The sequence below is a fragment of the Cryobacterium zhongshanensis genome (genome assembly GCF_022760445.1).
Lineage (GTDB): Bacteria > Actinomycetota > Actinomycetes > Actinomycetales > Microbacteriaceae > Cryobacterium > Cryobacterium algoricola.
In genome coordinates, this window is the sequence record NZ_JALGAR010000004.1 from 344,470 (window position 1) to 398,963 (window position 54,494).

General features: G+C 68.2%; 57 protein-coding genes and 1 tRNA gene (1 of these 58 running past the window's edge). 41 read left to right on the forward strand and 17 right to left on the reverse strand.

Annotation, left to right across the window (positions count from 1 at the left end):
* The 14 genes from pdhA to MQH31_RS15815 form a co-directional block, all read left to right on the forward strand.
* Positions 1-1,120, forward strand: partial view of a pyruvate dehydrogenase (acetyl-transferring) E1 component subunit alpha gene (gene pdhA / locus MQH31_RS15750; protein WP_134534784.1) — the 3' portion only. 8 nt of this gene lie to the left of the window's left edge; only the last 1,120 of its 1,128 coding nucleotides appear in the window; its start codon lies off the left edge, out of view; its stop codon occupies positions 1,118-1,120.
* Between the two features lie 101 nt (positions 1,121-1,221).
* Complete coding sequence (locus MQH31_RS15755) at positions 1,222-2,181, forward strand: alpha-ketoacid dehydrogenase subunit beta (protein WP_243012862.1); 960 nt, start codon at positions 1,222-1,224, stop codon at positions 2,179-2,181.
* Positions 2,182-2,226: 45 nt separating this feature from the next.
* A complete protein-coding gene (locus tag MQH31_RS15760; protein WP_134534785.1) occupies positions 2,227-3,636 on the forward strand; it encodes a dihydrolipoamide acetyltransferase family protein in 1,410 nt (469 codons plus the stop codon).
* A 106-nt stretch (positions 3,637-3,742) separates the two neighbouring features.
* The gene (locus MQH31_RS15765; RefSeq protein ID WP_134534786.1) at positions 3,743-4,501 is read left to right on the forward strand and encodes a VIT1/CCC1 transporter family protein; all 759 of its coding nucleotides are present in this window, start codon (positions 3,743-3,745) and stop codon (positions 4,499-4,501) included.
* A gap of 199 nt (positions 4,502-4,700) precedes the next feature.
* Positions 4,701-5,726, forward strand: coding sequence for a metal ABC transporter substrate-binding protein (locus MQH31_RS15770; RefSeq protein ID WP_243012822.1), 1,026 nt, complete (start codon positions 4,701-4,703; stop codon positions 5,724-5,726).
* A gap of 7 nt (positions 5,727-5,733) precedes the next feature.
* A complete protein-coding gene (locus tag MQH31_RS15775; protein WP_241976257.1) occupies positions 5,734-6,525 on the forward strand; it encodes a metal ABC transporter ATP-binding protein in 792 nt (263 codons plus the stop codon).
* A complete protein-coding gene (locus MQH31_RS15780) occupies positions 6,526-7,437 on the forward strand; it encodes a metal ABC transporter permease (protein ID WP_243012823.1) in 912 nt (303 codons plus the stop codon).
* Positions 7,437-8,306 (forward strand): metal ABC transporter permease, encoded by an 870-nt coding sequence (locus MQH31_RS15785; RefSeq protein ID WP_243012824.1) that lies wholly within the window; start codon positions 7,437-7,439, stop codon positions 8,304-8,306. Before MQH31_RS15780 ends, MQH31_RS15785 begins: the two co-directional genes overlap by 1 nt.
* Positions 8,303-8,707 carry a Fur family transcriptional regulator gene (locus tag MQH31_RS15790; RefSeq protein ID WP_134534789.1) on the forward strand — a complete coding sequence of 135 codons (405 nt, stop codon included), beginning with the start codon at positions 8,303-8,305 and terminating at the stop codon, positions 8,705-8,707. The genes MQH31_RS15785 and MQH31_RS15790 overlap by 4 nt, the downstream gene beginning before the upstream one ends.
* A 191-nt stretch (positions 8,708-8,898) precedes the next feature.
* On the forward strand, positions 8,899-9,135 hold the full coding sequence (gene rpmB / locus MQH31_RS15795; protein WP_134448494.1) for a 50S ribosomal protein L28: 237 nt from the start codon (positions 8,899-8,901) through the stop codon (positions 9,133-9,135).
* Positions 9,135-9,302: a 50S ribosomal protein L33 gene (gene rpmG, locus MQH31_RS15800; protein ID WP_092322741.1), complete on the forward strand. Its 168-nt coding sequence runs from the start codon at positions 9,135-9,137 to the stop codon at positions 9,300-9,302. Before rpmB ends, rpmG begins: the two co-directional genes overlap by 1 nt.
* Before the next feature lie 3 nt (positions 9,303-9,305).
* Entirely contained in the window at positions 9,306-9,611 is a 306-nt protein-coding gene (rpsN, locus tag MQH31_RS15805) for a 30S ribosomal protein S14 (RefSeq protein ID WP_134448490.1), read from the forward strand.
* A 323-nt stretch (positions 9,612-9,934) separates the two neighbouring features.
* Complete coding sequence (locus MQH31_RS15810; RefSeq protein WP_134534790.1) at positions 9,935-10,222, forward strand: HU family DNA-binding protein; 288 nt, start codon at positions 9,935-9,937, stop codon at positions 10,220-10,222.
* A 127-nt stretch (positions 10,223-10,349) separates the two neighbouring features.
* Positions 10,350-12,359, forward strand: coding sequence for a bifunctional copper resistance protein CopD/cytochrome c oxidase assembly protein (locus MQH31_RS15815; RefSeq protein WP_243012825.1), 2,010 nt, complete (start codon positions 10,350-10,352; stop codon positions 12,357-12,359).
* 16 nt (positions 12,360-12,375) lie between these two features.
* Here MQH31_RS15815 and MQH31_RS15820 read toward each other — a convergent pair whose 3' ends face one another.
* Positions 12,376-13,458 (reverse strand): hypothetical protein, encoded by a 1,083-nt coding sequence (locus MQH31_RS15820; RefSeq protein WP_243012826.1) that lies wholly within the window; start codon positions 13,456-13,458, stop codon positions 12,376-12,378.
* A 176-nt stretch (positions 13,459-13,634) separates the two neighbouring features.
* On the opposite strand from MQH31_RS15820, the gene MQH31_RS15825 reads away from it, so the two are divergent.
* Complete coding sequence (locus MQH31_RS15825; RefSeq protein WP_134534792.1) at positions 13,635-14,927, forward strand: ATP-dependent DNA helicase; 1,293 nt, start codon at positions 13,635-13,637, stop codon at positions 14,925-14,927.
* Positions 14,928-14,988: 61 nt separating this feature from the next.
* On the opposite strand, the gene MQH31_RS15830 is transcribed toward MQH31_RS15825, so the two are convergent.
* Positions 14,989-15,672, reverse strand: a complete 684-nt coding sequence (locus MQH31_RS15830) for a hypothetical protein (RefSeq protein ID WP_243012827.1) — start codon at positions 15,670-15,672, stop codon at positions 14,989-14,991.
* Between the two features lie 84 nt (positions 15,673-15,756).
* Complete coding sequence (locus MQH31_RS15835; protein ID WP_243012828.1) at positions 15,757-16,170, reverse strand: DUF4383 domain-containing protein; 414 nt, start codon at positions 16,168-16,170, stop codon at positions 15,757-15,759.
* Between the two features lie 84 nt (positions 16,171-16,254).
* Here MQH31_RS15835 and MQH31_RS15840 point away from each other — a divergent pair, with 84 nt between their 5' ends.
* Entirely contained in the window at positions 16,255-16,788 is a 534-nt protein-coding gene (locus MQH31_RS15840; RefSeq protein WP_243012829.1) for a DinB family protein, read from the forward strand.
* A 72-nt stretch (positions 16,789-16,860) separates the two neighbouring features.
* Here MQH31_RS15840 and MQH31_RS15845 read toward each other — a convergent pair whose 3' ends face one another.
* The gene (locus MQH31_RS15845) at positions 16,861-17,127 is read right to left on the reverse strand and encodes a GlsB/YeaQ/YmgE family stress response membrane protein (RefSeq protein WP_134448476.1); all 267 of its coding nucleotides are present in this window, start codon (positions 17,125-17,127) and stop codon (positions 16,861-16,863) included.
* 286 nt (positions 17,128-17,413) lie between these two features.
* On the opposite strand from MQH31_RS15845, the gene MQH31_RS15850 reads away from it, so the two are divergent.
* Entirely contained in the window at positions 17,414-18,874 is a 1,461-nt protein-coding gene (locus MQH31_RS15850) for a nitronate monooxygenase (RefSeq protein ID WP_243012830.1), read from the forward strand.
* A gap of 62 nt (positions 18,875-18,936) precedes the next feature.
* On the opposite strand, the gene MQH31_RS15855 is transcribed toward MQH31_RS15850, so the two are convergent.
* Positions 18,937-19,836 (reverse strand): D-hexose-6-phosphate mutarotase, encoded by a 900-nt coding sequence (locus MQH31_RS15855; RefSeq protein ID WP_243012831.1) that lies wholly within the window; start codon positions 19,834-19,836, stop codon positions 18,937-18,939.
* Positions 19,837-19,932: 96 nt separating this feature from the next.
* Between MQH31_RS15855 and MQH31_RS15860 the strand changes: the two genes are divergently transcribed.
* From MQH31_RS15860 to MQH31_RS15880, 5 genes are all read left to right on the forward strand, one after another.
* A complete protein-coding gene (locus MQH31_RS15860) occupies positions 19,933-20,643 on the forward strand; it encodes a TetR/AcrR family transcriptional regulator (RefSeq protein WP_243012832.1) in 711 nt (236 codons plus the stop codon).
* Complete coding sequence (locus MQH31_RS15865) at positions 20,640-21,698, forward strand: ABC transporter ATP-binding protein (protein WP_372488172.1); 1,059 nt, start codon at positions 20,640-20,642, stop codon at positions 21,696-21,698. Before MQH31_RS15860 ends, MQH31_RS15865 begins: the two co-directional genes overlap by 4 nt.
* Positions 21,695-22,522 (forward strand): ABC transporter permease subunit, encoded by an 828-nt coding sequence (locus MQH31_RS15870; RefSeq protein WP_243012833.1) that lies wholly within the window; start codon positions 21,695-21,697, stop codon positions 22,520-22,522. The genes MQH31_RS15865 and MQH31_RS15870 overlap by 4 nt, the downstream gene beginning before the upstream one ends.
* 190 nt (positions 22,523-22,712) lie before the next feature.
* Positions 22,713-23,600: an NAD-dependent epimerase/dehydratase family protein gene (locus tag MQH31_RS15875; RefSeq protein ID WP_243012834.1), complete on the forward strand. Its 888-nt coding sequence runs from the start codon at positions 22,713-22,715 to the stop codon at positions 23,598-23,600.
* Positions 23,601-23,732: 132 nt separating this feature from the next.
* Positions 23,733-24,575, forward strand: a complete 843-nt coding sequence (locus tag MQH31_RS15880) for a class II fructose-bisphosphatase family protein (RefSeq protein ID WP_241976263.1) — start codon at positions 23,733-23,735, stop codon at positions 24,573-24,575.
* Between the two features lie 106 nt (positions 24,576-24,681).
* Here the strand turns inward: MQH31_RS15880 and MQH31_RS15885 are convergent, their stop codons facing one another.
* The gene (locus tag MQH31_RS15885) at positions 24,682-25,464 is read right to left on the reverse strand and encodes a ferredoxin reductase (protein ID WP_243012835.1); all 783 of its coding nucleotides are present in this window, start codon (positions 25,462-25,464) and stop codon (positions 24,682-24,684) included.
* Entirely contained in the window at positions 25,461-26,054 is a 594-nt protein-coding gene (locus MQH31_RS15890) for a sulfite oxidase-like oxidoreductase (protein ID WP_134534800.1), read from the reverse strand. Before MQH31_RS15890 ends, MQH31_RS15885 begins: the two co-directional genes overlap by 4 nt.
* Before the next feature lie 96 nt (positions 26,055-26,150).
* Here MQH31_RS15890 and MQH31_RS15895 point away from each other — a divergent pair, with 96 nt between their 5' ends.
* Positions 26,151-26,852 carry an SOS response-associated peptidase gene (locus tag MQH31_RS15895; protein WP_243012836.1) on the forward strand — a complete coding sequence of 234 codons (702 nt, stop codon included), beginning with the start codon at positions 26,151-26,153 and terminating at the stop codon, positions 26,850-26,852.
* Between the two features lie 52 nt (positions 26,853-26,904).
* Entirely contained in the window at positions 26,905-27,768 is an 864-nt protein-coding gene (locus tag MQH31_RS15900; protein ID WP_243012837.1) for a Sir2 family NAD-dependent protein deacetylase, read from the forward strand.
* A 12-nt stretch (positions 27,769-27,780) separates the two neighbouring features.
* Here the strand turns inward: MQH31_RS15900 and MQH31_RS15905 are convergent, their stop codons facing one another.
* Entirely contained in the window at positions 27,781-28,641 is an 861-nt protein-coding gene (locus MQH31_RS15905) for a DeoR/GlpR family DNA-binding transcription regulator (protein ID WP_243012838.1), read from the reverse strand.
* Positions 28,642-28,911: 270 nt separating this feature from the next.
* Between MQH31_RS15905 and MQH31_RS15910 the strand changes: the two genes are divergently transcribed.
* The 5 genes from MQH31_RS15910 to MQH31_RS15930 all read left to right on the forward strand — a co-directional run bounded on the left by MQH31_RS15910 (position 28,912) and on the right by MQH31_RS15930 (position 34,175).
* Complete coding sequence (locus tag MQH31_RS15910) at positions 28,912-30,204, forward strand: ABC transporter substrate-binding protein (protein ID WP_198415895.1); 1,293 nt, start codon at positions 28,912-28,914, stop codon at positions 30,202-30,204.
* Between the two features lie 84 nt (positions 30,205-30,288).
* The gene (locus MQH31_RS15915; RefSeq protein WP_241976267.1) at positions 30,289-31,209 is read left to right on the forward strand and encodes a carbohydrate ABC transporter permease; all 921 of its coding nucleotides are present in this window, start codon (positions 30,289-30,291) and stop codon (positions 31,207-31,209) included.
* The gene (locus MQH31_RS15920; RefSeq protein WP_243012839.1) at positions 31,181-32,056 is read left to right on the forward strand and encodes a carbohydrate ABC transporter permease; all 876 of its coding nucleotides are present in this window, start codon (positions 31,181-31,183) and stop codon (positions 32,054-32,056) included. Before MQH31_RS15915 ends, MQH31_RS15920 begins: the two co-directional genes overlap by 29 nt.
* A gap of 51 nt (positions 32,057-32,107) precedes the next feature.
* The gene (locus MQH31_RS15925; protein WP_134534805.1) at positions 32,108-32,968 is read left to right on the forward strand and encodes a ketose-bisphosphate aldolase; all 861 of its coding nucleotides are present in this window, start codon (positions 32,108-32,110) and stop codon (positions 32,966-32,968) included.
* Between the two features lie 19 nt (positions 32,969-32,987).
* A complete protein-coding gene (locus MQH31_RS15930) occupies positions 32,988-34,175 on the forward strand; it encodes an ADP-dependent glucokinase/phosphofructokinase (protein ID WP_243012840.1) in 1,188 nt (395 codons plus the stop codon).
* 41 nt (positions 34,176-34,216) lie between these two features.
* Here MQH31_RS15930 and MQH31_RS15935 read toward each other — a convergent pair whose 3' ends face one another.
* The gene (locus tag MQH31_RS15935) at positions 34,217-34,606 is read right to left on the reverse strand and encodes a nuclear transport factor 2 family protein (RefSeq protein ID WP_243012841.1); all 390 of its coding nucleotides are present in this window, start codon (positions 34,604-34,606) and stop codon (positions 34,217-34,219) included.
* Positions 34,607-34,700: 94 nt separating this feature from the next.
* On the reverse strand, positions 34,701-34,880 hold the full coding sequence (locus MQH31_RS15940; RefSeq protein ID WP_134534807.1) for a hypothetical protein: 180 nt from the start codon (positions 34,878-34,880) through the stop codon (positions 34,701-34,703).
* An 83-nt stretch (positions 34,881-34,963) separates the two neighbouring features.
* Here MQH31_RS15940 and MQH31_RS15945 point away from each other — a divergent pair, with 83 nt between their 5' ends.
* From MQH31_RS15945 to MQH31_RS15955, 3 genes are all read left to right on the forward strand, one after another.
* Positions 34,964-36,622, forward strand: coding sequence for a cation:proton antiporter (locus MQH31_RS15945; RefSeq protein ID WP_243012842.1), 1,659 nt, complete (start codon positions 34,964-34,966; stop codon positions 36,620-36,622).
* Between the two features lie 78 nt (positions 36,623-36,700).
* Positions 36,701-38,119 (forward strand): hypothetical protein, encoded by a 1,419-nt coding sequence (locus tag MQH31_RS15950; protein WP_243012843.1) that lies wholly within the window; start codon positions 36,701-36,703, stop codon positions 38,117-38,119.
* A gap of 119 nt (positions 38,120-38,238) precedes the next feature.
* On the forward strand, positions 38,239-38,646 hold the full coding sequence (locus MQH31_RS15955) for a hypothetical protein (protein ID WP_243012844.1): 408 nt from the start codon (positions 38,239-38,241) through the stop codon (positions 38,644-38,646).
* Positions 38,647-38,680: 34 nt separating this feature from the next.
* Here MQH31_RS15955 and MQH31_RS15960 read toward each other — a convergent pair whose 3' ends face one another.
* Positions 38,681-39,205 (reverse strand): GNAT family N-acetyltransferase, encoded by a 525-nt coding sequence (locus MQH31_RS15960; protein WP_243012845.1) that lies wholly within the window; start codon positions 39,203-39,205, stop codon positions 38,681-38,683.
* Positions 39,206-39,460: 255 nt separating this feature from the next.
* Here MQH31_RS15960 and edd point away from each other — a divergent pair, with 255 nt between their 5' ends.
* Positions 39,461-41,956, forward strand: coding sequence for a phosphogluconate dehydratase (gene edd / locus MQH31_RS15970; RefSeq protein WP_308196475.1), 2,496 nt, complete (start codon positions 39,461-39,463; stop codon positions 41,954-41,956).
* Entirely contained in the window at positions 41,956-42,588 is a 633-nt protein-coding gene (eda, locus tag MQH31_RS15975; RefSeq protein ID WP_243012846.1) for a bifunctional 4-hydroxy-2-oxoglutarate aldolase/2-dehydro-3-deoxy-phosphogluconate aldolase, read from the forward strand. Before edd ends, eda begins: the two co-directional genes overlap by 1 nt.
* An 84-nt stretch (positions 42,589-42,672) precedes the next feature.
* On the opposite strand, the gene MQH31_RS15980 is transcribed toward eda, so the two are convergent.
* From MQH31_RS15980 to MQH31_RS15990, 3 genes are all read right to left on the reverse strand, one after another.
* Positions 42,673-43,434 (reverse strand): hypothetical protein, encoded by a 762-nt coding sequence (locus tag MQH31_RS15980; RefSeq protein ID WP_134534814.1) that lies wholly within the window; start codon positions 43,432-43,434, stop codon positions 42,673-42,675.
* A 151-nt stretch (positions 43,435-43,585) separates the two neighbouring features.
* Positions 43,586-44,380: a GNAT family N-acetyltransferase gene (locus MQH31_RS15985; protein WP_243012847.1), complete on the reverse strand. Its 795-nt coding sequence runs from the start codon at positions 44,378-44,380 to the stop codon at positions 43,586-43,588.
* Positions 44,381-44,424: 44 nt separating this feature from the next.
* Positions 44,425-44,495: transfer RNA gene (locus tag MQH31_RS15990), tRNA-Gly, on the reverse strand.
* Between the two features lie 72 nt (positions 44,496-44,567).
* Here MQH31_RS15990 and dcd point away from each other — a divergent pair.
* Together dcd and MQH31_RS16000 are read left to right on the forward strand one after the other, a co-directional pair.
* On the forward strand, positions 44,568-45,170 hold the full coding sequence (gene dcd / locus MQH31_RS15995; RefSeq protein ID WP_134534816.1) for a dCTP deaminase: 603 nt from the start codon (positions 44,568-44,570) through the stop codon (positions 45,168-45,170).
* 440 nt (positions 45,171-45,610) lie between these two features.
* A complete protein-coding gene (locus MQH31_RS16000) occupies positions 45,611-46,144 on the forward strand; it encodes a hypothetical protein (RefSeq protein WP_134534817.1) in 534 nt (177 codons plus the stop codon).
* 7 nt (positions 46,145-46,151) lie between these two features.
* On the opposite strand, the gene MQH31_RS16005 is transcribed toward MQH31_RS16000, so the two are convergent.
* From MQH31_RS16005 to MQH31_RS16015, 3 genes are all read right to left on the reverse strand, one after another.
* Positions 46,152-46,598, reverse strand: a complete 447-nt coding sequence (locus tag MQH31_RS16005) for a hypothetical protein (protein ID WP_243012848.1) — start codon at positions 46,596-46,598, stop codon at positions 46,152-46,154.
* Positions 46,599-46,666: 68 nt separating this feature from the next.
* A complete protein-coding gene (locus tag MQH31_RS16010) occupies positions 46,667-47,467 on the reverse strand; it encodes an isocitrate lyase/PEP mutase family protein (protein WP_243012849.1) in 801 nt (266 codons plus the stop codon).
* A gap of 76 nt (positions 47,468-47,543) precedes the next feature.
* Positions 47,544-48,863, reverse strand: coding sequence for an MFS transporter (locus MQH31_RS16015; RefSeq protein WP_243012850.1), 1,320 nt, complete (start codon positions 48,861-48,863; stop codon positions 47,544-47,546).
* Between the two features lie 197 nt (positions 48,864-49,060).
* On the opposite strand from MQH31_RS16015, the gene dnaK reads away from it, so the two are divergent.
* Genes dnaK through MQH31_RS16040 form a run of 5 tightly spaced genes read left to right on the forward strand, consistent with a single transcriptional unit; the run spans position 49,061 to position 54,109 of the window.
* On the forward strand, positions 49,061-50,929 hold the full coding sequence (gene dnaK, locus MQH31_RS16020) for a molecular chaperone DnaK (RefSeq protein WP_134534821.1): 1,869 nt from the start codon (positions 49,061-49,063) through the stop codon (positions 50,927-50,929).
* On the forward strand, positions 50,929-51,534 hold the full coding sequence (locus tag MQH31_RS16025) for a nucleotide exchange factor GrpE (RefSeq protein WP_243012851.1): 606 nt from the start codon (positions 50,929-50,931) through the stop codon (positions 51,532-51,534). Before dnaK ends, MQH31_RS16025 begins: the two co-directional genes overlap by 1 nt.
* The gene (locus MQH31_RS16030) at positions 51,527-52,534 is read left to right on the forward strand and encodes a DnaJ C-terminal domain-containing protein (protein ID WP_134534823.1); all 1,008 of its coding nucleotides are present in this window, start codon (positions 51,527-51,529) and stop codon (positions 52,532-52,534) included. The genes MQH31_RS16025 and MQH31_RS16030 overlap by 8 nt, the downstream gene beginning before the upstream one ends.
* A 2-nt stretch (positions 52,535-52,536) precedes the next feature.
* A complete protein-coding gene (locus MQH31_RS16035) occupies positions 52,537-52,953 on the forward strand; it encodes a heat shock protein transcriptional repressor HspR (RefSeq protein WP_308196476.1) in 417 nt (138 codons plus the stop codon).
* A complete protein-coding gene (locus MQH31_RS16040) occupies positions 52,940-54,109 on the forward strand; it encodes a class I SAM-dependent methyltransferase (RefSeq protein WP_279238990.1) in 1,170 nt (389 codons plus the stop codon). Before MQH31_RS16035 ends, MQH31_RS16040 begins: the two co-directional genes overlap by 14 nt.
* Positions 54,110-54,494 lie beyond the last annotated feature (385 nt).

Consider the following 54,494-nt stretch of genomic DNA (forward strand, 5'->3'; position numbering starts at 1 on the left):
GAGTGAGAACGACTCCCCCCTGGTCCAGGTGCTCTCGACGAGCGGTCTCGTCGAGCCGAGCGAGGCGGCTGCGGAGTTCATGCCGTACCTCGACCGCCTGACCGAAGACGACCTCCGCAGGTTCTACCGCGATATGGTCGTCGTCCGGCGCTTCGACAAGGAGGCGGCCAACCTGCAACGGCAGGGCCAGCTCGCGCTCTGGGTGCCGAGCCACGGCCAGGAGGCCGCCCAGGTCGGCAGCGCCTATGCCACCCGCCCCCAGGACCACGTCTTCCCCTCCTACCGCGAGCACGTCGTCGGCATGATCCGCGGCCTCGACCTCGTCGACATCCTGCGGATGCTGCGCGGGGTCACCCTCGGCGGCTGGAACCCCGAGGAGCACGGCAACTTCCACCTCTACACGCTCGTGCTCGCCTCGCAGACCCTGCACGCGACCGGGTACGCGATGGGCATGCAGCTCGACGGCACGACCGCGACCGGCAACCCGGAGACCGACGAAGCCGTCATCGTGTACTACGGCGACGGTGCCTCCTCCCAGGGTGACGCCAACGAGGCCCTCGTCTTCGCGGCGAGCTACCAGACCCCGCAGGTCTTCTTCCTGCAGAACAACCACTGGGCGATCTCGGTCCCCGTGACCCGGCAGTCACGCACCCCGCTCTACCTCCGCGCCGGCGGCTTCGGCATGCCCGGCACCCAGGTCGACGGCAACGACGTGCTCGCGAGCTACGCCGTGACCGCCAAGCACCTCGACGACGCCCGCGCGGGCAAAGGCCCCGCCCTGATCGAGGCGATGACCTACCGGGTCGGCGCGCACACCACCGCAGACGACCCCACGAAGTACCGTGACCCGGAGGAACTCGCCGCCTGGGTCGCGAAAGACCCGATCGTCCGGTTCCGCGCCTACCTGCAGGGCCTCGGCGTCGAACAGGACTTCCTCGACGCCGTCGACGAAGAGGCAGAGGACCACGCAGCGGATGTCCGCCGCCGGGCCCTCGAGATCCGCTCGCCCGAGCGCTCGGTCATCTTCGACAACGTCTACGCCGAACCCCACCCGCTGATCCAGGAGCAGAAGGCCTGGCTCGACCGATACGAAGCATCCTTCGAAGGAGGCGACGCGTGAGCGACACGATCGTGACAGAGACAGCGGTCCTGGAGTCGGCAGTGCCGGCCTCGCCAACGGCGGCGGCATCCGCTGCGCCGGCCACCTCGGCGAACCTCCCGATGGCCAAGGCGCTGAACGCCGGCCTCCGCCAGGCGATGCTGGACAATCCCAAGGTCCTGATGATGGGCGAGGACATCGGGCCGCTCGGCGGCGTGTTCCGCGTCACCGAGGGCCTGCACGCCGAATTCGGCGACAAGCGCGTGCTCGACACCCCGCTCGCGGAGTCCGGCATCGTCGGCACCGCGATCGGCCTCGCCCTCCGCGGCTACCGCCCGGTCTGCGAGATCCAGTTCGACGGCTTCGTCTTCCCCGGCTTCGACCAGATCACCAGCCAGCTCTCCCGGATGCGCAACCGGCACGAGGGCCAGGTCACGATGCCCGTCGTGATCCGGATTCCCTACGGCGGGCACATCGGCTCGATCGAGCACCACCAGGAGAGCCCGGAGGCGTACTTCGCGCACACCCCCGGACTGCGCGTGGTCAGCCCCTCGAACCCGCACGACGCCTACTGGATGATGCAGGAGGCGATCGCCTCGGACGACCCGGTCATCTTCTTCGAGCCGAAGAGCCGCTACTGGCCCAAGGGCGAGGTGCGTTTCGGCGCGAGCGGGATTCCGCTGCACGCGAGCCGGGTCGTGCGCGCAGGCACCGACGCCACCGTCGTCGGGCACGGCGCCATGGTCACGGTCCTGCTGCAGGCCGCCGAACTGGCCGCGGTCGAGGGCATCAGCATCGAGGTCATCGACCTGCGCTCGATCTCGCCGATCGACTACGGCCCCATCCTCACGTCCGTGGAGAAGACCGGCCACCTCGTCGTCGCCCAGGAGGCATACGGCTTCGTGAGCGTCGGCTCCGAGATCGCCGCGACCGTGACGGAGCGATCGTTCTATCACCTCGAGGCTCCCGTGCTGCGCGTCTCCGGCTTCGACACCCCCTTCCCGCCCGCGGCCGTCGAGACCCACTTCCTGCCGTCCCCGGACCGGGTCCTCGAAGCGATCGATCGCTCCCTCGCCTACTGACATGCACCGCCCCGCACCGCGCATGACCCACAGCAAGGAATCCAGATGAGCGTCCTGAACTTCACCCTTCCCGATGTCGGTGAGGGCCTCACCGAGGCTGAGATCGTCGAGTGGCGCGTCGCCCCCGGCGACACCGTGTCGATCAACCAGGTGCTCGTCGAGATCGAGACGGCCAAGTCGCTCGTCGAACTGCCGTCTCCGTTCGTCGGCGTCGTCGGCGCAATCCTCGTCGAGGTCGGCACCACCGTGGACGTCGGAACGGTGATCATCACGATCGTCCCGGCCGAGGAGCCCGCCTCCATCGGTTCGGCTCCGGTCGCCGCACCCGCTGCCCCGTCGGCGGATGCCGAGGCCGGCCAGGTCCCCGCAGCACGCGTCACCGAGCTCGCCGGCGCAGCCCTCGACACCGGATCGACCATCACCGCCGAGGAGCCGAAGGTGCTCGTCGGCCGGGGAGCCGCTCCGAGCGTGCCGACCCGCCGCCGTCGGGGATCCGACGTATCGGCACCGCACGCCTCGATCGCTCCTCCCGCGATCGAAACGCCCCGGCCGGCGGCCGCAGCCCAGGCGAAAGCGCCGCGCGCGGCATCCGCCGGGCCAGTCATCGCCAAGCCGCCGATCCGCAAGCTCGCGAAGGACCTCGGCGTCGACCTCGCCCTCATCGAAGCGACCGGGCCGGTCGGCGATGTCACCCGCGAGGACGTGCTGCGCGGGGCGACCCAGGCGAGCGTGTTCCGCAACATCCAGACGCCCGAGTGGCCGAGCGACCGTGAGGAGCACATCCCGGTCAAGGGCGTGCGCAAGGCGATCGCGCAGGCAATGGTCGGCAGTGCGTTCACCGCGCCGCACGTCAGCCTGTTCGTCGACGTCGACGCCACGCGCACGATGGAATTCGTCAAGCGCCTCAAGGCCTCGACCGACTTCGCCGGGGTGCGGGTCTCGCCGATGCTGATCATGGCGAAGGCGATGATCTGGGCCGTGCGCCGCAACCCCACCGTCAACTCGGTCTTCACCGACCAGGAGATCATCATCAAGCACTACGTGAACCTCGGCATCGCCGCGGCCACTCCGCGCGGGTTGATCGTGCCGAACGTCAAGGAAGCCCAGGACATGAGCCTGCTCGAGCTCGCCCGCGCTCTCGAGACCCTCACCCTCACGGCCCGCGACGGAAAGACCACTCCGGCAGACCAGGCCGGGGGCACGATCACGATCACCAACATCGGCGTCTTCGGCATGGACACCGGCACCCCGATCCTGAACTCGGGCGAAGCCGGGATCGTCGCCCTCGGCACGATCAAGCCCAAGCCCTGGGTCGTCGACGGTGAGGTGCGGGTGCGCCAGGTCACGACCATCGGCGCGAGCTTCGACCACCGGGTCGTCGACGGCGACGTGGCGAGCCGCTTCCTTGCGGACGTCGCGAGCATCATCGAGGAACCGGCCCTCCTCCTCGAATAAGCGGGTCGAACTTTGGGAAGCCTTACCTCACCAGCCCTTTAATGCGCTGGTGAGGTAAGGCTTTCCACGCTGGCGGCCGCGGAATCCCTGTGGTCTGATGTTCTCCATGACCTCCATCGCCCCCGCCAGAATCACCCCCGTCGTCCCAGCGGTCGCGGCAGAAGCCGACGACCGGAAGCGCACCGAGAGCCACGCCGGCCGCCTGAACTGGCTCCGCGCCGGGGTACTCGGCGCCAACGACGGCATCGTCTCCGTCGCGGCCCTCGTCGTCGGCGTCGCCGGCGCGAGCGGCTCGACAGCGGTCATCGCCGCGGCGGGCACCGCCGGCCTCGTCGGTGGGGCGATCTCGATGGCCCTCGGCGAATACGTGTCGGTCAGCAGCCAGAGCGACAGCCAGCGCACCCTGATCGCGCGCGAGAAGCGCGAACTCAGCGTCGACCCCGAGGGTGAACTCGAAGAACTCGCGCTGCTCTACGAGAAGCAGGGCCTCGCGCCCGCGACCGCCCGGCAGGTCGCTACGGAATTCACCGCGATCGACCCGGTGCGCGCCCACCTGCTCGCCGAGCACAGCATCACGGAGGACGACGTCGTCAGCGCCTGGCACGCCGCCTGGGTCTCTGCTGCGGCGTTCACCCTCGGCGCGCTGCTGCCGTTCCTCGCCATCCTGCTCCTCCCCGCGAGCGTACGCATTCCCATCACCTTCGCCGCTGTCCTGGTCGCCCTGGCCGCCCTCGGCGCGACGGGCGCCCACCTCGGCGGCAGCCCCAAGCTGCGGGCGATCATCCGCGTCGTGCTCGGCGGCGCCGCCGCTCTCGTGGTCACCTTCCTGATCGGCTCCCTGCTCGGCACCTCCGGCGTCGTCTAACCGCCCCCGCCCGCCGTCCCCGCCCACCCCTCCCGGCCCCACCCTGTTCCGAATTCAGGAGTTGCCGGGGAACGGCGCGGGGCTGCCGCACTGCTTGGCGGGACCGCCGGGCCTGGAGGGGTCTGACTCCTGAATTCGGAACAGCCGACGCGGTCTAATGGTTTTGACAATCATTATCAATAGGGCTACCGTCGCATACGTGACCACCTCGAAACTCCTCCTGCCCGCACTCCTGGCCGCGACCGCGCTCGCCCTCAGCGGATGCTCGGCCTCCAGTAACGGCTCGACCGGCGGTTCCGGCGGCTCCGCGGGCGATCTCCGAATCGTCGCGACGACCACCCAGGTCGCCGACCTCACCCGCAACGTCATCGGCGATGCCCCCGGCGTCACGCTGACCCAGCTCATCCAGCCGAACCAGAGTGCGCACAGTTACGACCCGTCCGCGGCCGACCTGACCGCCCTCGGCCGTGCCGACGTGCTCGTGATCAACGGCGTCGGCCTCGAGGAATGGCTCACCGATGCGATCGACGCCTCCGGCTTCCACGGCGTCACTATCGATTCCGACGCGGGCATCACGATCGCCGAGAGCGGCGCCGGCAACGACGAGGCGGCCCACACGGCGGATGCCGCGCACGACCACGCGGGCGGCAACCCGCACATCTGGACCGACGTCGCCAATGCGGAGGCCATGACCCGGACCATCGCCGCCGGCCTCGAGGCCGCGAGCACCGCGGACACCGACCGGGCGGCCGCCTTCACGGCCAACGCCGCGAGCTACGAAGGCACGCTCTCAGCGCTCGACAGCTGGATCCGCGCGAACATCGACCCCGTCCCCGCAGCGGAACGGCTCCTCGTCAGCAACCACGACGCCTTCGGCTACTTCACGACCGCCTACGGAATCACCTACGTCGGCAGCGTGATCCCGAGTTTCGACGACAACGCCGAGCCGAGCGCGACCGAGATCGACCAGCTCGTCACGAAGATCAAGGCCACCGGCGTCAAGGCCGTCTTCTCCGAAGCGTCGATCAGTCCCAAGGCCGCCGACACGATCGCCCGGCAGGCCGGCGTCACCGTGTACTCCGGCGAGAACGCCCTGTACGGCGACTCCCTCGGCCCGGCCGGCAGCGACGGTGCCACCTACGTGGCCTCCCAGCTGCACAACGTGCGCCTCATTCTCGAGTCCTGGGGCGTCACCCCGACCGCCGTCCCGGCAGACCTGCGATAGTGAACAGGTGAACGAGAACGATTCTCACGTGCCCGAGAACGCACCCCTGGCCCTGCACGTCGACGGGGCATCCTTCGCCTATGCGCAGACGCCCGCGCTCGAGGACGTGACCTTCGATCTGCGCGCCGGCGAGGCCGTCGCCCTGATCGGCCCGAACGGGTCGGGGAAGTCGACCCTGCTCAAGGGCGTGCTCGGCCTGATCCACCGCGTTGCGGGCACCGTCGAGGTGCTCGGCGAGTCCCCGGCTCCCGCCGGCGCGGTCGGCTACGTGCCCCAGGCCGACGAACTCGACCCGGAATTCCCGGTCACCCTCGAGCAGGTCGTGATGATGGGCCGTTACCGCTCCCTCGGCTGGCTCCGCCTTCCCGGAAAGGGCGACCGCGCGCACGTCGCCGCCGCCCTCGACGCCGTCGGCCTCCGCCACCGCGCGAGGGCCCGGTTCGGCGAACTCTCGGGCGGCCAGCAGCAACGCGGCCTGCTCGCGCGCGCCATCGCATCCGGCCCCCGCCTGCTCCTGCTCGACGAGCCGTTCAACGGGCTCGACCAGGAGAACAGGGAGGCGCTCGTCGGCACCGTGAAACGCCTCAAGGCCGAGGGCGTCGCCGTGCTCGTCTCGACCCATGACCTCGAACTCGCCAGGGACGTCTGCGAGTCCGTGCTCCTGCTCAACGGTGGCCAGGTCGCCTTCGGCCCCCTGGACGAGGTGCTCAGCCTCGAGAACGTGCAGCGCACCTTCCGGTCCGTCGGCGTCGAACTCGACGAGCACACCGTCGTCGTGCCCGGCCACACGGGGCACTGAGTGGATGTCTGGGGCGCCATCACCGACGCCTTCTCCCTGCCGTTCATGTCCCGCGCCCTCGTGGTGCTGCTCGTGCTCAGTCTCGTCGCGGGCGTCGTCGGGGTGCTCGTCAACCTGCGCGGGCTCGAATTCATCAGTGACGGGCTCACCCACGCGGTGTTCCCCGGCATCGCGATCGGTTTCGTCTGGGGCGGCCGCGAGGGCCTCTTCGCCGGCGCGATCGTCGCGGCCGTGCTCACCGCGGTCGTGCTCGCGGTGCTGATGCGCCGGGCCGTGCCCGTCGACGCGGCGATCGCGATCGTGTTCACGGCCATGTTCAGCATCGGTGTGATCGTGGTCTCCCGGCAGACCAACTACGTCGGCCAGCTCGAGCAGCTCCTGTTCGGGCGTCTGCTCACGATCAGCGTGGTCGAGGTCGTGCAGACCGTTGTGATCTGCGCGGTCGCCCTCCTCCTCGTGGGAATCACCCTCAAGGAACAACTGTTCCGAGCCTTCGACCGCACCGGGTTCTCGGCCGTCGGCTACCGGCCGTTCGTGCTCGACCTCGTGCTCAACGTGGCGATCGCCCTCGTCGTCGTCGCCGCGTCGAGCGCCGTCGGTACCCTGCTCGTGCTCGCCGTGCTGATCGTGCCGGGCGCGGTCGCCCGGCTCGTGACCGTGCGCCTGTGGCTGCTGTTCCCGGTCGCGGCGGTCTTCGCGGCTCTCGCGGCCTGGGTCGGACTCACCCTCGGTTACGTCGCATCCGTCGGCGCCGGCATCAACCTGCCGAGCGGCGCGACCGTCGTGCTCGTGCTCGTGACCGGATACGCGCTCGCCCTCGCCGGCCGCCTCCTGCTCGACCGGTTCAGGCGCGGCAAGCACCCGCACGACCGGATGCGAGCGACGCAGCCGCGAACTGCGGCGGTGCGCTGATGGACTACTTCAGCACCGCCCTCCTCGCCGCGACCGTGATCGGGGCCCTCTGCGGCCTCGTCGGGTCGCTCGTCGTGCTGCGGCGCCGCACCTTCTTCGCCCAGGCGCTCACCCACGCGACCTTCCCCGGCGCGGTCGCCGCCGCCATGCTCGGGCTGAGCATTCCGCTCGGGGCCTTCGTCGCGAGCATCGCCATCGTCGGGATCATGACCCTGATCGGCCGGGTGCGCCGCCAGGGCAGCCAGGTCGCCTCGGGAATCGTGCTGACCGCGGGCTTCGCGCTCGGGGTGCTCCTGCAGGCGCTCAACCCCTCCCTGCCCGTCCATGTCGACTCCTTCCTCGTCGGATCCATCCTGACCACCACCGGCTCCGACATCGGCCTCGCCGCCGGCGTGCTGGGGATCGCCGTGGTGGCGACGGTCTTTCTCGGCAAGGAACTATTGTTCTCGACCTTCGACCCGAACGGCTACCGCGCGGCCGGATACCGGGAATGGCCGGTGGAACTCCTGACCCTGGGCCTCATCACCGCGACCGTCGTCACGGCGATGCCTGCCGTCGGCGCGATTCTCGCGATCGCCCTGATCGCGGCTCCCGCGGCCGCCGCGCGCCTGCTCGCCCGCACCGTCGGCCAGATCCTCGTCGCGGCGCCGGTGCTCGGGGCCGCGGCCGGGATCATCGGCGTGCTGCTCTCCCGTGCCCTCGACGTCGCCGCGGGGCCCGCGATCGCGCTCACTGCGGCGACCTTCTTCCTGCTGGCCCTCGCCGTGCGTCAGCTCCGCACCCGGGCCGGCAGCTCACGCGCCGCGGGGAGCTCCCGGCCGGCCGCCGGTCGTGCCGGAACCCGGGCCAGCCTAGGGTGGAAGGCATGAAGCGCAACACCTGGCAGCGCGAGGCCGTGCGCACCGCCCTCAGCGACACGATCGGTTTCGTCAGCGTGCAGGGCCTGCACGGCAGGCTGCACGCGACGGGGTCCCCGATCGGGCTCGCGACGGTCTACCGCGCCCTCGCCGATCTCGCGGGAGAAGGCGAAGCCGACTGCCTGCAGTCGCCGGACGGCGAAAGCCTGTACCGGGCGTGCAGCACGACCGACCACCACCACCACCTGATCTGCCGGCACTGCGGCCTCACCGTCGAAATCGAAGCGGATGCCGTCGAAACCTGGGCGAAGAACGTCGCCGCCGAGCACGGCTTCACCCAGGCCGCCCACGTCGTCGACGTGTTCGGCCTCTGCGCGGCGTGCACCGCGGCATCCGCCACCGCCACCCCCTGAGCCGAGTCGCCCTGACCCGAGTTGCGCGGCCAGCCGGCGACCCGTAGAGTTAGCCGTTGCTGCGCATATCTGTGCGTGCACTGCCGGAACACGTCGGCTTCGCTTCCCGCACCTCAGGGAGTGGGACTACTGTGTTCGGCCGACAAGAGATCTTGGGAAGGGCATTCGCCCTTCGGTATTGGAGGAGAACCATGGCAGCAACCTGCCAGGTGACCGGAGCCGTTCCCGGCTTTGGACACAACGTCTCGCACTCGCACCGACGCACCAAGCGTCGTTTCGACCCGAACGTACAGACCAAAAAGTACTACGTGCCTTCGCTGCGCCGTAACGTCACCCTGACCCTCTCGGTCAAGGGCATCAAGGTTATCGACGCTCGTGGCATTGAGTCGGTCGTCAAGGACCTGCTCGCCCGTGGGGAGAAAATCTAATGGCCAAGCAGCATGACGTTCGCCCGATCATCAAGCTCCGTTCGACGGCCGGCACCGGTTACACGTATGTGACCCGCAAGAACCGTCGTAACGACCCCGACCGTCTCGTACTCAAGAAGTACGACCCCGTAGTGCGCAAGCACGTTGACTTCCGAGAGGAGCGCTAACACATGGCCAAGAAGAGCAAGATCGCCCGTAACGAACAGCGCAAGATCGTTGTTGCCCGTTACGCCGTCAAGCGCCTGGAACTGAAGAAGGCCCTCGTCGACGAGTCCGGTACGGACGAGTCGCGCGAGGCAGCCCGCCTCGGCCTCCAGAAGCTTCCCCGCAACGCTTCGCCGGTGCGCGTGCGCAACCGCGACGCCGTCGACGGTCGCCCCCGTGGCCACCTCTCCAAGTTCGGCATCTCGCGCGTGCGTTTCCGCGACATGGCGCACCGCGGCGAGCTGCCCGGCATCACCAAGTCCAGCTGGTAACACCCGCTGAATCGCTCCGCTGAACTCCGGTTCCGCGAATGAGGGGATGTCGACTTCGGTCGACATCCCCTTCTGCGTACCCGGGGCGGATGTCTCGGCACGAGACCCCGGATTCCGTCCGGATTCCGCGCACAGCGGAAATGGTGCTCCCAGACGGGTAAAAAGCACCCCAAGATGCCGAAAAACGCCGGAAATACGCGGAAGTTCGCGGAACTCTGTTAGATTCAACCCGGTCCAACCGACCAACGGAGGCGTCTTCTGGCGTCGCCCGCATTACCCGCATACCTGTTTTTTTACAGACGAAGGTCCGAGGAGGACACTCAATGGCTGACAAGTCGCTGAACAAGACCGAGCTCGTTGCCAAGGTTGCCGCAGACTCTGGCCAGAGCCAGGTTGCCGTCGACAGCGTGCTCAACGCGTTCTTTGCCGCACTCGCCGAAACCGTCGCCAACGACGGCAAGGTCACCATCCCGGGCTGGCTCGGCGTCGAGCGCACCGCCACCGCGGCGCGCACCGGCCGTAACCCGCAGACGGGCGAGGAAATCGCCATCGCAGCCGGCCACCGCGTCAAGCTGACCGCCGGCAGCAAGCTGAAGGCCGCCGCCAAGTAACATCGGCACCCGTTCCACCAGCTTCATCCCGAGGAGGGCGTCGGCTTCGGCCGGCGCCCTCCTCTGTGTCTGCTCCGCGGCATCCGCTCACGGCTCACCCACCCTGCTGGCCGGTTAAGCTGGAGCCGTGCCTCGTCTCGTGCGGATCTCCGGTCCTGCAGCCCTCCTCCTGGTGGCCGTGCTCTCGACACTGCTGGCCCTCGCCTACGGCGGCGGCGCCGCTGCGCAACTGCTCGCCGACCCGGGGCCGCTCGTGCGCTGGGGACTCCCGGTCGCCAAGCTCCTGGTCAACCTCGGCGCCGCGGGCACGATCGGCGCCCTTGTGCTCGCGTGCTTCGCGCTGAGCCCCCGTGAGAGCGCGTACGGAGCCTCGCTCGACTTCGCTGCCGGGGCCGCGGCTCTCTTCACGGCCGCCGCCGCACTCACCGGGTTCCTGACCTTCCTGCAGGTGACGGATGTCCCGCTCGCCTTCGACGATCGCTTCAGCGCGACCGCCGGCCAGTTCTTCAGCCAGATCGAACTCGGCCAGGCCTGGCTCGCGACCACACTCATCGCCGCGGGCGTCACCGTGCTGTGCTTCGCGGTGCGCAGCCAGACCGGGCTCGTGTTCGTCACGGCGCTCGCGGTCGGCGCACTCGTACCGATGGCTCTCCAGGGCCACGCGGCGGGCAGCCAGGGCCACGATGTCGCGATCACGGCACTCGGGCTGCACCTCGTGTTCGCGGCGATCTGGCTCGGCGGGCTCCTGACGGTCATCGTGCTCCGCAGGCAACTCGACGGCACGCGCATCAACGCCGTCATCGGCCGGTATTCGACGCTCGCCATCGTGAGCTTCGTCGTCGTCGCGGCCTCCGGGTACGTCAGCGCCGAGCTGCGCATCGGCAGCATCGACCGGCTTCTGACGCCGTACGGCATCCTCGTGCTCGTCAAGGTCGTCGCCCTCATCACGCTCGGCGGCTTCGGCGTGCTGCAGCGGCGGTTCCTCGTCGAGCGGATGCGCAGGGCCACGCTCGCCGGACCGGGCGCCGCCGGCCGCAGCGCGAGCGCCTGGTTCTGGTGGCTCGTGGTCGCCGAACTCGCGTTCATGGGACTCGCCTCGGGGGTCGCCGCGGCGCTCGCCCGCACCGCCACCCCGGTCGCCCAGATCGTGGCGACCCAGGTGCCCACCTCGACCCCCGCGCAGATCCTCACCGGAGAGCTGCTGCCTCCGGAACTCACCTTCGCCCGCTACTTCACCGAGTGGAACTTCGACCTCGCCTGGGTGCTGTTCTGCGCCTTCGGGATCTTCTTCTACCTCGCGGGCGTCTACCGCCTCCACAAGCGCGGCGACTCCTGGCCGATCTACCGGACGGTGTCCTGGGTGGTCGGCATGCTCATCCTCTTCTACATCACCAACGGCGGCGCCAACCTGTACGCGAAGTACCTGTTCTCCTCGCACATGCTGATGCACATGGCCCTCACCATGCTCGTGCCGGTCTTCCTCGTGCCCGGCGCCCCGATCACCCTCGCGGCCCGGGCGATCCACAAGCGCACCGACGAGAGCCGCGGCGCCCGCGAATGGATCCTCCTCGCGGTGCACTCCCGCTACGCCGGCGTTCTGACGAACCCGCTCGTCGCCGCGGTGCTCTGGGCCGGGTCGCTCTGGGTGTTCTACTACTCGAACCTGTTCAGCTGGGCGACGACCGACCACATCGGCCACGAGTGGATGGTCGTGCACTTCCTGATCACCGGGTACCTGTTCGTGCAGTCCCTGATCGGCATCGACCCGGTGCCGTACCGGCTGCCGTACGCCTTCCGGCTGCTGCTGCTGCTCGGCACGATGGCGTTCCACGCCTTCTTCGGGGTCGCCCTGATGACCGGGACGGGCCTGCTCCTCGCCGACTGGTACGGCGCGATGGGTCGCACCTGGGGGGTCAGCGCGATCGCCGATCAGCAGCTGGGCGGCGGGATCGCCTGGAGCGTCGGCGAGATCCCGACGATCGCGCTCGCGATCGCCGTCGCGATCCAGTGGTCCCGCAGTGACGAGAAGGAGACCCGGCGCAAGGACCGCAACGCCGACCGGACCGGCGAGGCCGAACTCAACCGTTACAACGCCCAGCTCGAGCGGCTCGCCTCGCGCGACACCCGCCGGCCGTAGGCCCGGGCGGGGCGGGTCAGCGGAGCTGGATCGCGAGCGACCCGTCGGCCCCGACGACGACCTGGATCGAGACCGCGAACGGCACGTCCTCGTCCCGGGTGCTGAGGTCCCCGTCGAAGAGCGACTGGACGGCGACCTTGATGTGCGCCCGCCCCGCCGTCGCCGGCATGTCGAAGGCAGTCTCCCCTGCGGCGAGCGTCACGGCGGGGTATTCGGCGATCGACCAGGCCGGTACCGACTTGACCCGGTCGTTGATCTCGATCCCGAACGGGCAGTCCGAGGGCTGCAGCACCGTCTGCGTCGCGCAGCTGTCGAGGAAGGTGTTGAGCTCCGACTGGACCTGCCCGACGAAGGACGCGTTCGGTTCGGCGTCGACCGAGACATCCGTCGCCCCGGACTGGGTCACGGGAACCGACTGCGGCGCCGCGCTCAGCAGGGCGGACTCGTGCGCGATCGTGTACCGGGCCGGCGCGAACGCGAGGTACGCGGCCTGGTTCGAGAACGTCACCGGGGCGTCGGCAGCCGCGTGCGCGCGGGTGTCGAGGGTGAGGCCGTTGACCGAGAAGCTCGCCTCGTGCAGCACCGTGACGCCGAGCACCGCGAGCGGGCTGGTGTCGAAGCGCCACGAGTCGAAGACGGCCGCGTATGTCCCGGCCCTGGCCACCCGGAATTCCATCGTCTCCGGCGCCCCGTCGAGGTCGAAGGCGTAGATCACGGTGTGCACCTCGGCGGTGCCGGTGCTCGCCTGTGGGCCGGAGCCCGTGCTGCCCTGCGTAACGGTGTCGCTGACGAGCCTGATCGCGGTGATCGAGCTGAGCACGGATGCCCGCAGCAGGGTGTTCGGAAGATCCGTCGGCAGTCCCGCAGCGGTCAGCTCTGCCGCGGTCGGGGTCACCCCCGGCAGGCTCAGCGCGCTCACGGTGTCGTGCCGGGCCAGGGCGTCGAGGTACTGGCGCACGAACCCGCCCGCGCTGTACACCTCGCGGTTGAGCGAGCCGATCGCCGCGACGAGCGCGGCGACGAGCAGGACGGCAACCAGGACGACGGCGACGAGGGTTCGGCCCCGGTCGCGCAGGGCCGTACGGTCGCGGTTGCTCACGTCCACATTCTACGGGCGCGATTCTCCGCACGCGGCCGGTGGGTGACGGCGTGGGCGACGGCGTGGGCGAGCGCGGGTCGCGAGCGGCGTTGTCCACGGATGCCCGGCATCCACCATCGGTACCCGCGCGGGCGGATACAGTGGAATGTTCCCACCATTCCTACTGAAAGCGACCCGTGTCCCCGATTTCGTTGTCGCGTGAGCAGGCCGAGGTCTACCAGGCCATCGAGAACACGCGCCAGAATGTCTTCGTCACCGGGCGCGCGGGCACCGGCAAGTCGACGCTCCTGAACCACCTGTCGTGGAACACCAGCAAACAGATCGTGATCGCGGCACCGACCGGGGTCGCGGCGCTCAACGTGGGCGGGCAGACGATCCATTCGCTGTTCCGGCTGCCGATCGGGGTCATCGCCGACCACGCGATCGACCAGAACGACCAGGTCAAGAAGCTGCTCAACACGATCGACACCGTCGTGATCGACGAGGTCTCGATGGTCAACGCCGACCTGATGGACGCGATCGACCGCAGCCTCCGGCAGGCCAGGCAGCGCCCGAACGACAGCTTCGGCGGCGTGCAGATCGTCTTGTTCGGCGACCCGTACCAGCTCGCGCCCGTGCCCGGCGATTCCGACGAGCGGGCGTACTTCAGCGACACCTACCGGTCGATGTGGTTCTTCGACGCGAAGGTCTGGAAGGGCGCCGAGCTGCGCATCTTCGAGCTGACCGAGGTACACCGGCAGCGGGATGCCGACTTCCGGCACATGCTGAACGCCGTGCGCTACGGACAGGTCACCGCCGAGATCGGCGGAGCGCTCAACGCGGCGGGCGCCCGCACCCCGCCGAAGGACGGCGTGATCACGCTCGCGACCCGCAACGACGCGGTCAACCGGATCAACGCGGCGGCGCTCAAGCGGCTTCCGGGCAAGGCGCTCACCGCGAAGGCGGAGGTCACCGGGGATTTCGGCGGCCGCACGTATCCGGCGGACGCGGTGCTCGAGCTCAAGGTGGGCGCCCAGGTGATGTTCCTGCGCAACGACTCCCCGCTCGATGGCGGCCCGCGCTGGGTCAACGGCAGCATCGGCACGGTCACGAAGGTGAATTCGACCGTCTTCGTCGAGATCGACGGCACGACGCACGAGGTCGAGCCGGCGGTGTGGGAGAAGTACAAGTACAGCTACAACCAGGCGACGAAGAAGCTCAGCAGGGACGTCGTCGCCGAATTCACCCAGTTCCCGCTGCGCCTGGCCTGGGCGGTCACGATCCACAAGTCCCAGGGCGCGACCTATGAACGTGCGATCGTCGACCTCGGCACCCGGGTCTTCAGCCCCGGCCAGACCTACGTGGCGCTCAGCCGGCTGACCGGCCTCGACGGCCTCTACCTCACCCGGCCGCTGCGCCCGAGCGACATCATCGTCGACGAGGACGTCCGGCGCTTCATGGGCAGTCAGGGCGCCCTCCCCGCCTCCTGACCGGGCCCGCAGTCCCCGCTTCTCCAGCGGATGCCTGGGCCCGCCGCCCGGGGACCGCCGGCTAGTGGTGGTGGCCGGCCGGGGTCCCCGGGGTCGGGGCCGCGGGAAGACCGTGCGAGCCGTGCGGGACGGCGTGCGCGCCGGCATCCGTCGCGGCAAGCGCCGGAGTGGTGAGCCCGGACACGACGAGGGCCGCGAGCGTGAGCGCCGCGAGGAAGCGCCACCCGCCCGCGGCCTCACCCGGGGCCTCACCCGCGGAGGACTGTGCCGAATTCAGGAGTTGGCGCCCGATTCGGGGTGATTTGGGGTGATTCGGGCCGGATCCGGCCTGAACTCCTGAATTCGGAACGCGCTCGGCGGTGGTGGGGATGGTGCCGGGGTTGGCGGCGCGGCGGGTGCGGCGTAGGGCGAGTGCGAGGGAGCCGGCCAGGAAGAGGTCGAAGAGGGTGGTGGTCGCCATCGGCTGGAGCGGGAGACCGGTCGCGGCGGCGGGCACGCCGAGGCCGCTGCCGAGGGTTGCGACGGCGCCCCAGACGAAGACGGGGATGAGGGCTCCGAAGAGCGCTGCCCCGGGGGCGAGTGCCCGCCCCCGGACCAGCGTTACAGCGCCCCAGCCGAGTTCGGCGGCGCCGAACCCGACCAGGGTGATCATGAGGAGCACCGGGGCGCTCGCACCCACGGCGAGGTGGATCGTTCCCGCGCCGATGGCGGCAAAGGAAAGCCAGAGGCGGCTGATCGGGGTCATCGAAGCTCCTGTTCGTGGGTGGGGGTGCTGGTGCTGCGGTGCACTCTCGCGGACGCGAGTGCCGGGGGGCGAGCGGGTGCCGGGTCAGGCGATCGCGGAGTTGTTCCGGACGACCTTGTCGGTGGCGAGGCCGGCCCCGAGCAGCACGATCGCGCTCGCGAGGTGCAGGAAGTGGTCTGGCGTGTTGAGCGCGAGGATGTTGAGCTCAGAGCCCGCGATGAAGAACCCGACGATGCCGAGAAGGAGGTAGACCGCACCGATGGTGGAGTTGACCGACTTGGCCGCGACGACGCTCGAGAGGCCGGCGATCAGCAGGGCGGCGCCGATCAGCAGGTGGGCGACGTTGTGCAGCGGGTTGACCGCGAAGAGGCCGAGCAGGAGCCCGCCCTGGGTGGCGATGAAACTGACCCCGCCCGTGACAGCGAAGCCGAGCAGGCCGACGAGCAGGTAGACGGCCCCGAAGACGGTGGCGACGAGGCGGTTCGGTGAAGTGCGCATGAGAGTTCCTCCTGGTAGAGACCGCTGAGGTGCGGTTGCCAGTAATTCGGAGTGAAGCTCACAGCGGATTGGTAGGCTCGCGGCATGAATATTCCCCCGGACACCAAGGACTGGACCTGGGTGCTCGAGCGCCCCTGCCCCGAGTGCGGTTTCGTCGCCGCCGACGTCGTCTTCGCGGAGATCCCGCGGTTGATCCGGGAGAACGCCGCGGCCTGGCGCCCCGTGCTCGAGCGAGCGGATGTCGCGGTGCGGCCCGACGAGCGCACCTGGTCCGCCCTGGAGTACGCGGCCCACGTCCGCGATGTATTCCGCATCTTCACCGTCCGGCTCGCTCTGATGCGCACAGAGGATGACCCGCTGTTCCCGAACTGGGACCAGGATGCGACCGCGGTGGCGGAACGGTATGGCGAGCAGGCCCCCGACCGGGTCGCCGTGGAACTGGCGGAGGCCGCGGAAGCCGCTGCCGTCGCTTTCGCCGCAGTGCCGGTCGCGGACCTCGGCAGGGTGGGCCGGCGCAGCGACGGCGCCCGGTTCACGGTGACGACGATGGGACAGTATTTCGTGCACGACCCGGTGCATCACCTGCATGACGTCACCGAGGTGTCAGAGCACCACTAGGGTCGCGGCCGCCGGTTCTGAGGCGGGCGGCGCGGGGTGACGGGGTGATGCACCGGGCGGTTCAGACCGCCGTTACGCGGTGTGCCGCCGGTTGACGACGGCTCCGTAGATCAGCAGCACGATGATCGATCCGGCGATGGCGAGCAGCCAGCTGGAGAGCTGGAAGAAATCGCCGATCCCGACGCCGAAGAGGAGCGACCCGAGCCAGCCGCCGAGGATCGCGCCCACCACTCCGAGGAGCAGCGTCACGAACCACCCGCCGCCCTGGGTTCCCGGCAGGATGGCCTTGGCAATCGCTCCGGCGATCAGCCCGAGAAGTAGAAATCCGATGAAACTCATGTCAAGCGTCCTTTCGTTCACGAGCAGGGATTCGTTCGGTGTGTCAGTGCGCTTCCGCCCACTCAGACGGGAGCAGGTCAACCTCCTTCTCCGTTCTTCGTCGAACAGTGTGCCACCATCCGCCCGTTTGGTCGCGGGCTCGGGGCCCGGATGCAACCCTTTTCCGGTATATGCCGTGGGTTACGATTGCCCTGCGCCCTGCAACTGATCACCCCCGGTCTCAGCGACTGCAGTGGCACCCCCGTTCTCGCGGCGGACGCCCCGGCGCACATCGACGGAGGCCCTCTTGTCCGACAGAAAACTGCCCGTGGTCATCCAGGGCGGCATGGGCATGGCCGTGTCTTCCTGGCGGCTCGCCAACGCGGTAGCCCGCACCGGCCAGCTCGGCGTCGTCTCCGGCGTCGCCCTCGACTCCGTGCTCACGCGCAGGCTGCAGGACGGCGACGTCGGCGGCCACATCCGCCGTGCGCTCGCCGCGTTCCCGGTTCCCGCCCTCGTCGGACCCGTGCTCGAGCGGTACTTCCAGGCGGAGGGGCGAGCCGCGGGCGAGCCGTACCTTCCCGTGCCCAAGCTCTCCCTGACGCCCACCCGCGAACAGCAGGAGCTCAGCGTGCTCGGCAACTTCACCGAGGTCTGGCTGGCCAAGGAGGGCCATGCCGGGATCGTCGGGATCAACTACATGGAGAAGGTGCAGATGGCGACCCCGCCGGCAGCACTCGGCGCCATGCTCGCCGGGGTCGACTACGTGCTGATGGGCGCCGGCATCCCGCGCCAGATCCCGCACCTCCTCGACGAACTCACCGCCGGCAGGGTCGGCACGATCGACATCGACGTGCACGGCGCCGAAGCGGATGCCGTGCACACCGTGAGCGTGGATCCCGTCGACGTCCTCGGGCTGACACCGGAGACCCTCCCGCCCCTGCACCGCCCGTTCTTCGTCGCCATCGTCTCGGCGCACGTGCTCGCGTTCTACCTGGCGCGCGATGCGGACATCCGCCCGGACGGGTTCATCATCGAGGGTCCGACGGCCGGCGGGCACAATGCGCCCCCGCGCGGCCGGCTCACGCTCGACAATGACGACCAGCCGATCTACGGCCCGCGCGACGACGCGAACATCGCCAAGATCGCCGAACTCGGCCTGCCGTTCTGGCTCGCCGGCGGCTACGGCCAGCCGGAACGCCTGGCCGTAGCGCTCGCCGCCGGCGCGCAGGGGGTGCAGGTCGGCACCCTGTTCGCGCTCAGCCAGGAGTCCGGCCTCGCGCCCGAGCTGCGCGACCAGGTGCTCGGCCGCCTCGACGCGACGGAGCTCTCGATCCGCACGGACGCCGCGGCCTCCCCGACCGGATTCCCGTTCAAGGTCGCCCAGCTGCCCGGCACGCTCTCCGAACCGGCGGTCTACGCCGACCGGGTGCGTCTCTGCGACCTCAGCTACCTGCGCGAGCCCTATACCAAGAAGGACGGCACGGTCGGGTTCCGCTGCCCGAGCGAACCCGTGCACATGTACGTGCGCAAGGGCGGCACCGCCGAGGACGCCACCGGCCGCGCCTGCCTCTGCAACGCCCTTACCGCGACCGTCGGCCTCGGCCAGACCCGCAAGACCGGCTATGTCGAGGTGCCGCTGCTGACGCTCGGCAACGACATCGACGGCGCCGCCGTGCTCCTCGCGGCGCACCCCGAAGGGTGGAGCGCCGCTGACGCCGTCGGCTGGCTGCTCCGCGACGTCGCGGTCTCCCCGACCGCCCCCTGACTCCTACCTTTCCGGTCGAGAGTGCCCGCTACACCGGTCACTCTCGACCGGAAAGGTGACTCTCAGGCGGCCGGGGTGACGGTGAACTCGGCCGTCATGGTGTGGCTCGCACCGGGGTCGAGCGTGATCGCGTCCGCGCCCACGTTGCAGGTCTCGACGCAGACCATGCCCGTCCACTCCTGGGATCCGAAGTCCGCCATCGCGGCGGCCTTGTCGATCCACGGGTTCCAGACGACCGTGCTGTCCGAGCCGGTCTTCGTGACCGCGATGCGGCGGGCTCCGTCGTCGATCGTCGTCGTTGCCGTCGTGCCGGAGTAGACCCGGTCGGTCTCGGCCGTGAAGGACACGGGTTCCGGTGAACCGGGTGTGGGCGTTGCGCCCGCGACCTTGTCGAGGAACGGAACGCCCTCGAGCCCCGCCACAGTCGTGCGGTGGATGTCGTCGATCGCGAAATAGCTGTGCAGCGCCTCCTCGACGGTCACGGCCACCGTGTCCCGGTTGGTCACGGTGAGCTCGAGGCGCAGCGTCGCACCGACGGTCACCGTGTAGCGGGCCTCGAACGGATGCGGCCACGCCGACGCGCGCGTCGCCGGCGAGTCCGTGAGGTGGAACGTCAGGACGACATCGTCACCGACCTCTGCCGCACCGGACAGCTGCCACTCGGTCACGCGGGCGAACCCGTGGGCCGGCGCTGTCGCATCCGCTGCGTTCGGACCGAACCAGGGGAAGCAGATCGGGATGCCGCCCCGGATGGCGGTGCCCGGGGTGAAGCGGCTCCCCGCGCTCATCCAGAGCACGGGGGCACCGCCGGCGGGAGCCCACGAGGCAACGTGCGCGCCGTGCAGGTACACCTCGGCCGAGCCGGCGCGGCCGGTGACCCGGACGATGGGAAGCCCACCGACACCGGGTGCGAGGTGGACGGATGCAGGCAGGACGGGAAGCGCTGTGGGAATGGTTGACATGGGAAACCTCCAGGGTTCACTCTCCATTTTCCCACACCCGCCTGACAGCGGTTCGGAACCTTGACCCGGACTGAACAAGTGTTTAGCATGTTGAACATGCGTACAGCTCACCTCTCCGCGCCAGAGGATCTCACCGCGCGGGCCTTGATCCGGGATGCCGCGATCGTGCATTTCGCGCATGACGGCTTCCGCAAGACGAGTCTGCGGGCGATCGCTGCGTCCGCGGGCGTGAGCGCGAGCCTGGTCGTGCATCACTTCGGCAGCAAGGACAACCTCCGCATCGAATGTGACGAATTCGTGATCGGGAATATCCTGGCCGCCGCCCGCGACAAGTCAAGCCCGGCGGGACTCCAGGCCGTGATCCAGGGGTACCTCGCGAACCCCGCGGAGTACGAGGTCGACGTCGCCTACCTGTCACGGGCCATCACAGAGGAGACAACGGCCGGCCGCAACTTCGTCGACAGCATCGTCGACGAGACCGAAGCGATCATCCGGGCCGGCGTCGCCGACGGGAGCATGAACCCTTCCTCCGACCCGCGCGCTGAGGCTGCGCTGATCACGATGACTAGTCTCGCAATGATGACGCTGAGCTCACACCTCGCCAGGGCGCTCGGCTTCGAGGGCCGGGGCCTCGGCCAGGAGACGATGCGACGGCTTGCGCTGCCCTCGGTCGAGTTGTATACCCACGGGCTTTACACCGACGAGACCGTACTGAACGTCACCCGGAACGCCCTCGCGGCCGCACCCGAGTCCGCAGCGGCACGCATGCCGAGTCAGGAATACCCCAGTCGAGAGGACACCCGATGAGTCACGTCGAAACAGCGCGCAGACCGAATCCCGGCGCGTCCTCCCCGCGCATGGATGCCGCGATCGAGGCTGTCGAGATCACCAAGCACTTCGGCAGCACCCAGGCCCTCCATGGTGTGACCTTCACCGTCCCCCGCGGCAGCGTGTTCGGCGTGATCGGTCCCAATGGCGCGGGCAAGACCACGACCATGCGCGCGCTGCTCGACATCATCCGGCCGAGTTCCGGCCATGCGACCGTGCTCGGCACCGACTCCCGAAACGCCGGCCCCGAGCTGCGCCGCCGGATCGGTTTCCTGCCCGGAGAACTTATCCTCGAGGGCCGCATCACCGGACGGAAGCTCTTGCAGCACTATGCCGACATCTCCGGGCCGGTCCGCACCGGGCACATCGACGAACTGGCGGAACGTTTCCACCTCGACCTCGGTCAGCCCGTGCGCAAACTCTCCCGCGGCAACAAGCAGAAGCTCGGCATCGTGCAGGCGTTCATGCACGAGCCGGAACTTCTTGTGCTCGACGAGCCGACGAGCGGGCTCGACCCGCTGATGCAGCAGGAGTTCCTGCTCCTCGTCAAGGAGGCCCGCGACGCCGGCCAGACCGTATTCCTGTCCTCGCATGTCATCAGCGAGATCCAGCAGGCCGCCGACGAGGTCGCGATCCTGCGCGACGGGCGCATCATCACCGTCGCGAGCGTCGAGGCCCTGCGCCAGACGGCCGTGCGGCACCTGCGGATGACGGCCACCGGCATCCGCCCCGCCGACCTCGCCGGGCTCCTCGGCGGGCTCGCCGGCATGGCCGGGCTCGTCTGCACGGCCGTCACGAGCCAGACCGGAGCGGCGGCCACCGAGGCGACCGCGACCCTCGAGGGTGCGATCCAGCCCTTCATCCAGGCCGTGTCCACGCTCAGCCTCACCGACCTCGTGCTCGAGGAACCCGACCTCGAGGAATCCGTGCTCGCGCTCTACACCGCCCCGGGGGAATCCGCCGAGTCGCATCGGGCCGCCCGGGCGACCAGGAAGGTCCGCGGGACCCGCGCCGAACGGAAGGAATCGAAATGACCGCGTCCACGGCAACGGATGTCCGCCGCGCGCCCCTGCCGATCTTCGGCAAGGCCTTCGCCGACGGCCGGCGCGCCATGCTCGGCTGGGGAATCGGCATCGCGGCGGCGATCTTCCTCTACCTGCCGCTCTACCCGAGCATGATCGGCACCTCCGAGATGCAGAAGCTCATCGACTCGCTGCCGAGGGCCCTGATCCGCACCCTCAACTACGACCAGATCAGCACCGGTGCCGGCTACACCCAGGCCACGGTCTTCGGCCTGATCGGGTTCCTGCTGATCGGCATCGCCTCGATCGGCTGGGGCGCGGCCATGCTCGGCGGCGACGAGGAGTCCGGCCAGCTCGAGCTCACCATCGCCCACGGCGTCACCCGCGTGCAGGTCGTCGTGGAACGGTTCGCGGCCCTCGTGCTGAAGATCCTGTTGATCACCGCCCTGATGTTCGTGCTGATCGCACTTCTCAACGGCCCGAGCCAGCTCGGCATCGACGTCGGATACCTGGCCCAGACCTGCCTGCTCTTCGCGGGCCTCGTGTTGCTCTGCGGCAGCGTCGCGATGCTCGGCGGTGCCCTCACCGGCCGCAGGGTGTGGGGCATCGGTGCCGGCGCCTTCGTGGCGGTCGTCGGCTACGTGTTCAACGCCCTCGGCAACCAGAGTGCCGACCTCGAGTGGTTGCACGGGCTCTCGCCCTACTACTGGGCCTTCGGAAACTACCCGATGACGAACGGCGGAACGCCGATCGCCTTCCTCGCGTTCTACGGCGGCTCGCTGCTCGTCGCGGCCGCGACGGCGCTCGTGCTGCGCCAGCGCGACATCGGCGTCTGAGCGGTGCGCCGTAGGCGACGTAAAGTCGGAGAATCTCGCGACACACCGTGATGCCGGGCGGCGGATGCCGCGAGTCGCGAAAATCTCCGACGTCACGCATCCGCTCGCCCGGTTCGCGACATGCTCGCGCCGAGCCGCGGTGTCGGCACGGTAGCGTGAAGGCTTCCGCACGTTCAGCAAAGGAGCTCCCATGAAGGTCGTCGTCACCGGTGCCAACGGAAAAGTCGGTCGGGCCGCCGTGCAGGCGCTGCTCGCCGCCGGACACGAGGTGACGGGGGTCGACCTCGCCCGCCCGGTCTTCGAGCGGGCGGTGGAGGGCGCGGCGCGCTACATGATGGCCGACCTGACCGATGCCGGCGAGGCCTTCGCCGTGATCCGCGGCGCAGACGCCGTCGTGCACACCGCGGCGATCCCGGACCCGACCGCGAACCCCGCCCACGTGGTGTTCCGCACCAACCTGATGGCGACCTTCAACGTGCTCGAGGCCGCCGTGCGTTTCGGCGTGCCGCGCTTCGTCAACATCTCGAGCGAGACCGTTCCCGGCTTCTTCTTCCCGGAGCGGGACTTCCTGCCCGACTACGCCCCCGTCGACGAACAGCACCCGATCCACCCGCAGGACCCCTATGCGCTCACCAAGCACTTCGGCGAACAGCTGATGGACGCGGCCGTCGCGCGTTCCGACATCCGCTGCATCTCGCTGCGGCCGAGCTGGGTGCAGAACGAGGACAACTACGAGCAGAACCTCGGCCCGCAGGTGCGCGATGCCGCGGTGCTGAGCCCGAATCTCTGGAGCTACATCGACGCCTACGACCTCGCCGACGCGATCGTGCTCGCCGTGGAGTCCGAGTTGCCCGGCCATGAGGTGTTCTACATCGCCTCGCCGGACAACGTCGGCGGGCGCGACTTCGCCGAGATCCTGCACACGTACTACGGCGACAGGATCGAGCTGCGCCCGCTGTCCAGAACGGATACCTCCGGCATCTCGAGCGCGAAGGCTCAGCGCCTGCTCGGCTGGGTTCCGAAGCGGTCCTGGCGGGACTACCTCGGCGCCGACGGCACGGCGCTGGTGCGCTCGTGACCTGCGTTCGTAACACGGAAGGGTTAGGCTGACGCCATTCCAGTCTCCGGTACACCCGTTCCCGTTCGTCCCTCCTCCGAGCCGGAAAGTGGGCCCACCGGCATCCCCGGCGACTCAGGTCCCGGCGCCGTCGTGCTCGGCGCGCACTCCTATCCCGCCGGCCTCGTCGCCCGCGTGCGTGAGGCGACGGATGCCGCGGCCGCGGCCTGCCTGCCGTGGCTCGGCCTCGGCGACAAGATCGCCATCGACGACGCCGCTGTCACGGCCATGCGGGCCGTGCTCGCGGACGCCCCGTTCTCCGGCACCGTCGTGATCGGCGAGGGCGAGAAGGACGCGGCCCCGATGCTCGCCAACGGTGAGGCGCTCGGCCAGGGCGTCGCGCCGCTCTGCGACGTCGCCGTGGACCCGCTCGACGGCACCCGCCTCGCGGCCGCCGGTCTCCCCGGTTCGATCTGCGTGATCGCCCTCGCCCCGCGCGGCACCATGTTCGATCCGGTCGATGTCTTCTACATGGACAAGCTCATCTGCGGCGCGGCCGGCCGGGGCGTTGTCGACATCCGCCGCCCGATCGCCGAGAACCTGGCTCGGCTCGCCGCCGTCACCGGGGCGGCCGTGACCGATCTCGTGGTCGTCGTGCTCGACAAGCCCCGCCACACCACGCTCATCGCCGAGATCCGGGCCACCGGCGCCGAGCTCCGTCTCGTCGGCGAGGGCGATATCGTCGCCGCCGTCACGGCAGCGACCTCGGGGACCGACGTCGACGTCGTCGTCGGTGTCGGCGGGACACCGGAGGGCATCATCGCGGCCTGCGCGGTGCGGGCACTCGGCGGGTTCATGCAGGGCCGCCTCGCACCGCAGACTCCCGAGCAGCACGCCGCGGCGATCGCGGCCGGGCACGACCTCGACCGGGTCCTCGAACTCGACGACCTCGTCGCGAGCGAGGCGGTCCTGTTCGTCTCGACAGCCGTCGGCTGAGCCGCCGTAAAGTCGGAGATTTTTGCGAAACGCCGCCGGTCCGGGGGGCGGATGCGGCATGTCGCGGAAATCTCCGACATTACGTGACCGCGGCGGCGCGGAAACGTCAGCCGCCCTCGGCACCGCCGTAGCGCTCCGTCCGGATCCGGGCGGGATCCCGGCCCGAGCGAACGAGGGCGTCCGCCGCGAACTCGACGAAGGGGGTCGCACCGCAGACATACGTCAGGGCGGTGCTGCCGAGGGGCTGAACGCTCGCCGCGAGGCGCGTGAGGTCGAGGCGGCCGGGGGCGTGCGGCCATCCGCTCGGCGCACGCCGGGTGTACACCCAGTCGAGGTCGAACCGGGGCGAGACCCGGGCGAGCTCCTCGAGCTCGGCGCGGTAGTACGCCATCTCCGGTGAACGCACCGAGTAGAGCAGACGGAACGGCGACGGGTTGGTGCCCGCCTCGTGGGCGCGGATCATGGCCATCAGCGGAACAACACCGGAGCCGCCGGCGATGAGCTGCACCGGTGCGGGTTCCTCGTCGAGCCAGACGAACCAGCCGCCGATCGGTCCGCGGATCTCGAGCCGGTCGCCCACATCGAGGCCGCGCACGAGATACGGCGACACCTCTCCGTCGGTGAGTTCCTCCACGGTGATCTCGAGGATCCCCCCGGTCGCCGCCGAGGCGAGCGAGTACGAGCGCACCGCCGTGTAGCCGTCCGGCGCGGTCAGGCGCACGTCGATGTGCTGCCCCGCGACGAGCGCGGGCAGCGCGGCGGCCGCGGGCAGCCGCATCCGGATCGTGCGTGCCGTCGGTGTCTCGGCGTAGGCCTCGACGACCAGGGCCTCGTGCCAGTCCGAGGCGTTCCACGTGGAACGGGCGGCGCTCGCCGGAAGGTCAGTCACCAGTACCGTTCTTCACGCCAGGGGTCGCCGTGCATGTGGTACCCGTTCTGCTCCCAGAAACCCGGATCGTTGCGGGTCGACAACTCGATGCTCCGCAGCCACTTCGCGCTCTTCCAGAAGTACAGCGCGGGCACGAGCAGCCGGGCGGGGCCGCCGTGCTCCGGGGCGAGCGGCGAGCCGTCGAACTGGTGCGCCACCCAGGCCTTGCCGCCGCGCAGCTCGTCGAGTGGCACGTTGGTCGTGTACCCGCCGTAGCTGCGCGCCATCGCGAACCCCGCCTGGGTGTCGACACCGTCGAGCAGCGTGTCGAGGGAGACGCCGCGCCAGCCCGTACCGAACTTCGACCAGCTCGTCACACAGTGGATGTCGACGGTCACGTCCTCCTGCGGCAGCGCCTGGAACTCGTCCCAGGTCCAGGTCGTCATCAACCCGGACTCGCTCGTGATGCTGAAGCGCCACTCCTCGGGTGTGACCCGCGGGGTCGGCCCGATCGAGAGCACCGGGAAGTCGGTGACGAGGTGCTGGCCCGGGGGCAGGCCGGGGACGGGTTCGCGGCGACGGCCCATGAAACCGGGCGAAAAGAGACCCATGGTGACTCCTCCAGAACGAACAGGCTGCGGGAATGCCGGTTCGCAAAGCCTAGCCGCGCGATTGTCAGCACGCACGGGCCGGATTAGCCTGAGCGCATGTGCGGACGATTCGCGATGGACAAGGACACCGACGATCTGATCCAGGAGTTCGTCGCGTCCGGCGGCGATTTCCGGGACTGGCGGCCGTCGTACAACATCGCGCCGACCGACCGCGTGCCCGTGGTGCGCGAGTGGGAACACGACGGCACGATCACCCGCGAGGTCGATGCGGCGACCTGGGGGCTCAAGCCCGCCTGGTCGACCGGCGGCAACCGACCCGCGCCGATCAACGCCCGGATCGAGACGGTTGCCACCAACGGCATGTTCCGCACGGCCTTCGATTCCCGGCGCTGCATCGTCCCGATGACGGGCTACTACGAGTGGGAGAGCCTCCCGGACGGCAAGCAGCCGCACTTCATCCACGGCGGCGGGCTCCTCGCCGCGGCCGGACTCTATGCGGCGCGCAAGGAGCCTGATGATTCCTGGTCCCACAGCATGACGATCATCACGCGGGAGGCGCGCGACGCGTCCGGCGAGATCCACGACCGGATGCCCGCATTCCTCGAACGGAATGTCTGGGACGAGTGGCTCAGGCCGGGCAAACTCACCGACCCGAATCACCTGCTCGACCTCCTCGACCGAACCTCCAGCGCCGTCGCGGCACACATCGAGAGCTATCCGGTTTCCCGGCGGGTGAACAGCGTGCGGGTGCCCGATGCCGAGCGGCAGGACCCGGCGCTCATCCGGCCGTTGGTCTGAGGCGCAGAATGGAAGGGCGGCCGTCGACTCGGGCCGTTTCTGGAGATGCTCCGTGCCCGTCCCGTCCGCCCAACCGACAGCATCCGTTCTGCACACCCCGCTTGCCCCGAGCCGCGCGCTGCTCGCGCGCGCGCACCGCATCATCGTGATCGCCGGCGCCGGGATGAGCGCCGACATCGGAACCCCCGTCTACTGGACCGGAGACAACGCGGCGTACGGCGACACCGTCTCGCACTACGGCCACACGAACCTCGAGCACTCCTGCGCGCCGCTCTGGCTCGAGGAACCCGACCAGCAGGCCGCGTTCTTTCGCGAAACCTGGCGGGAGATGCGCGAATCGGAGAAGCCCGCCCGGCCGGCCGACCCGTACTTCGTGCTCCAGGACTGGCTGGATGCCGCGGCGAAGGACTACTTCGTGCTCACCTCCAACGTCGACACCGCCTTCACCGACCACGGCTTCCCTGCCGAGAAGCTCCTCGAGATCCACGGCGCCTACGATCGCTCCCAGTGCCTCGCCGAACCGGAGGCGCACGGCGTCTTCCCGACCGTCGACCCGGGCCTCGCCACCACCGTCTGCCCGACCTGCGGCAGTCTGGCCCGGCCCAACGTGCTGTTCTTCGACGACTACTGGTTCAACAACGCGGCGAACGAACTCCAGGAGGAGGACTTCCTCGACTATCAGCGGCACCTCGCCGCGGAGGACGCCGGCAGCACGGTCATCCTCGAGGTGGGGGTCGGCCTCACCGTGATGAACCTGCGCAACCTGACCTGGGACCTGCACTCCCGCTACGACCTCCCGATCGTGCGGATCAACCCGTTCCACGTCGGCCGCGGCGATGACGTGTCCGCGGGGACCGCGCCGATCTACGAGCACCAGCTCACCGCACTCGTCGGGCTCCGCGCCCTGCTCGGGTAGTCGGGCGGAACGCTACGGTTCGGTGGGCCTGTCCGGTGGGCCGGGCGGCGGCGTCAGCACCTCCACGTTATTCGCCCGGAAGGCCTTGGCCAGGTCGGCCGGCGGGGCCTGGTCCGTGACGAAATAGTCGGCCCGGCCCAGCTCGGCGACCTGGGCGAAAAGCTGGCGCCCGAACTTCGTTGAGTCCGCGAGGATCGCGACACGCGAAGCCCGGGCGACCATCTCGCTCATCATGACCGCCTCGGCCAGATTGCTTGTCGAATATCCGCCATCGGCCGAAACGGCCCCCACCGAAATCAGGGCCAGGTCGCAGCGCACATCGAGGTCGTTCCCGCTGCCCGCGAACTGAAAACCGACGGGTCCGATGGTCGACTGGCCGCTGAGTCGCACGGCGCCGCCGAAGACATACAGGTCACGACAGACATCCGGTGGCATCTCGATCGGAATGCGGAGGTTGTTGGTGGCCACCGTCAGGTTGCGGTGCTTGTCCAGGTGGCGCACCGCTGCCAGCGTCGTCGTGCCGGCGTTGATCATGATGACGGAGCCGTCCTGCACGAGGCCGGCCGCCAGCGCGCCGATCCTGTCCTTCGCGGATGTCTGCAGCCGCAATCGGAGGTCCAGCTTCTTCTCCGTGGTCTCCATGACCGATTGGCTGACCGCACCGCCGTGGGTCCGGACCAGTACCCCGTCGGCGTCGAGCTGGTCGAGGTCCCTTCGGATGGTGTCGGCCGAGACCCCGAAGTGCTCCGCGAGGGCTCCGACCGTGACCTGTCCTGCCTCCGACACGAACAGGGCGAGATCGGCCTTGCGTCCCGCGGGTAGGCGGGCGGCCTGATCGGGCCGGTTCGAGCGCGGGGTTGTGGAATGGGACATGCCTGATATTAGCATTTTCTTGCATTTTCACTCAGTACTTTGTCGATTTGATCGGGATAATCCCGGACATTCACGCATGACCATGCATACAGGCGAGACTCCCGAGCGGTCGGTCCTCCCCGTAAATTCAGTGAAGTCACGGCATATGCCGTCACAAATTGATGCTTTTGTATGCTTGACGATCAGCAATTCACTCCGCTACCATCATGCAACAAGGCGCAGAAAAGCGCATACAACAGCAGAACACAGCAAAACTTGGAATGGAGAACCATGAATAGCAAAGGCGCTATGGTCCGGAGGGCCGTCGTCCCTCTTGTCGTCGCCGGCATGGCCGTCACCCTGATCACCGGGTGCAGTACCAGTAGTTCGGTTACCGCGACCGCAGACCCGAACGAGAAGGTCACGCTGGAATTCTCCCAGTGGTGGGAGCCGGAACTTCCAGCGGGGGCACTGCGCACCCTGATGGACGAATTCCAGACGGAGAACCCGAACATTACGGTCAAGCTGCTCAGCGCGCCGTACGCGGCAACCAAGGACCAGACTGTCGCCGGCGCAGCCTCGGGAGTCATGTCCGACGTTGTGGGACTTGACGGGGCGTGGGTGAGTGACTTCGCCAAGCAGGGCGCGCTTGCCGACCTCTCCCAGCTGATGAAGGATGCCGGGTACGACGAGAGCCAGCTGGCCAGTCAGGTCAAGATCAAGGACTCGACCTTCATGATCCCGGTGCTCAACTTCGTCTATCCCATGTTCACCAACGACGACCTGCTGGCCAAGGCCGGCGTCACGGCACCGCCCACCAACCGGACTGAGTTCACCGCGGCAGCCGAAGCCGTGACCAAGAGCGGGGACGCCAAGGGCTGGGTCCTCCCGCTTTCGCTCCAGGCGCCGAACGGAATCCAGAATGACGTCATGTCCTGGGCGTGGGCATCGGGCGGGAGCATGCTCAAGAAGGGCGCCCCGGACCTCACGAACGCCGATGTCACGAGCGCGACCAACTACGTGAAGGACCTCTGGGACAAGGGCGTCATCGCCCCCGGTTCCCTCACAATGACGGAACAGGACAAGGTGGAGGAATTCACCAACGGCCGTGTCGGCATGATGATCGACTCCCTGTCGCACGTCACGAGCATCCGGGAGAAGAACCCGAACCTCAAGTTCAGCATTTCGGCGATTCCCGCGACGGACGGTTTCACCGGCAAGCGCGGCATCCCATACGCGTCCTGGGGCATCGGCGTCTCCGACACCGGAAAGCACAAGGCGGAGGCCTGGAAGCTCGTGCAGTTCCTGATGAGCGAGAAGACCAACTCCACGCTGTCGACGCTCGCACACGCCTTCCCCGGGAACACGACGTCCACACCGGACTTCACCGGGACCGACCCGCTGTTCAAGACAGCGTTCGACATCTACAAAAGTGGCACGCCTGTCAACGAATTCGTCGGGCTGCCGGTCGCCGAACAGCTGATGCGTGACTTCGACGAGCAGTTCCAGGGCGCGCTGACCGGAACCCAGTCGGTCGACGACATGCTGACCAAGGCCCAGGCCGCCTGGACGGCGAAGTTCTAGCCGTTCCGGCGCACCCCAGCCTCGCGTGGCCGCGTCAGGACTCGTTCCCGGCGCGGCCACCCAAACTCAAGGAGGGACTACGTCTTGAGAACCACACGCACCACGGGTGCTGAGCCGAGGACCGCGGCGAAGTCGCTGACCGGCAGGCTCACGCCCTACGGATTCATCTCCCCGACCGCGGCCCTGCTCTTCGTCCTGATGTTCATCCCGATCGCCATGGTCATGGGCTACTCGCTCATGGACAACGTCATCACCAACAAACATCCGGAGTTCGTCGGGCTGGACAACTACGTCAAGGTGCTCAGCAACGGCGTCCTGCCGACTGCCGTGCTCAATACGGCGATCTTCACCATCGTCAGCGTCATTGCCCACCTCGTCCTCGGCCTGTTGTTCGCCATGATGCTCAACACGAAACTGCTCAGCAATCTCACCACGGGTCTCTTCCGGGTGATCTACGTTCTGCCGTGGCTGTTCACGGTCGCCATCATCGCCATCCTCTGGCGACTGCTGCTCAATCCGAACGGCGTCATCAACTACGTCCTGGTCGGCCTCGGGATCACTCCCACGGGCATCGAGTGGCTGTCGACGCCGGGGACGGCGTTGCTTGCCGTCACCTTCATCAACATCTGGGCCGGGTACCCGTTCTACATGGTCAGCCTCCTGGCCGGCCTGCAGGGGATTCCGACGGACCTCTATGAAGCAGCCAAGGTGGACGGGGCTTCGGCGCTCCAGCAGTTCTGGCACATGACGCTGCCTCAGCTCAAGCCCATCATCATCAGCATGTCCCTGCTCGACGTCATCTGGACGTCGCAGCAGTTCGCGCTGATCTGGATGACCACGGGCGGTGGGCCTATCAACGCGACCGAGATGCTGAGCACGTTCACGTACAAGCTGGCCTTCAGCAACTACGAGTTCTCCCAGGCGTCCGCGAGTGCCGTCCTGCTCCTGATCGTGTCGACGGTCCTCGCATACGTCTATGCCCGATACCAGAAAGCGCGGGAGTGAAATGGTTGCGACCAAACGACGGGTTCACCTGGCGAAGAAGACCGGACTGTTCATCGGACTGCTGATCGGCGCAGTCTTCGCCGGCTTCCCGGTGTTATGGATGGCTTCGAGTTCGTTCAAGTCGAATACGGAGATCTTTGCTTCCCCGCCGAAACTCATCACGGACAACTTCTCCTGGGATGCGTACACGTCGATCCTGACCGACCCCACCAAGGTGCGGTTCTTCATCAACAGCTACGTGGTGTCTTTGTCCGTCACGGTGTTGACTCTGCTCATCGCCATTCTCGCGGCGTATGCCTTCAGCCGATTCGAGTTCCGGTTCAAGAAACCCCTGAACATGATCATCGTGAGCGTGCAGGGCGTGCCTCCCATCACTCTGCTCATCCCGTACTTCGGGTTGATGGTGACCCTCGGCCTGTACAACACCTACCTGGGCTTGATCCTCACCTATATGGTGTTCACCCTGCCGTACGCGATCATCATGATGACCGGCTACTTCAACACCCTGCCCAAGGAACTGGACGAGGCGGCCCGGGTCGACGGGGCGAGTGCGATGGGAGCGCTGTGGCGAATCCTGGTGCCGATCTCCATCCCGGGCATCGTCTCGGTCGGCATCTACACCTTCATGATCTCGTGGAACGAGTTCCTCTTCGCGCTTACCCTGACCCGCACCCAGGACATGCGCACTGTGCCCATCGGCATCCAGCTTCTGATGGGTCAGAACTCCTACGAGTGGAACCAGATGATGGCGATGAGCATCCTCGGGTGCATCCCGGTCCTGCTCCTCTTCCTCTTCTTCCAACGCTTCTTCATCGGCGGCATGACCGCAGGAGCGGTCAAGAACTAGCCGCGTCTGTCTTTTCCCTCTCGTTTCACCCCAACCAAGGAGAACCCCCGCATGTTAATTAATGGCATCGACCTTCTGGCCGTCGCGAACGCGAACGACTTCGCGGTCCCGGCGTTCAACGTCAGCGACTACGCGATGATGAACGGTCTCTTCGAGATCAGCGAGGAGAAGAACTCACCGCTGATCATTGCGATCCACCCGGACGAACTGAGTCACATCGGCGTCGACATGCTTCCCGCGATCATTGCGCGCGCTCACCGCGCGACCGTGCCGGTTACCATCCACCTGGACCACGGGGCGACCTACGAGCAGGTGCTCGTGGCCATCCAGAGCGGTTTCACTTCCGTCATGATCGACGGATCCCTGCTTCCGTTCGCCGACAACGTGGCGATCACCAAGCGGGTCGTCGATGCAGCGCATGCCGTGGGAATTTCTGTCGAGGGTGAGCTCGGCACGATCGGCAAGACCGACAGCGAGGCCGAAGACGGCACGGCGAACATCATCTTCACCGATCCCGACGACGCGGTGAAGTTCATCGCATCCACCGGCGTGGACAGCCTGGCCATTGCCATCGGCACGAGCCACGGCATCTATCCCGCAGGCATGAAGCCAGAGCTCAAGCTCGACCTGCTCCGCGAGATCACCGGCAAGGTCGGCATCCCGCTGGTCCTTCACGGCGGATCCAACAACCCGGACCAGGAAATCGGCGAGGCCGTGCGGCTGGGTATCAATAAGATCAATATCTCGAGCGACATCAAGTCGTCGTACCACTCCAAGATGCGCGAGGTCCTGGCCGACCCGGGTGTCCGGGAGCCGAACACGATCCAGCCGCCCTGCGTCGCCGCCATGAAGGTCACCGCGGCGCAGAAGATCGACCTGTTCAACGCGGCCGGAAAAGCAGCACTCTACTAATCGATTGGCACACATTTCCATGCGCGAAAAACTGGTGTTGGGGCTCGGCGGCACCGTCGACTACGAGATCGCCTGGGACTCCCGGGTGATCGAGCACCTCATTCGCGAATACTCCATTCGCGCGTCGGAGCTGGATGCCGCGATCCCGGTGATGAGCGAGCGGGACCTGGTCGTCACGTTGCTCGCGTTTCTCGCGGGCGGTGCCGGAGGAGAGCGATTCGTCGCCTCCTCCGACATCGTGGAGACGTTCGCCGCCCGGTTCGATCGGAGGATCACCCTGGGCGGCACGTGCGTGCGCGCCGCGATGGCGATGCAGGCGCTCGGTGTCGAGAGCACGGTGCACCTGGTCAGCATCGACGATCACGTTCGCAGGCTGCTCCCCGCGGGATGCGCCTATCTCTGCAGTGCGGATCACGACACGACCGACCCGCATCTCATCGTCCAGTTCAGCGCGGGTGCGCGTGTCCAGGCCGGGGACATCGACCTGGATGCGCCGCACCCGAACCGGGTCATCTACGCCAATGATCCACCGAACGAACGGCTGCTGCTGAGCGAGGGTCTCGGAGAGGCGCTCCGAGAGGCCGAGATATTCCTGATCTCCGGGTTCAACGTCATCCAGGACACGGACCTGCTCCGAGAACGTTTGCTGGACATCCGGCAGCACATGCAACAGTTACCGCTCGATGCCGTCGTCTACTACGAGGACGCCGGATTCCATGTCCCGGCGATGAGCCGGTACGTGCGCGACGCCCTCATCGGGGTGATCGACGTGTACAGCATGAACGAGGATGAAATGCAGGCCTACCTGGGACGCCCCATCGATCTCCTGGCCGTCGACGAGGTGGCCGAGGCCCTCCGGGAATTGCAGCTCCTGATCCCCGCCGCGACCCTGGTCGTGCACACGAAGTACTGGTCACTCGCCCTCGGTGAGTTGGCAGCGTCCTATGCCGCGAGCCTGCAGGGGGGCATCACCATGGCGAGCACGCGGTATTGCTACGGGGACGATTTCACCGAGCGGGACTACCGGGAGATCGACAGCCGGGTGCCCAACGCGCTCGGCACCCGTTTCGCTGCCGACCTCGAGGACCGGATGGGCCCCACTGTCCGGTGCCTGCCCGCGTTCGCGCTCACCGTGGCCGCGCCGACAACAATCGGACTGGGCGACTCGTTCGTCGGCGGGTTCATCGCGGCCCTGGCTCGGCGCTAGCCGGGCGGAGAGCGGTCGAAGCCGGGCCGCCTGCTGTTGCCCTACCCTTGGTTCTGGATCTGCCAGGAGCCCCGGATGGGATGAGTGTCGTACACGATGTGCAGGCGTCGAATGAGTCCGCCCTCATCAAGCTCAGCGACATCGACAACGGTGAAGGGGGCAGGAGTTCCGTTCGCGAGAACCCAATCGAAATCAAACCAGAATGCAAGCGTCTTGGCGTCCGCGCTCAGGAGGGTCTCCCGGAGCGTGAGCACGGACTCTGCCGTGTCGGCGAACAGCGCCGGGTAGAAGTCTCGCGCTGGCTGGACACCGTAGAGAGGAGAATCTACGACCCCGTCCGGCGTGAAAAGGTTGATGGCCAGGTCAGCATCGGCTGTGCTGAGGGCCTTCAGGTAGGTACTCACGAGGACGTCCGGAGAAATTGAGTTCACGGATCTATCCTGCCGCAACGCTCCTGACAGCGCGTTCTACGGCTACGCCGTCGCGCTGCGCTCCGCAGGCACCTCTCGCCGAGGCCGGGCGTGGTCAGGAAGGGAGGGTGCCCCGGGGCATGACGACGATCAGGAAAGTCGCGATCGGTCCCAGGAGGAGGGACAGCAACCACCAGATCAGCCGGCCGCGCCCCTTCGACTCCGCCAACCCCGCGTTCACGAGGGTCAATGCGAACCACCATCCGCCGAACGTTGCCTGATTTCCGATGTCCATGGCCTCATGATCGCAGACGTGTGACCCAGGCGTCGTCCGCCCATGGGCAAGACTGGGACCACGGCTTCCGGAAGGCAGGCACCATGGACGTACAGCTGCTCCTCGTGATGACCGGCGCCCTCTTCATCGCGGCCTTCGCGCACCGCCGGGGAGCGCAGGCCGGCATCATCACGGTCACGCTCGCCGCCGCGCTCTCGTTCCTGCCCGGACTCCCGCGGCTGCAGCTCGACCCGCACCTGATCCTCGGGGTTGTGGTGCCGCCGCTGCTGTACTCCGCCACCCTGAACTTCTCGCTCTTCGCGTTCCTCAGGAACCTCCGCAGCATCCTCGGCCTCGGCGTGGGGCTCGTCGTCTTCACGACCGTCGTCGTCGGATTCCTCACCTCGTGGCTCGCGCCGGAACTCGGCCTGGCCGGGGCGCTCGTCCTCGCCGCCGTGGTCGCCCCACCGGACTCCGTCACGACCGTGAGCCACGGACGCGAGCTCGGCCTCCCCCGTCGCACGGTCTCGATCCTCACCGGGGAGAGCCTGGTCAACGATGCGGCGGCGCTCACCCTGTTCGCCGTCGCGGTCGCAGCGGTCACCGGCGACGCCGGCTTCATCGAGAACCCGTTCCTCTTGTTCGGCTGGGAGGCCGTGATCGGGCTCCTCCTCGGGGTGATTCTCGGCCGGCTCATGTCATCGGTGCGGGCGAAGGTGGGGAACCCCACCATCGAGAGCGGCCTCAACCTGCTCGTGCCGTTCCTGGCGTATTTCGCCGCCGAAAGCCTGCACGCCTCCGGCATCATCGCGGTCGTCGCCGCCGGCTTCACCGTGAGCCTGGCCAACTACCGCACGGTGCCCGCGGGCACTCCCTCCACGGCGTTCCGCACCCGGCTGCAGGAGGCCGCGCTCTGGCCCGTGGTGGACCTGCTCCTGGAGGCGTTCGTCTTCGCGTACATGGGATTGCAGTTCCGGTTCGTTCTGGAAGACCTGGCCGAGTCGAGCACCCCGGCCGGATCGACGATCGGCCTCGCGCTGATCGTGCTCCTGGCCGTGGTGCTCTGCCGCTTCGCGTGGGTGTACTTCAGCTACGGTCGGTCGCAACTGGCCCTCCTCGTGTACGCCAAACGCCTCGCCCGCTCGCTCGAACCGGCGGCGATGGTCCGTCGACGTGATCGGCGCGATCGGCGCGGGCCCTCCGGCGGTCGGGGCGGTCGCGGCGGGACCTCCGGCGGTCGGGGTAGGCCGGGCGAGTCTGCGGGTCGCCGGCAGGGCGGCCGCGACCTCGGCCACATCGAGACCCTCACTCCGCCGGAGAACCTGCTCGTCTCCTGGACCGGGATGCGCGGCATCATCACCCTCGCCGCGGCCGGCGGCATCCCCCTCACCATTGCGTCGGGGGCGCCGTTTCCCGGCCGCACCCTCATCCAGACGGTCGCGTTCATCGTCGCGGTCGGCACCCTGCTGCTGCAGGGCGCGACGCTGCCGGTGCTCGCCCGGATGCTGCGCATCGACACGAGCGCGGAAGACGCCGAGATCGAGGAGGGCAGGGCCAGGGCCCGCGCCGTCGCGGACGCCGCCGGGGCCGCATCAGACGATGCGACCGCTCCGGTCGACGAGTACGCGGGCGCCAGCTTCGACCGCCAGCGCAATGCCCTGACCCGGGCGGTGCGGGAACGCGCGATCGACCCCGCGAGCGCGACGGACATCATCCGTGAGATCGATGCCCGGCAGGAAGCGGCGACACCGCCCCTCGACTGACCGTGAACCGAGCGGCGTGCGGGCAAAGCTGCTAAACAGGGGTGCGCTCGCACACTCCGAGCGCACGGGGGGCGTCGCATGGTTCAGGGTTCTCGAGAGCGGATGCCGTCGGGTGCGCGCCCCTTTCGCGGTGCGTCCGTCTCCGGCCGGCGCGCACTCGCAGCCATCGTCCTGTGCGTCCTGGCGACGGGCGCCCTCACCGCCTGCTCGCCTCAGGGGAACGCCGCGAACAAGTGGATGCGCGACCACCCCATCGTGCAGTCGTCCTCGATGCACCTGGATGGGTGCGAGGCGATGTGCGACCCCAACGTCAGCGCGAAGATCAAGGACTCCGCCACCGACGACCAGGTGCGTCAACTCGCGCGGGACTCCGCGCAGTACCTCGCCGGGAAGAACGCCCTCAGAATGTCGCTGGAATATCACCGGGTGACACTCTTCGTCGATGAGGACGCGACGACAACGTCTGCCCTGGCCGACATCCTGATCGCCATCACCCACGACCCCGCTGTCACCGACGGGATGGTCGATACCCGGGGCCTCGATCTCGTCACGACGAAGGCTCAGCTGTTGCCCGTGTACACCGCTTACAGCGCGGGGAGCCCGGCCCCCGTCAGCGTCCGAACCTCGTGGGGCGGGGACGGATTCTCCCTCTCGAATGAGGCTCCGCAGCTCGCCGCGGACGGCGGGGCGCCGACCTGCCTCGCCAACGCGAACCTCCTCGCCGTGGTGGGAGATCTCATCGCCGACCCGGAGGTCACGTCCCTGGACGCGTCGATGTGTTCGGACACGAACGTCGGGACGATTGACATCGCGGCCGTGACGCGTGTCGCAGCCGTCCTCCAGCCCCTCGCGGCCGACCCGCTGCTGGCTGCCAACACCTTCACCGTCTCCGTCGACGGCGACCTGGCCTCCGATTCCCTCCGTACGGTGACGGCGGCCAGCGCCGGCTACGGTCCGTTCCTCGACTTCCTGGGGGCACTCCCGGGCGTGACGACCTACCGGACCACTGCCGACGGCACGATCGCCGTCTCGCCGGTGGCCGCCGGCCAGTGCGCGGCCGTCACGACGGCGATCGACGCCGAGCCGCGCCCGGCGGGGGTCAGTAAGGTGGCCGTCAGCTGCGGTTCGTACGGGGTCTACGTGAACGGCGACGGGACCGTTCCGGCCCAGCTCGGCCTGGTCGCCGCGCTCGCCGCGCTCGGGACCGGAGACGCGGCGGTCCCGGTGTACGTCTCGCCGACCCGGTTGTCGCTCACGCCGCACCAGTACACCCCGGTGCTGGGGCGCCAGATCGTCGACGCCGTCATCGCGAGCGGACTGTGGAAGACCCGGCCCACCGAAATCGCCGTCTTCGACCGTCCGACCGTTTTCACCGTCGAATGGGAAGCCGGAGGAGAAGCGTCGCGGGCAACCCGTTCCGATGCCACCGACCCGACGAAGAAGCTCCTCGCCGACCTCGACGCGCAGTGGACCGCCCAGCGCCTCGCGCAGCCGTAGCACCGGTGTAGACCCGCACCATCGCGATTCACAACCGGAGGAGAACGGCCGTGTTAGTGCCCCAGAGAAACAGGGAAACGAGTTCGACGACCGGCGGGATGAACTTGTTGGTCGCGTGGGTGATGTTCAGTGTTGCGCCGCTGTTCCTGTTGGGCGGGGCCCTGTTCGTCGTCCAGGGGAATCTGCTCATGGGACTGGTGATCGCGGCCGTTGCCTATTTCCCCGTCAGCTTCGGTTGCACCCACTTCCGGGCCGGGCGTCTCGAACGGGCCGCGCATCGCACCTACCTGAGTGAGCACCCCGCGGAACCGGGGACACGTCGGCCGCGCCGGGACCCGCGGGAAGCCGAGGCGATCAGTGCTGAGGAGGCCCGGATCAGGGGCGAGGAGTGGGACAGGGAGGTGCAGACCACCTTCATCGATGAGGCCGAGAGTGCCGGGGACCTGTCTGCGGTGTTGCTGCTCCGGAGCGAAACCCCCGCCGAATCCGTCCGGCGCCTCGACATCACCCGTCCGAGCGACCTCTGACGGCCTCCGCGGATTCCCGCCGTAGCGGTGTGGGTCACGCCCGCTGTGCGGTGAGCTGCTTGACCATTTCGAGCTCCCGCGTCGTCGGGTCGAGGTCGTATGGCGCGGTCACTCCGGTTGCCGCGAAGCCGCGGTGCTCGTACGCGGCACGGGCACGGTCATTGTGCTCGTGCACGTGCAATGTGAGCCGACCCGATTCCGTGAGCGCCCAGTCCTCGATCCGCGACAGCAGCGCATCCGTCACGCCCGCCGCCCCGCCGCGGTAGTCCGGCGCGACGTAGACGCCGACGAGCAGCGGGCCGGTGGCCTCGTCGGGAATGTAGCCGGCCATCGTGCCGATCCAGCGGCCGGACGGCGCGATCGCCACGACCACGATGGAATGCTCGGTGGTGCCGCGCGCACCGCGCATGGTCCATTCGGCCTCGTCGTGCGCGAGCGCGACGTCGAAGGTCTCCCCGAAGGCGAGGGGCGTGTCGCGGAGCATTTCCAGGCGAAGTTCCCGGATCTCGCGCCAGTCTGCTGCCGTCGTACTGCGAATCGTGAAGCCCTCGGTCATCATCCACGCACGATAGCAGGGAAGCGCGCCGGGCCCCCGGGGCAGCGCCGCGCTCGCCGCGTTCGTGCCGCGTGCGGGCCGCACACGCGTCGACTTGACGGCTCTCTCCCGGAGTGCCACACTCGCAATATCTGATTAATCAGATTAATCTGATTAATGAAATTCAGCGTCAACCTCGCTGTGCCCGCGGTCAGCGGAGCGCGGTGACCTGGGCCTGACAATGAGGTCGCGCCGACGCGTCCTCGCGAGAGGACGACGATGTACTCATCCACACCACCCGGACTGACGGACGCCACCCCACCAGCCCGCGTCAGCAGCGACCCGCACACCCCTGTCGGCGTGCCCGACCGGCACCCGGTCCTGGTCGTGATGGGGGTCTCCGGCTCGGGTAAGTCGACCGTCGCCGCTCTCCTCGCCGGCCAGCTCGGGTGGGACTTCGTCGAGGGCGACGATCTGCACCCCGCGGCGAACGTGGCCAAGATGGCGTCGGGCAGTCCACTCACCGACGAGGACCGCTGGCCCTGGCTCGACACCGTGTCGTCGTGGATCGTCGGGCACACCACGGCAGACCGTCCCGGCATCGTCACCTGCTCGGCGCTGAAGAAGAAGTATCGGGAAGTGCTGCGCGAGCAGAACGTGATCTTCGTGCACCTTGTCGGCTCGAAGGAACTGCTCGGCGCACGGATGTCCGCCCGACTCGACCACTACATGCCGGCCAGTCTTCTCGATTCGCAGCTGGACACCCTGGAGCCGTTGGATTCCGACGAGCGGGGCATCCTGATCGACGCGGCGAGGCCGCCGGCCGAGGAGGCCGCCAGGATCGTCACGATGCTCGGCCTGCGACCGGCCGCCGGCTCGTCCGCACTCGGTGCGGCCACACCGGGGCCTTCCACCGCTCAGCTGCCGGTCACCACCGCGGTGATCCATCCGGTCGTCGAAGCGGTCACGCGCCGCATCATCGAACGCAGCGCAGGAACCCGGGCGCGGTACCTGGCCCGGATCGACGCCGCCGCGGAGCAGGGACCGACCCGCGGTCGCCTGGGCTGCGCCAACCTCGCTCACGGGTTCGCCGCCACCGGCCAGCAGGACAAGGCCGCGCTGCGCGCCTTCGTGAAACCGAACATCGGGATCGTGTCCTCCTACAACGACGTGCTCTCCGCCCACCAGCCGTTCGCGGCCTACCCGGCGATCCTCAAAGACGCCGTCCGGAAGGCCGGAGGCATCGCACAGGTCGCGGGCGGCGTGCCCGCCATGTGCGACGGCATCACCCAGGGCAGGGACGGCATGCAGCTGTCGCTGTTCAGCCGGGATCTGATTGCCATGGCGACCGGTGTCGCGCTGGCCCACGACCTGTTCGACGGCGCGCTTCTCCTCGGCGTCTGCGACAAGATCGTGCCCGGCCTGGTCATCGGCGCCCTGGCCTTCGGTCACCTCCCGGCCCTCCTGGTGCCGACGGGCCCGATGAGCTCGGGGATCCCGAACAAGGAAAAGAGCCGCATCCGCGAGCTCTATGCCGAGGGACTGGCCGACCGGGAACAACTACTCGAGGCCGAGACGGCGTCGTACCACTCCGCCGGCACCTGCACCTTCTACGGAACGGCGAACTCCAACCAGATGCTGATGGAAGTCATGGGCCTGCATCTCCCCGGAGCGAGCTTCGTCAGCCCGGACTCTCCGCTGCGCGAGGCGCTCACCGCGGCGGCGGCCCGCCAGGTGGTCGCGCTGACCGAGCTGAAAGACCAGTACACCCCGATCGGACGCGTGGTCGACGAGAAGTCGATCGTGAATGGGGTCGTTGCCCTCCTGGCCACGGGAGGGTCGACCAATCACACGCTGCACCTCCCGGCCATCGCGGCCGCCGCGGGGATCCAGCTCACCTGGCAGGACTTCGCGGACCTGTCCGAGGTCGTTCCCCTGTTGGTCCGCATCTACCCGAACGGCCCCGCCGACATCAACCACTTCCACGCCGCCGGGGGCACGGCGTTCCTGATCGGCCAGCTGCTCGACGCGGGTTTAGCGCACCCCGACGTCCGCACCGTCGCCGGCGCAGGGCTCGACGCCTACCGCCGGGAGCCGGTGCTCGACGGAACCGCACTGAGCTACCGGCCCGGGCCCGCCGTGAGCCTCGACACGGATGTGCTGCGGCCCGCCTCGGCGCCCTTCGCACCGAACGGCGGGCTCCGGATGCTGAACGGCAACCTCGGCAGCGCCGTCATCAAGGTCGCCGCGGTGGCGACCGAACACCACATCATCGAGGCGCCCGCTGTGGTGTTCGACGACCAGCACGTCTTCCTCGCGGCATTCGAAGCCGGTGAGCTCGACCGTGATCTCGTGGCCGTGATTCGCTACCAAGGACCGTCCGCGAACGGGATGCCCGAGCTGCACAAGCTCACCCCTGCCCTCGGCATCCTCCAGGATCGCGGCTATCAGGTCGCGCTCGTCACCGACGGACGGATGTCCGGAGCCTCCGGGAAGATCCCGGCCGCCATCCACCTCACCCCCGAAGCGGCAGCGGGTGGCCCGATCGGCCGCATCCGCGACGGCGACATCCTGCGCCTCGACGCGACGGCGGGCACCCTCGACGTCCTCATCGGCGACGACGTCTTCGCCGCCCGGGAGGTCACCGGTGTCGCGCTCGACGACGCCAGCTGGTCCGGCACGGGCCGGGAACTGTTCTCGGTCTTTCGCCGGCACGTCGGCCCGGCCGACCGCGGCGCCAGCGTCATCACCAATACCCACGAAGGAGCCCTCTGATGTCCACCCTGAACTCCGCTCAATTGCTCGATCTTGCGCCCGTGATCCCCGTCGTCGTCATCGACGACGCGGATCGCGCGGTGGAACTGGCCCGGGCCCTCGTCGCGGGTGGCCTGCCGGTCATCGAGGTGACGCTGCGCACCCCCGCCGCACTGCGTGCGATCAGCGCGATCGCCGAGCAGGTGCCCGGAGCCGTCATCGGCGCCGGAACAGTGAACAACCCGGTGCTCGTGCGTCGGGCGACCGAGGCCGGCGCCCAGTTCCTGATCTCGCCCGGGTCGACCGATGCCCTGCTCGACGCGATGGACGCATCCGGTCTGCCCTACCTGCCGGGAGCGGCGACCGCGTCCGAGGTCCTGCGGTTGATCGAGCGCGGACATCCGCAGATGAAGTTCTTCCCCGCCGAGGCGTCCGGCGGCCACGCCGTGTTGCGCTCGCTCGCGTCGCCCCTGCCCGAGGCTCGGTTCTGCCCGACGGGCGGGATCACCCTCGCGAGCGCGCCGGTCTACCTCGCGCTGCCCAACGTGGGATGCATCGGCGGCACCTGGATCACTCCGCTGGATGCCATTGAGCTCGGCGACTGGACGCGCATCGAAGGGCTGGCCCGACAGGCCGCCGGCCTGCGGCCCTGAGGCGACGGCCGCGGTGCGGGCCCCCAGCCCGCGGGCCTGGCCAGGTCTGGACCAGGCCAGACCTAGCCCAGGCCGGGGTCAGATTTAGCTCAGGCCGGCGATCCGGTTCAGGGCGGCACGCATGATGAGCTCGGCGGGGTCGCCCAGGACCTCGTGGTTGAGGTAGAACGCCTCGAACCAGGCGCGCACCTCCTCCTCGGGGAGCCCGACCGCGACCCAGTCGACGCCGGCGACCGCCTCGGACGCCGGTTCCCCCGTGGCCGCATCGAGCCACGCCCGCACGATCGGTGTCTCGGGGTCCGCGTCCTCCGGGTTCCAGGTGAGGAGCAGGCTGTGTGCCTCATCGTCCGCGTGCAGATGGTCGGTGCGCCCGGAGCCCAGCCACGGCAGCATCATCTGCTCGCCGGGAATGGCCACGTCCACGATCTCCAGGGGAATCACCCCGTAGTCGCGGGCGTAGACCCGAAGCCCCTCGTGGTGCCAGTCGGCGGCTTCCTCGGCGTCCTCCGCGAGATCCTCGAGCAGAGGAAGGGTGTGCTTCACGAGCGCCAGGGCCCACGCCACGAGTTCCTTCGTCTCCCGCTTCGGCCACGGGCTGCGATCGCTCTCTTCCCCGTCGGCGGCATGGAAATGATGCTCGACACCGTCGGGCGTCGTTTCCAGGTGCAGCTCTCCGCCCTCGAACCCGATGGAGAACACAGCCACTTCTTCTTCGTCGGCCTCGCCCTCACCGTCGACGAACCAGTCGGCGTTCAGCACGGGGTTCCGGAACTGGGTCGGCAGCGGCGGAGCCTCCAGCGGCAGGTCGCCCAGGTCCAGCACCGCCCGGAAGACAGTGTCCGGCATTCGCAAAGTTGGGTCAGTCACAGGTACTCCTCGGTTCGGGTCGAGAATACCGGAGTCTGGTGGCGTCCTCGCACCCGGAATCGACGAGGCGGACGGGCATGCGGCCCACGAGACTCGTGCCGGTCATCCGCTTGTCGAAACCCGCAGAATCTCAGGGTGCGAGCTCGATCGCGACCTGGGTCTCGGTGTTCTCGAAACCGACGGATCGGTAGATCCTGATCGCGTGGTAGTCCGGGTCGGCAACCATGACCAGAGTCGTCGCTCCCAGAGCCGTCAGGCCGTACGTGCTCACATAGTGCACGAGCGTTCCGGCAAGGCCGCGACCTCGCGCTTCGGGGTGGGTGTCCACGCTCTGAAACCGGGCGAGACCGTGGCCATCCGAGAACAGGCCCATGCCCGAAACCATTCGGCCGTCCAGGAACGCGCCGAACCACGAGCCGGCGCCCTTCTCCTGGAGTGCCGCCATTGACGTCATCGACTCGCCGAGGAACCGGCGGTGGCCGGTGGGCTCCCTCGTGGGCGCGTTCGCCATCCGGAGGTCGATCGCGGCTTCCCTGTCGAGGGGGTCGGCGAGGTCGAGCCTGCGGTAGGTCGCATCGCGGTTGGGGTGCGGTGGCGCGTGGACGGCCGTGGCGGTCATCACGACGCTGGCCTCCACGTCGTATCCGGCGGCGGCGAACTCGGCGAATGCCGCGGTTCCTCCCCGGGCACCGTCCACTCCGAACGCACGGTGGGATGCCGTGGGAAACTCCCGAGTGAAGGCCTCTTCCCAGTGGAGAACGCTCGTCGACGACGGGTCAGCACGGAGAAGCAGGAAGTTACCCCACCAGAAATCCGGATTGTGCGGGCTCCGGACCGCCAGGTAGTCGTCGTGCTCCTCGATCGCACTTCCTTGCAGCGCGAGAAGCATGAGATCTGTCCGGAAGCCAAGCGAATTAATGAGCATGCTCCGAACCTAGCAATCCCAGGCCGAACGACTCTTTACAAGGGAGCGGATGACGGGAATCGAACCCGCGCTATCAGCTTGGGAAGCTGAAGTTCTACCATTGAACTACATCCGCGCGTCCAGCAGCGGGCAGAGCCTGCACCGGAACCGTGCCAGCATATCAAGTCCTCGCCGTTAGGCTGGACCCGTGCTGCTCTCCGATCGTGATATCAAGGCCGAAATCAACGCGGGACGAATCGGGCTCGAGCCCTACGCTCCGGAGATGATCCAGCCTTCGAGCGTCGACGTGCGCATCGATCGCTACTTCCGGTTGTTCGACAACCACAAGTACCCCTATATCGACCCGGCAGAGGATCAGCCCGAGCTCACCCGGCTGATCGAGATCCCGCACGACGAACCGTTCATCCTGCACCCCGGCGAATTCGTGCTCGGCTCCACCTATGAGAAGGTCAGCCTCGCCGACACGATCGCCGCCCGCCTCGAGGGCAAGAGCTCGCTCGGTCGCCTCGGCCTCCTCACCCACTCGACGGCCGGATTCATCGACCCGGGCTTCACCGGCCACGTGACCCTCGAGCTCAGCAACGTCGCCACCCTGCCGATCAAGCTCTGGCCCGGCATGAAGATTGGCCAGCTCTGCTTCTTCCAGCTGAGTTCCGCCGCCGAGCGCCCGTACGGCTCGAGCCAGTACAGCTCCCGCTACCAGGGCCAGCGCGGGCCGACGGCGTCGCGCTCGTTCCAGAACTTCCACCGCACGGATGTCTCCGTCGAGCCGACCGCGGGCGTCGAGTAGTCGCGACTCCCGCTCTGCACCCGCTCCGCGGCAGTACGCGTGGCTAACTCAGGAGACTTGCCGGGCTGGCGGGCCTCGGCCGCACTGGTCCGGGCGCTGCGTGCGGTCGGCCGCGCGGTTTTCCTGAGTTAGCCCCCGGCGGGCATCCGAGAGACTTGTCTCGTTCGGCCTGGCCTCGCGGTGGGCGTTTGCTCCTGCCCTGGTGCCGGAGTGGCTAACTCAGGAGATTTGCCGGGCTGGCGGGCATCGGCCGCACTGGTTCGGGCGCTGCGTGCGGTCGGCCGCGCGGTTTTCCTGAGTTAGCCCCCGGCGGCGGTCGCAACCGGGGGTTGCGTCATCGTGCGGCAGGCCGGGGGCCAGGGCGGAGGGAAAAAGGGCTGATCGGTGTGCACGAGGCCGGGTTCACACGGGCGCAACATGCGGCCGGTAAAATCGGGAGCATGACGACGACATCCGTACCCGGTTTTGCCGAGACGCTCATCGCGCCCGGCCCGACGCCCGAATATCCGGGGCGGATGCGTCGTTTCGGCCAACTCGTCGGCAGCTGGGCGGCTAAGGGGTCACGCCTGGACGAGTCCACCGGCGACTGGCACGAGCGCGAGTTCACCTGGATCGTCGAATTCGTGCTCGACGGGCGCGCGGTGCAAGACGTCGAGGTCGTCGACGTTCCCGTGAGCGACACGCATCCCGACGGCCGGGAAACCGTGGCCATGGCCGTGCGCGTCTACGACCCCCACGCCGGCGCCTGGCGGGTCAGCTACTTCGCCCCCGCGATCGGCGAGTACTGCCACCTCGTGGCGACCCCGCACCGCAACGGGCTGCGCCAGGACGGCACCGGCACCGACGGCCGTCCGATCCGCTGGAACTTCGTCTCCATCACCGCGGACGCGTACTCCTGGGAGGGTTGGGTCTCCAACGACGAGGGCGCTACCTGGGTGCTCGTCGAGCACAACGAGGCCACCCGCATCCGCTGACCGGCAGCTAGCGCGCCACGCGCTCCCTGGCCGGCTCCAGGTCGCGGACCACGCCGGGCGCGAGGCCCAGCAGGGCAAAGACGGCGATCAGTTCCAGTGCGCCGAGGCTGAAGTAGATCGTCTGCAGATCCGAGTACTGCCTGATCAGCGCGATCTCCACGAAGATCCAGATCATCATGCCGAAGCCGGCGACGACGGTCGCGATCAGCGCCCAGCCGCTGCGGCGCAGCAGGCCGACTGCCGCGAGGAGCTGGGTGCCGCCGGCGACAACGCCGAGGATGAGCCCCGGAACGAAGTACGACGAGAACGGCGTGCCGTCAAGATAGGCCAGCGGCAGACCGCCGCCATTGAACCCCGAGCAGAGCACCATGCCGGCGAAGGCCGATACCGCTCCGAACAGGAGCAGACCGATCAGGATGCCGCGGACCAGCGCGGCGGAAACGTTGAGTTTCATCTCGGGAACCTCTCACTTTCTCCCGAGCATATTCCCCAAATCGCCGCCCTGCTGGCCCATGCGCCCCGCTAGAGCGAGAAGGGAAAGCCCAGATCGTCCGGGTAATCCCCCAGGGAGGTGAGCTGCGTCGCCGAGCGCTGCAGCGCGGCGAGCGTGAGTCCGAGCGTGCCGGGCCCGAAGCTCACCCGGGAGACGCCGAGTTCGGCGAGCCTGGCCAGGGGAACGGCACCCGGGTGCCCGATCACCGACACTCGACCGTTGACCTCGTCGAGGGCCCGCTTGACCTTGTCCTCGTCGCCGAGTCCGAGGAAGAAGATGACGTCGGCACCGGCGTCGAGGTAGGCGTTGGCGCGCGCGACGGCCTCGCTCCACTCGCCGCCGCCGGCGAGAGTGTCCACCCGGGCGTTGATCACGAGCGGCACGCCCGCGGCGTCCGCCCCGGTTCGTGCGGCGGACACCCGGGCGGCCGCGGTTGCGATGTCGTACTGCGGCGCCTTCGCCGCGCCGATCGAGTCCTCGAGGTTGATGCCCGAGGCGCCGGCCTCCTCGACGAGGCGACGGACGTTACGGGCGACGCCGGCGGCATCCGCTGCGTAGCCCTTCTCGAAGTCGACAGACACCGGCAGGTCGACCGCACCGATGATGATGCGGGCGGCGGCGATCGCCTCGTCGACGGTGAGCCCGCCGCCGTCTTCGAGGCCGCGCACGTTGGACACCGAATGCGACGCCGTCGCGAGGGCCGTCACGCCGGGCGCCTCCGACACGATCTTCGCGGTGATGGCGTCCCAGACGTTCGTAACGATGAGCGGCGTGCCAGGAACGTGGAGCGCGTTGAGAAGTTCGGCCTTCTGGATCTGCTGAGTTGTCATGCCCCCAGCCTGACAAAGAACCCGACCGAGGCCGAGATCACAGCGGATGTCCAGACGATGGACAGGGACCGCCCAGCTACGCGAGCGGGTGCTGCCTGGACTTCACCGGGATCAGCAGCAGCAGCCCGACCAGGAGCACGAGCGCGATGCCGAGGATGCCCCAGACCTGGCTGCCGGACAGGCTGACGAACAGGGCGAAGAGCGTCGGTGCGAGGAAGGTCGCCGCCTTCCCGGTCGTCGCGTAGAGGCCGAAGATCTCGCCCTCGCGCCCGGCCGGGATACTGCGAGCCAGGAAGCTGCGGCTCGCGGACTGGGCCGGCCCGACGAACACGCACATCAGCAGGCCGAAGATCCAGAACATCGTCGCGCCGCCGGTGGCGAAGAAGAAGACGGCGAGGCCGGCGACGATCGTGCCGGACAGGGCGACCACCATCACGTTCTTGGCCCCGAGTCGGTCGTCGAGGCGGCCGACGAGCACCGTGGAGATGCCGGCGATGATGTTCGCGACGATCGCGAAGATGATCACGTCGCCGCTCGAGAAGCCGAAGGTGCCGGCCGCGAGGATGCCGCCGAACTGGAACACCCCGGTCAGGCCGTCACGGAAGACCGCGCTCGCGATCAGGAACAGCGCCATCTGGCGGTCATTGCGCCAGAGGGCGGCCACGTCGCGCCCGAGCAGGACATAGGAGCGGAAGAAACCGACCCGCTCGCGCTGGGCAGCGGCGGGGGCTCTGTACTCCTTGACCCGGAAGAGCAGCGGCAGGGCGAACAGTCCGAACCAGGCGGCCGCGATGAGCATCGACACCCGCACCGACAGCCCGTTGGCGTCCGTGACACCGAAGAGCCCGACGTCGGGGTGGATGAAGCCGAAGTAGAGGATGAGCAGCAGCACGATGCCGCCGAAGTAGCCCATCGACCACCCGAAGCCGCTGACCCTGCCGATGGTCTTCGGCGTGGAGACCTGGCCGAGCATCGCGTTGTAGTTGACGGTCGCGAATTCGTAGAACACGGTCCCGGCGGCGAGAAGGATCAGCCCGAGCAGCAGGAAGTCCGGAGAGGCCTGCACGAAGAACATCGCCGCCGTGAGGCCGACGACGATGAACGTGTTGACGCCGAGCCAGAGCTTGCGGCGACCGGAAGCGTCGGAGCGCTGCCCCGTGATCGGAGCGAGCAGGGCCACGAGCAGGCCGGCGATCGCGAGCGCCCAGCCGAGCTGGGCCGAGATGACGTCCTTGTCTCCGAACGACGACCCGGTGAGGTACACGGTGAAGACGAAGGTCGTGACGACGGCGTTGAAGGCGGCCGAACCGCCGTCCCAGAGGCTCCAGGCGATCACGCCGCGCCCGGCCGAGGTGGGGTGTTCTGCCGTGCCGCGGTGTTCCGCTGTCCCAGTCATGCGCTCAGAGTAGTGGTCGCCGGGGAACAGCGGGGAAATTACTCGGGAATCCAAAGTTGAGTCACTCCCACTCAACTTTCAGCTGGCTGGCTTGACTCCGATTTCAGGCGGTGCCACACTTGAGTCAATACCGCTCAACTCTTCGATGATCATACCGATCGTCCCGTTGAGCTCATACTTTGAAGGAGAACGCACACATGGCCCGTGCAGTAGGCATCGACCTCGGAACCACCAACTCGGTGGTGGCCGTCCTCGAGGGTGGAGAACCCACCGTTATCGCGAACGCCGAAGGCTTCCGCACCACCCCGTCCGTCGTCGCATTCACCAAGGACGGCGAGGTACTCGTCGGTGAGACCGCCAAGCGCCAGGCCGTCACCAACGTCGACCGCACCATTTCCTCGGTCAAGCGCCACATGGGCACCGACTGGACCGTCGGCATCGACGACAAGAAGTACACCCCGCAGGAGATCTCCGCCCGCATCCTCGCGAAGCTGAAGCGCGACGCCGAGCAGTACCTCGGCGACAAGGTGACGGATGCCGTCATCACCGTCCCCGCATACTTCAACGACGCCGAGCGCCAGGCCACGAAGGAGGCCGGAGAGATCTCGGGCCTCAACGTGCTCCGCATCATCAACGAGCCGACCGCGGCCGCGCTCGCCTACGGCCTCGACAAGGGCAAGGAAGACGAGCTCATCCTGGTCTTCGACCTCGGCGGCGGAACGTTCGACGTTTCCCTCCTCGAGGTGGGCAAGGACGACGACTTCTCGACCATCCAGGTGCGTTCGACCGCCGGTGACAACCGCCTCGGCGGCGACGACTGGGACCAGCGCATCGTCGACTACCTGATCAAGAAGTTCAAGGAAACCACCGGCGTCGACGTCTCCAAGGACAAGATCGCCAAGCAGCGCCTCAAGGAAGCCGCGGAGCAGGCCAAGAAGGAACTCTCCAGCAGCATGTCCACCAGCATCCAGCTGCCGTACCTCTCCCTGACCGAGAACGGCCCGGCCAACCTCGACGAGACGCTGACCCGCGCCCAGTTCGAGAAGATGACCGAGGACCTCCTCGACCGCACCAAGAAGCCCTTCCAGGACGTCATCCGCGAAGCCGGCGTCAAGGTGGGCGACATCGCCCACGTCGTGCTCGTCGGTGGTTCGACGCGTATGCCCGCCGTCTACGAGCTCGTCAAGAGCGAGACCGGTGGCAAGGACCCGAACAAGGGTGTCAACCCGGACGAGGTCGTCGCCGTCGGCGCAGCACTCCAGGCCGGTGTGCTGAAGGGCGAGCGCAAGGACGTCCTGCTGATCGACGTCACCCCGCTGAGCCTCGGTATCGAGACCAAGGGCGGCATCATGACGCGCCTCATCGAGCGCAACACGGCCATCCCGACCAAGCGCAGCGAAACCTTCACCACGGCAGACGACAACCAGCCGTCCGTCGCGATCCAGGTCTTCCAGGGCGAGCGTGAGTTCACCCGCGACAACAAGAACCTCGGCACCTTCGAGCTGACCGGCATCGCGCCGGCCCCGCGCGGCATCCCGCAGGTCGAGGTCACCTTCGACCTCGACGCCAACGGCATCGTGCACGTGTCCGCCAAGGACAAGGGCACCGGCAAGGAGCAGTCCATGACCATCACGGGCGGTTCCTCGCTCGCGAAGGAAGACATCGAGCGCATGGTGCGCGAGGGCGAAGAGCACGCCGCAGAAGACAAGCGTCGTCGCGAAACCGCCGAGACCCGCAACACCGCTGAGCAGCTCGCGTACTCGATCGAGAAGCTCCTCAAGGAGAACGACGAGAAGCTCCCGGCCGAGGTCAAGACCGAGGTCCAGGCCGACGTCGACGCACTCAAGTCCGCGCTCGCCGGAGACGACGACGCGGCCGTGAAGACCGCGTACGACAAGCTCAACGAGAGCCAGGGCAAGATTGGCGAGGCCATCTACAAGTCGAGCCAGGCGGATGCCGCGACGCCCCCCACCGAGACCGGCGAACCGACCGCTGACGCGGGCAAGTCCGACGAAGACGTGGTTGACGCCGAGGTTGTCGACGACGAGGAAGAAACCAAGAAGTAATGGCCAAGGACAAGGGTCCGGTCAACGGGCCGTCCGACGAGGAAGTGGAGCCGGTCGCCGCAGAGGAATCCGCGGCGGCCGAGGCCTCCGCTGACTCCGAGGCAGCGGCATCCGCTGAGGGCATCGAAGAAGACGAGTTGACGGTCCAGGACATCCTGGACGCCGCCACTCGCGAGGTCGCAGAGCCGACGAGCGAACATCTCGCCGACCTCAAGCGGGTCACCGCCGAGTATGCGAACTACCGCAAGCGCACCGAGGCGAACCGCGAGATCGAGCGTGAGCGCGTGACCGTGGACGTCGTCAAGGGCATGATTCCGGTGCTCGATGACCTGGACCGTGCTGAGAAGCACGGCGACCTCGTCGCAGACTCCGCATTCAGCACCATCGCAGCCAAACTGCGCACGAGCGTGGAGCGCCTCGGCGTGAAGCCGTTCGGCACGGTCGGCGAACCGTTCGATCCCACCGTGCACGAGGCCATCTTCCAGATGCCGACGCCCGATGTGACGGTCGACACGGTCGGCGAGGTGGTCGAGACCGGCTATTTCCTGGGCTCGACGCTGTTGCGTGTTGCCAAGGTCGTAGTCCAGGTACCGAGCGATGGCTAGCCAGGACTGGTTCGACAAAGACTTTTACAAGGTCCTCGGCGTCTCGAAAGACGTGACGCCGGCCGACCTCAAGAAGGCCTATCGCAAGCTCGCACGCAAGTATCACCCGGACTCCAACCCGGGCAATCCTGCGGCGGAAGCGAAGTTCAAGGAAATCAGCGAGGCGCACTCGGTGATCGGCGACCCTGCACAGCGGAAGGAATACGACGCTGTGCGGGCCATGGGCGGTGGAGCACGCTTCACCGCCCCCGGTGGCGGGGGTTCCCAACAGGGCGGCGGCTTCGACGACGTCTTCGGCGGCATGTTCGGTGGGGGTGCCCGGCAACAGGGCTACTCCTATCAGCAACAGGGCGGGTTTGACGACCTGCTCGGCGGCATGTTCGGCCGGGGCGGCGGCGCAGGTGGCTTCGGAACGTCAACGGGAGGGTTCCGCGGTTATGGCGGACCGACCCGGGGTCGTGACGTGGTCGCATCGACGACCGTCGACTTCATCACCGCGACCCACGGCGACCAGATCACCCTGCAGACGCAGGACGGTCGGGCCATCAAGGTCAGGATTCCCGCCGGCGTCGCCGACGGGCAGAAGATCAAGCTGCGCGGCCAGGGGCAGCACAGCCCGGACGGCGGCGAGGCCGGCGACATCGTCCTCACCGTGACGGTGCGCAAGCACCCCGTGTTCGAGCGCGACGGCCTGAACCTCAGGCTGCACGTGCCCGTGACGTTCGTCGAGGCCGCCCTCGGCGCGACGATCGAAGTGCCGACCCTGGGCGGAGCGCCGGTCAAGCTGCGCATCGCCCCCGGCACGCCGAGCGGGCGGGTCCTGCGCGTCAAGGGACGCGGCGTCGTGACCCCGAAGGGCACCGGCGACTTGCTCGCCGAGGTCCAGGTCGCGGTGCCGTCGCACCTGTCCAAGGACGCCGAGGAGAAGCTCGCGGCCTTCGCCGCTGCTCTCCCCGACGAGAACCCTCGTGACGAGCTGCTGGCGAGAGCGAGAGACTGACGGTGGACGAAAACACCCGGGTGTTCGTCATCTCGACGGCCGCAGAGCTTGCGGGCATGCACCCGCAGACGCTGCGACAGTACGATCGCCTGGGCCTGGTGAGTCCGGACCGCACCCCGGGCCGGTCTCGCCGGTACTCGATGCGTGATGTGGTGAAACTGCGGGAGATCGCGGAGCTGGGTGCCGAAGGCGTGAGCCTCGAAGGCATCCGGCGAATCATCGCGCTCGAGGACCACGTGCGCCGGCTCGAATCGCGCCTGCGCGAACTCGAGTCCGCACTCGCCGATGAACTGCTGAACCGTCCGGGCCGTCGCGTTTTCGCGGCCGGCCCGGCCGGTGAGGTCATCTCCATGCGCGCGGGTACCCGTACCCGCCGCGCCAACCAGGTCGTCATCTGGCGTCCGCTTGACGACCTCTGATCCCGTGGCGCCCGATCCCGCTGGGTTCGGCCCCGCCGCGTTCGACTTCGCCACGCTCCGGCGTTTCCCCGATGTCGAAGCCTCCAACCTCTTTGCGGTCGACGCGAGCGACCGGCTGATCCTCGACGAGGCGGCGGCGAGTCTTCCCGCCGAACGGCTCGTCGTTATCGAGGACCGATACGGCGCCCTCACCCTCGGCGCCGCCGCACTCTTCGGGGCCACCGGCATCCGCGTGCACCAGGACGCGCTCTCGGGCGAGGCCGCCCTCGCCCGGAACGCCGGGGAGCTCGGTCTCACCGACCGGTACCGCTCGTTCCCGCTGGGCGAGGACCTCCTGTCCGGCGCGACCCTCGTTCTCCTCCAGCTGCCGCGCAGCCTCGCCGCCCTCGACGAGATCGCCGCCGCCATCGCCCGCTTCGCCGATCCGACGGTCGTGGTGGTCGCCGGCGGGCGTCTCAAGCACATGACGCCGGCCATGAACGAGGTCCTCGCGCGGCACTTCGAGAGGCTCCAGGTCTCCCCGGCCCGGCAGAAGTCCCGGGTGCTGCGTGCTTCCGGCCCCCTTCGCGCCACGGAGCAGGTGAGCCCGGACTGGCCGCACGTCAGCAGGCACGACGACCTCGGGCTGACTGTGTGCGCCCACGGGGCCGCCTTCGCCGGAACCACGATCGACATCGGCACCCGCTACCTGCTGGGGTTCCTCGACCGCATGAAGCCGGGCGCCGTGCGCGCGATCGACCTCGGCTGCGGCACGGGGGTGCTCGCGGCCGCGCTCGCGCAGCGCCGACCCGAACTCACGATGATCGCGAGCGACCAGTCGGCCGCGGCCGTCGCATCCGCAAGGGCGACCATGATCGCCAACGGGGTCGCCGACCGGGTGACGGTCGTGCGCGATGACGCGCTCGGTTCCCAGGCGGATGCCTCGAGCGAGTTGATCCTGTTGAACCCGCCGTTCCACATCGGCTCCTCCGTGCATGCCGGCATTGCGCTCAAGCTCTTCGCCGATGCCGCACGGGTGCTCCGCCCCGGCGGTGAGTTGTGGACGGTGTGGAACACGCACCTCGGCTACCGGCCGGCGCTCACGCGCCTGGTCGGCCAGACGCACCAGGTGGACCGGAACGCCAAATTCACGGTCACGGTTTCCGTGCGCCGGTAGGCTCCGGCCGCGTGAAACATGCCGGAAATGGCGGTGTGATCTATCCGACACGCCCGGGATGCGGCCGAGAGTTGCGGCCCCCGACGGTTCACCGTAAAGTCATCTAAGTCACCCCACAGGTGCGGAAAGCCGAAGCGCTTACCGGCCTCAAGCGGGACCACTTCCAATCCCGATCAACGCGTAAATTCGTTGGTTGAGGTTGATGGCGTTTCACCAGATTCCCTTAGCGGGGGACCGAGCGAAACGACACGAAAGAAGAATAAGGAATTGCCTCGAAGCGACAGTCCATAAGGGCCTGAAGTCGAGGTGTCCGATCCTTGAGAACTCAACAGCGTGCACAATGTCAAATGCCAAAAACCTCGTGGTTTGGATCCGTTTCTAGCGG

Coding starts and splice junctions, on each gene's coding strand:
- MQH31_RS15755 (WP_243012862.1), top strand. CDS start 1,222: ATGGCCAAGGCGCTGAACGCCGGCCTCCGCCAGGCGATGCTGGACAAT.
- MQH31_RS15760 (WP_134534785.1), top strand. CDS start 2,227: ATGAGCGTCCTGAACTTCACCCTTCCCGATGTCGGTGAGGGCCTCACC.
- MQH31_RS15765 (WP_134534786.1), top strand. CDS start 3,743: ATGACCTCCATCGCCCCCGCCAGAATCACCCCCGTCGTCCCAGCGGTC.
- MQH31_RS15785 (WP_243012824.1), top strand. CDS start 7,437: ATGGACTACTTCAGCACCGCCCTCCTCGCCGCGACCGTGATCGGGGCC.
- MQH31_RS15790 (WP_134534789.1), top strand. CDS start 8,303: ATGAAGCGCAACACCTGGCAGCGCGAGGCCGTGCGCACCGCCCTCAGC.
- rpmB (WP_134448494.1), top strand. CDS start 8,899: ATGGCAGCAACCTGCCAGGTGACCGGAGCCGTTCCCGGCTTTGGACAC.
- rpmG (WP_092322741.1), top strand. CDS start 9,135: ATGGCCAAGCAGCATGACGTTCGCCCGATCATCAAGCTCCGTTCGACG.
- rpsN (WP_134448490.1), top strand. CDS start 9,306: ATGGCCAAGAAGAGCAAGATCGCCCGTAACGAACAGCGCAAGATCGTT.
- MQH31_RS15810 (WP_134534790.1), top strand. CDS start 9,935: ATGGCTGACAAGTCGCTGAACAAGACCGAGCTCGTTGCCAAGGTTGCC.
- MQH31_RS15830 (WP_243012827.1), bottom strand. CDS start 15,672: ATGACCCCGATCAGCCGCCTCTGGCTTTCCTTTGCCGCCATCGGCGCG.
- MQH31_RS15835 (WP_243012828.1), bottom strand. CDS start 16,170: ATGCGCACTTCACCGAACCGCCTCGTCGCCACCGTCTTCGGGGCCGTC.
- MQH31_RS15840 (WP_243012829.1), top strand. CDS start 16,255: ATGAATATTCCCCCGGACACCAAGGACTGGACCTGGGTGCTCGAGCGC.
- MQH31_RS15845 (WP_134448476.1), bottom strand. CDS start 17,127: ATGAGTTTCATCGGATTTCTACTTCTCGGGCTGATCGCCGGAGCGATT.
- MQH31_RS15855 (WP_243012831.1), bottom strand. CDS start 19,836: ATGTCAACCATTCCCACAGCGCTTCCCGTCCTGCCTGCATCCGTCCAC.
- MQH31_RS15860 (WP_243012832.1), top strand. CDS start 19,933: ATGCGTACAGCTCACCTCTCCGCGCCAGAGGATCTCACCGCGCGGGCC.
- MQH31_RS15865 (WP_372488172.1), top strand. CDS start 20,640: ATGAGTCACGTCGAAACAGCGCGCAGACCGAATCCCGGCGCGTCCTCC.
- MQH31_RS15870 (WP_243012833.1), top strand. CDS start 21,695: ATGACCGCGTCCACGGCAACGGATGTCCGCCGCGCGCCCCTGCCGATC.
- MQH31_RS15875 (WP_243012834.1), top strand. CDS start 22,713: ATGAAGGTCGTCGTCACCGGTGCCAACGGAAAAGTCGGTCGGGCCGCC.
- MQH31_RS15890 (WP_134534800.1), bottom strand. CDS start 26,054: ATGGGTCTCTTTTCGCCCGGTTTCATGGGCCGTCGCCGCGAACCCGTC.
- MQH31_RS15895 (WP_243012836.1), top strand. CDS start 26,151: ATGTGCGGACGATTCGCGATGGACAAGGACACCGACGATCTGATCCAG.
- MQH31_RS15905 (WP_243012838.1), bottom strand. CDS start 28,641: ATGTCCCATTCCACAACCCCGCGCTCGAACCGGCCCGATCAGGCCGCC.
- MQH31_RS15910 (WP_198415895.1), top strand. CDS start 28,912: ATGAATAGCAAAGGCGCTATGGTCCGGAGGGCCGTCGTCCCTCTTGTC.
- MQH31_RS15920 (WP_243012839.1), top strand. CDS start 31,181: ATGCCCGATACCAGAAAGCGCGGGAGTGAAATGGTTGCGACCAAACGA.
- MQH31_RS15925 (WP_134534805.1), top strand. CDS start 32,108: ATGTTAATTAATGGCATCGACCTTCTGGCCGTCGCGAACGCGAACGAC.
- MQH31_RS15930 (WP_243012840.1), top strand. CDS start 32,988: ATGCGCGAAAAACTGGTGTTGGGGCTCGGCGGCACCGTCGACTACGAG.
- MQH31_RS15940 (WP_134534807.1), bottom strand. CDS start 34,880: ATGGACATCGGAAATCAGGCAACGTTCGGCGGATGGTGGTTCGCATTG.
- MQH31_RS15945 (WP_243012842.1), top strand. CDS start 34,964: ATGGACGTACAGCTGCTCCTCGTGATGACCGGCGCCCTCTTCATCGCG.
- MQH31_RS15950 (WP_243012843.1), top strand. CDS start 36,701: ATGGTTCAGGGTTCTCGAGAGCGGATGCCGTCGGGTGCGCGCCCCTTT.
- MQH31_RS15960 (WP_243012845.1), bottom strand. CDS start 39,205: ATGATGACCGAGGGCTTCACGATTCGCAGTACGACGGCAGCAGACTGG.
- edd (WP_308196475.1), top strand. CDS start 39,461: ATGTACTCATCCACACCACCCGGACTGACGGACGCCACCCCACCAGCC.
- eda (WP_243012846.1), top strand. CDS start 41,956: ATGTCCACCCTGAACTCCGCTCAATTGCTCGATCTTGCGCCCGTGATC.
- MQH31_RS15980 (WP_134534814.1), bottom strand. CDS start 43,434: ATGCCGGACACTGTCTTCCGGGCGGTGCTGGACCTGGGCGACCTGCCG.
- MQH31_RS15985 (WP_243012847.1), bottom strand. CDS start 44,380: ATGCTCATTAATTCGCTTGGCTTCCGGACAGATCTCATGCTTCTCGCG.
- MQH31_RS16000 (WP_134534817.1), top strand. CDS start 45,611: ATGACGACGACATCCGTACCCGGTTTTGCCGAGACGCTCATCGCGCCC.
- MQH31_RS16005 (WP_243012848.1), bottom strand. CDS start 46,598: ATGAAACTCAACGTTTCCGCCGCGCTGGTCCGCGGCATCCTGATCGGT.
- MQH31_RS16010 (WP_243012849.1), bottom strand. CDS start 47,467: ATGACAACTCAGCAGATCCAGAAGGCCGAACTTCTCAACGCGCTCCAC.
- MQH31_RS16015 (WP_243012850.1), bottom strand. CDS start 48,863: ATGACTGGGACAGCGGAACACCGCGGCACGGCAGAACACCCCACCTCG.
- dnaK (WP_134534821.1), top strand. CDS start 49,061: ATGGCCCGTGCAGTAGGCATCGACCTCGGAACCACCAACTCGGTGGTG.
- MQH31_RS16025 (WP_243012851.1), top strand. CDS start 50,929: ATGGCCAAGGACAAGGGTCCGGTCAACGGGCCGTCCGACGAGGAAGTG.
- MQH31_RS16030 (WP_134534823.1), top strand. CDS start 51,527: ATGGCTAGCCAGGACTGGTTCGACAAAGACTTTTACAAGGTCCTCGGC.